This is a genomic window from Microcoleus sp. F4-D5 (genome assembly GCF_036704885.1).
GTDB lineage: Bacteria > Cyanobacteriota > Cyanobacteriia > Cyanobacteriales > Microcoleaceae > Microcoleus.
Map to the genome: position 1 here is coordinate 111,031 of NZ_JAUBSX010000009.1, position 41,167 is coordinate 152,197.

Consider the following 41,167-nt stretch of genomic DNA (forward strand, 5'->3'; position numbering starts at 1 on the left):
GAGGGCTGGCGATGAGGATTCCGAGCTTTTTTCTCGCTCCCGGCATGAATCCGGGGGCCCCCGACGAAATTGCTTGATTGTCAAAGATGAACAGAGAAAAGCACGACAGCAGCAGCAATATCACCCAAAAGAATGATTGATCGAAAAAAAGTTGCGTGTTATGTTTCTAAATAATTCTATACAAAAATACTTTTACCTAAAAGGAGAACAAAAAATGGACACACCTACAGATCGCGAACAAGAACCTGTCGGGGCAAGAGAACTCGGATCAATACCTGTATCGGAAAAAATTTCTGCCCAAAAAGTTAGTGAGGTTAATTTTGAAACGACTCCTTTAGAAACCCCTGCTTATACTCAGCAAAAAGTTAGCGTCGAGGAGTTGAAGATTAACGGCGATGATTTGGTTGCCAAAGTTAAAGAACTGATTCACGAAGGCCATATCCGCCGCATCATTATCAAAAATGAAGAGGGACGGATCTTAGTAGAAGTTCCTCTGACAGTGGGAGTAGTCGGCGGAGTAATCGGTGCGGCTTTGTTTCCAGTCATTGCAGCAGTAGGAGCGATAGGTGCATTAGTCGCTCACCTGACCATCATCATTGAAAGAACAGAGTAAAAAAACTCAGTTGTTAGTAATAGTTGATGTCCGGTTAATTTCCCCTAATCAAGCTTGTTGTTAGTCAGTACGCTCTTCATCTCTTTCTGGATGAGAAAAAAGTTGCCTTGATTACTGCTAACGTAATAATGGTTATCTAACCGGACTCAAACAAATTGCAACTCCAAACCCAGCCTAAAGTGGCTGTAAAAGCAGAGAATACCTTCCTATCTTCCTTCAGCCACAATACACAAACCAAAAAGATATCGCTGTTCTAAAAGCTTCGAGCGCCTGTGCAATGGTGTTTAATGGGACTTAGACAAAAACAGAAGCCAAAATAGCTTCAAACCTAGATAAAGAGAGACTTTTAGCTTAAATGAGTATAAGTCTAGTATTTACAAGAGTTTGATGCTTTTTTATGTCATCGACCTCTTTCCCTTGCGAACTAGAGGTTTTCATCCCCTTTAGGAACCTTAAAATGTCTAAGTCCTATTGAATTTTTATTTACCCACCTACGTCTTAATCCTCCAGTTAAGGTATGTCAGAGAATAAAAGTGTACGCACAAAATACCCAAATTAAATGCCTCTGACGACTGCGTTGCTCTCTGACTTGATATTCTTTTAACCCTAACCTTCATGAGATATTCACGACAGAAAAATTTAATCCAATTTCTTGTAAATAGGTCTTTACTATCCGCTGTCCAGTTGTTAAAAATTCAATTTTAGTCATCTAATTATCAATTAATTGGATGGGCTGCATAACAGTGAACTGCCACGAGCATCGCTATTACTTTCTGGTTATTGCAGTTGGATAACTCGATGGATATTGTGGCTAACCACACCGTTAGCGGTTTTTTTAGCTGTAGTTTAAATTTAGTGTATATTTTTTTTGTAAGGTTTTTGCCAACTTGTTTCCTCGAATATCCTATTTTTAATCTGCTCATTTTTGAATTATTATTTTTCGATTATTCGCTATTCATCTATGTATTTGAATTTATTTATTTTTATCTAACTTTTGTAAAAAACTCATGTTGTTGTAGGCTCGATTTAAATTATAATCATCGCGGATTGATATCATCTTTCAAACTTATTAAACTTATGGCTTTTTGATGTTATTTATTGAATTGCTCATATTTTTTTGGTAAATGAGTGCGTTTTTTGAGATAATTTTATATCTAATGGCATCGTATAGATAACTGATAACTGTTACTATTCCCTTCTGTTTTGCCGATTTATCTGATGGATTGCCTTCCCACTCCGGCAGTAAATTTGCCACGCTCTCAGGGGACACTGAATCATCTATGATGATGGTAATTCCTCGACTAATCCTGGTGTGGTGACACTTACTCATTACCTCCACACGGCGTTGATTCATTTCATTGAATTACCAAGAAGCTGCCTTTCAAAAATCGTATTATTTGAGATAAATTACTCCGATGCTGTGTGCCACCACCTGCAACAGATATTTTTTATTTCTCTCAAAAATCCGCCTAAATAGTTCCTAAACTCCCGTTTTTGGGCTTGATAACAAAAGATATCGTCAAATCTTTGACACCATCGATCAAAGCAGGGGCATTGCGGCGGGGGTTTTCTTTTTCCTTGCTCATCTTTTAACGTTATATGGTTGCCGACCAAGCACTATAAATCACTAATTTAGCCCGTATTCTTTGTTTAAGTCCCGTTATTTCTATGCCTTTAGGGGACTCGGGGGATCACTCTGAGGGTAGAGCCTGGTTAAGGCGTTGGCGAGTTAGATTGGATACAGATGGGGGAAAAACCAAAAGTTCTCTAAACTCCCCAAGCAGAAAGCTGTTAAGCATTTAAAGGGGGTATGAGCAAAAAGCCCAACGTTGTTTACACTTACGATCTTGTCTAAATCGTGACAGTGAATTGAAATAAGTGATTTAAATGCTCAACAGCTTAGCTCAAGTTTTCCAACCAGAGCATCTCCTACAGACAAAATTTTTTTGAAGAGTTGTGACGAAGATAATTATGAAACCTAACGAAGAAAATAGCTCTAGCCGTGAAATTCATCAAGAGGTTCACACAGATGCAAGTAACGGTCAGGTAAGGACAACGCGAACCACTACAAGTGTTCCGAGTACAACTGCGATGGCTTCTAAAGAAGCAGCTCATCACCAAGGTTACGTACAGGGTGAAATGGCGGAAAACCACCGTCAACTTGGAGTCCAAGAAGTCCGCGATAATCAGAATGCTGGTCGCGGGTTGCTGTTAGGTATTCTTCTTGCTTCTTTGACAGGCTTAGTTCTGGGCAGTGTATATTACTTCAATCGGAGTGAGGAGGCTCCTACTCCTACTGCTGCTCCTGTGATTGTTGTACCGAAAGCGAATCAGCCTTCAGCAACACCTGCTCCGACTCAGACTGTAGAGAGAGAAAAAACGATCGTTGAAAAGATTGTTCCGGTTCCGGTTCAACCATCTCCAGTTCAAAAGGCTACGCCGGCTCCTCAACCCAGTCCAGCTCAAAACGCAGCTCCGACTCCTCAAGCAAATCCGGCTCCGAATATCAATATTACGGTTCCAAACTCACAGCAGCAAGATGCACCCGCTCAGCAAGCAGCGCCGTCTCCATCTTCGCCGTCAAATAATACCAATACTGCGGTTCCGACTCCGCAGAATGAGCCAGCTTCCACTCCGCCAACTCCAGCACCTGAGAGTTTAGCTACTCCATCTCCAACTCAAGATGATGGTGCTTCTGGAGCAGGTACGAGCGGCGAAACCAATACCGAAACTAATACAGAAAGCCGGAGCGATTCTAATCCTACGGATACGGCTGTACCTAATAGCAACTCTGGTGCAGAGGGTGCCCCTGGTTCACAGCCCTAGAAGTTTGAGGTGAAATTATTCCGCCCGGGGTTCAAACCCCAGAGTCATAGCAAAAGTCCTTTAAAGAGGACTTTTTTTTATGGTTTAAATGGATATTTTTTCAATACATACCAAAATGAGCGGGACATAGAGAAAAAGTGAGGCGAAAATGGCTTCAAACCTAGATACAGATAGGCTTGTAGCTCTAATGGGCATAAATTTAGTATTGACAAAGGTTTCAGGAATTTTTAGGTCATCGACCTCTTTCTCTTGGGAGTGAGACGTTTTCAGACCCTTGAGCGGCCTGAAAATGTCTAAGTCCCACTAACAGAACATCGTGGCTGAACTCAAGAAACTAGGTTTCTCCGATCGCGAACCGATCGTGCAAACATTTGCTAACACATTCCTGGACGGAAAAACCCGGTTTCTTGAGGTAATTTGGTCATATACCCTCGAACCTGACAACGAGAAACCGGGTTTTTTGGGAAGCGTGCGTCCAAGATTGGCTAAGAAACAGTTTGGTGAGCTAATTTAACTTTCCCTAAAGCCATCTTCCTGCTGTCAAAGAGTTTCATAACCCCGGAGGAGATGGTGTCGATGACATCGGGAGAACAGTAAGACAGAAACTCTTCCGACGAAGTAGGGTCTGCAAAAAACTCTTGAGCTTTCTTCAAAAAGTTTTCTGTTTCAGCAAAGCCGATAGATTTGATAATAAACGTAGAAACCGGGGAGTTTTTAATATCATAGCGCGATTCTTGATTGCGTCCTATTTCTAGCAGGTCTAACACTTCTCGTTGCAACTGACTGTCTAGAGGATAGGCACTCGGTCGGTTGGGCAAGTAGTCCTCCAAAACAGAGGTTTTAAATCCTGGTGTGCGCAATTCTCCCATCATAGTTGAAAGCGGAATATCGCGCCCCAAACGGTAGGAAAGAGCTTCTAAAATGGCGATGGTAATTAGCTTGATCCCCAGATAAAGTTTAGCAACTTCGATATTTTTTCGAGTTATGGCAATCAGGTGAGCGTAGGTAGCATCGTCCGGCTCTTGCATAAACTGCTGGAAAACCAGTTCTGGTTTGAGGAACTTCAAAAATCCTTCCATTTTTTGCAGAGACCTGCGATATCCACCAACAGTATAGGAATTGGCATTCCCCAATTCGTGGTTGGTTTCTGGCATCAAGTTCCAAGTATTGTCTAAGAAGTTAGAGGAATTTGGAGAGGCAAAATTCTCTATATCCCGATTGGCTAACCTGACAGAACGCTTGACAATTTCAACGGTTTCGGCATCAGTCCATCCGAAATCAAAATCGCGATTTATACTTACCAACCGCTGGTGCAAAAGTTCGATCGCGCTCCAACCACTGGGCGAAACCGGACGAAAAGGAATAGTAGCCTCGATGCAAGCGGCGATTTGGGCGATCGTACTAGCTGGCAAAAAAGGCTCCAAAGATTTGGCAGCAATCACGGCACTCAAAAATTCGTTTTGGCCGCCAAACGGAGAGAGAGTCTTGCCGGGAACAAACCCAAAGACTGAGGCCACTAGCTGATACGTAGTATCGTCGGGCAGTTCGCTTTCATCTTTAATAACTAACTGCGATCGCACTTCTTTGACAAAAGGACAAAGGGCGCTACTAATATTGAAACTAACGCCCTGATCCACTTGCACGTATACAAGGTCGTGAAACAGCGCAGCCAGCACCTCGATCGGATCGACTGACCCCCCCACCTCAAAAATGTGTTCCGACGTGTGAAAGTAGCGCCAAGGCCCTCTCATCGTTTGAATGATTAGCTCGGCTATCTGCTCCAGCTTCGCAATGTCTACTCGACCTCCCAATTGCTCGATCGAGCTTACCAAGCCATCCAAACAGCGTTTTTGTTCTCCCAAAAGCTCCATTTACGCACCTCCAGTGCATTCCCTGATCGTCTTGCGCTTGATTGCATGGTATCAAAACCCGCTGCGATCGTGCTATGATTCGTGACTCAAAAATTGCTAATTTTAGGGTGAAATAGACTGAGGGGGGAGAGCAAGAGGGAGAGGGGGGGAGAGAGAAAGAGAGAGGGAGAGGGAGGGAGCATCTCAATCAAAGCAGCCCAGCTAGAAATTGGAGTTTTGAGGCTCTCTTGCTGCGAGGCTCTCTTGCTGCGAGGCAAGAGGCAGAAGGAAGGAGCCAGAAGAAGTGTTTTTACAAATATGATATGCTCCCGAGAGGGAGGGAGATAGGAAAATTAAATATTAACAATTCTGGATTTGTCGAGATGCGGGCCACCTGCCCGAGCTGTATCATAAATTACAGTAAATGTGACAAAAAATTGGTTAAGCCTTGATAAATTTTTGAATAATTTATGATGAATTTTTGACAAAAGCTGTGGGTGGGATTTACACCACCTTTAAGCTGCTGCGGTGTAAATACTGCGTCCGGCCTCTGAATCAGATTCCCAGACGTGCTGGTAAACTTCTTGACATTTCCCCTAATACGCTTCGATTGAGTAGCTTTCTGGCAGTCACTCTAAAATTTCTCCGATCGCCACTTTAAATGCTGCCTTGGTTTGCTGTCGCCTGCGCCAATCTCAAACTAATTTTTTTGAGTGAGGGTTGACAAAAGTTACTTTGCTACTTTCTTAATTTCGTGATTTTCTAGTTCGGTTAAAGTAATATTTGCTTTGTCAACAGGTCAATAATTGCTAATTATTCCTCTGCCAAATTCTCGAATATTGCCCGTTTATCTTCAAGGTTGAGTTCTTGGGCAAACTCCACCTAATCGGCAAAGAATATCTCCACCTTGCGGGATCTGCATTATATTCATCAACCATTTGCTGGAACTTGTCTGAGTAATTCATCCGGCTTTTTTTGAGGCGTAGCGTCGGGTGAATTGGCGGCTAATTATGCCTTTGAGTTTCTCAGTTGCGGTGTGTTTGTAACCCGATGCCAACTGGGCTTTGAGTCAGAAATTATTCCAGCATGAAGGTGGGTAAAATCTTCAAAGCTTCGGACTTCTGGAAACAGATTTCTGTAACAGCTACAATACTCATCAATCAATTTCAAAGTTTAATTAGGTTGGTCAGGTTTAACCATAGACCCAGCTCCGGTTTGAGATATTTTAGTCTATTAAACTCTGACGTTTTGTGACACAAAAGCGATACCACAAGAGTTTTGAGTTTTTTTATGTCGGGAGGGTTAGCGAGATCCCTCGCCAAGTCCAGCCCCAACCGATTTCTGTTTTAGCTGAATAGCCATTGCTGTGAGTGCCGACTTGCTGGGGGGTTCCGGCGTGAGGTGAGTGGCGCTACAGGGAATACCGCTGAGACTGCCACCTCCGTAGCACGGCAGTTCTAAGGGCGGGATTTTGGTTGGGTCAGGGGTAGCAACACCAATGCCTATCACCTGTCCCCACCGGTTAATGCAGGCACAAAGCGGTAAAGCTTTTCGAGTTGATCGACCGGATTTTTCTTGAAACCTTGAAGGTTGCCGTAGATATTGTCGATAGGTTTTTCCTCGCTGAGATAGAGTTGATTTATTATTTTGGCTTGACTTCGCCCTTGAGTGCATTTACTCAAAAAGTATTGCGGTTTTCAGGGTTATTCGCTAGAATAGCCAACCTGTCAAGTAAAAACATCCCACCAACGAGACAGACATTTCAGACATCCGCTTATGACCATTGCCTATACTCCGCCTTGGCTGCTGAACAACGGCATGTTAATGACGTTGTACACCGCATTAAAGGCTAGTCGCCGTTGGGAAAAGACGATCGCTGACCCAGAGCCCCCTTACCGAGAACACATCTTTACTGGTGCCTGTGGAGTCCCGATTTTCGGCTGGGTTGCCATCCCCGAAAATCCCCGATATACCATTGTCGGCACTTACGGCATTACTGGCGATCTGGATAATCAATGGTTTCTCAGGCTGCTAGGCCGTAAAGCCTATGCCCAAGGCTGTGCAGTGGTATTATTTGACTGGCGAGCTCACGGCAAAACTGCCCAACTCTCTCCCACCCTGACTTCTGATGGCCTGTACGAAGGCGAAGATTTCGTTCGGATTGCTGCCGCGGCTAAAGAAATGGGATGTCCCGCCCCTTTTTGGTTCACGGGTTATTCGCTGGGCGGGCAATTAGCCTTGTGGGCGGTAAAATCAGCTCAGACGATCGCAGATTGGGGGCCTGATTTAGGAATCGAAGAGTCAGAACTAGCAGGTGCGGCGGTGATTTGCCCCAGCTTGGACTCGAACCGTTCTCTGTCTTATCTGGTTAAAGATGAGTGGGGGAAATTTTTAGAAAAAGCAATCGCGCGACAGTTAAAAAAACTAGCAAAAAACATCGCCGCATCGCATCCGGGGGCGATCGATCCTGCCGCTATTAAACGCGCCAACAGCATTTGGGGCTTTGACCGCGAATTGGTAATTGGGCGGTTAGGTTTCTCCTCTGTGGAAGAATACTATGACGCTAGCAGCGCTCTACATATTTTGCCTCACCTCAAAAAACCCACTTTCATCCTTTATGCAGCAGACGATCCGATGTTTGACCCGGTGCTTGTCTCTGAGTTGCAAGCCATTAGCGCGAACAATCCAGCCTTAGAATTAGTGCTGACAGCCTACGGCGGTCATGTTGGGTATATCAGTAGTAAACGCTGTCAGCATCAATTTGCCGATCGCGATCGGTGGTGGGCATGGAATCGGATTTTACAGTGGTTCGATGCCTTGAGTGTTGATTGAGATTATCAGATAAAACCTGAACACTCCTCGGCAATAGTGGCCGGGAGGAAAGGATTAGGGGGTTTAATCGATCCAGTCCAGAACGTTAAAACTATTTCGCAAAAACACTTGACATTACTGCGAGATTTACAGCAGATTCCATGTATATATGGTACCCTGTATTGAGTACATAATTGAACACTTTTTAGTGCCAAATTTAGGGAAAGGTGCAGTAGTTGTTATGGATAATCTCCCAGCCCATAAGCTGGCAGCGATTGAACCACTGATTCAAGCCGCTGGTGCGAGTGTTCTGAATTTATCACCCCCCGACTCCTGACTTTAATCCAATCGAATTATGGTGGTCACAACTCAAAGCTTTTTTACGTAAGTTTTCGCCCACTACTACCAAGATGGTTGATATTTTACTAGCTACGGCGCTTGATTTGGTTAATCCACAGCACTTGAAAAACTGGTTTACAAGCTGCTGCTACTGTACTTCATAAACCTGGAATCCGCTGTATGAGAAAGTTGTCACGACCGAGAAAAGTATTTCTCTTAATCCTATAGAGGCTTATAAGCTCGAAAGTATGGGATTGATTTGCTTTGAGGGCGATCGCATTTTACCGCGTTGCGAACTCTACCGTATTTATTTTGCAAAACAGCTATCGGCAATTGTGTAATAATCCAGGTTTAAAACCACTCTTAATTCCCTGAATAATCGGCTTACAAGAGTTCAGTCATCCCATTAAAGTTTTTGCCAAATTATCTGTGCTGTTAAAAAATCACGCTTGAAGACTTGCTACAAGAAGCGACCTAAACAAATTACAGGTTGAGATTTTCCCAACCTGCACACACGCTGACTACAATTATTCGTATTTTAGGGTGCCTTCAGCGTTGACAATGTGAGCATCTAGCTCAAGCTCTGATGGATAATATGTATTTCCTCCGTCTGCTGGTTGACATTCAGCAACGAGTATTAATTGTCTGGTATTCAGCAACTGTGCTAGACCAGTATTCTTGCATGTTTTAGAAAAATCCTTATCACCCCAGGATAACTTTCCATCGTGGTTGCCAATGTATCGATTTAAGTCGATGGAGGTTTCCTGAGAATCGCCATTACTTTTTTTGCACTTCGTTGATAGGGTTGAACCATTAAGCTCTATGTTGTCTTTGTCACAGCTTAGGCTAAATTGACCTGTCGCCATCGCTTGATCAACAACAAAGTTAAGTGACATAACGAAAGCAAACAAAAAGACCATAGCAACTCTCAGTAGTAGCCAGACTTTCTTCATTGTCTATTAACCTCTTTTTTTTGAAATGTTTCTAAGTGTTTAGACTAAATGATTATTTGAGCTTTGTCAATAATTAAGGTTCAAACATGAGTGCGTAGAAAGTAGCCCGTCGTAGACATCGCATTTTACCGCGTTGCGAACTCTACGGCATTCCTGTTTGCCAAACAAAAGCGCGACAAGTATACAAACTTGGACGCTCTTCCAAGTGATTGAGGTCACAGCTTGACGTTGCGATCGCGTCCACCTTTCCCCTCTCCCCTATTCCCTACTCCCCATTCCCCTTTCCTCTGCCCTGTGATTCCCGCCTACAAGGTTATGCCTAATCTGGCGTTGTTGGCATAACCTTTTCACCGCGATCCTCAAATCTTGACAGTATTGACTGAATTTCCTGTAGCGCTTGCTCTACGGCTTCTAGGCGCTTGCGATTATTCCATTGCTGATGTCAGGTGGGACATCTTTCAAGCTACCACTCGCACAGGTCGATGTATCATCGCGGTGATTTCTCTTATCAGTAAATCTGTTGATAGGTGTCTATCTTGGAGAGCCAAAACCGGGAAAAACTACTATATTTACAGCACTTTTGGTGGTAAGTGAGGTACATAGCAGAGGTAGGGACACGGCTCTTGGAGTGTCCCTACAGTCCGCGATCGAGAAGCGGGTGTACTTCTATAAACGTGGAATCTGCTGTATCAAGGGTTTTAGGCGACTGCTGTCACGAATTGAACACCGTGCCGTGTCCCTACAAGGGCTGTAAATCTATTTTCAGCTTTTAGAGAGAGGTAAAAACTGGCCCGATCGCTACACTATGATTAACGAAGAACTCAGCAATTTGGGAGAAGAGGTGAATTGAAATTCGTGTCCGACCCGCGAATAACAGTCAAAATCCGCAAAATGAAAGAGCGGGTGCGGTGGCAAGAACAGTCGATCGTCAATCGGGGAATTGACCAAACTCGGATAGTTTTAGAAACTCCAACCACCGACTCTCCAGAGTTTTCGTTTTTAGTAGTAGGCGACAGCGGCACGGGCAACCACCGCGGCCACAATCCCCAGCGGCAAGTGGCCGAACTGATGCTCTCGGAGCGCGAAAATTGCCGTTTCCTCCTCCACACGGGCGATGTAGTTTATCTCGTCGGTTCCAGCGAATATTACTTGCAAAACTTTATTCGCCCCTACCGAGAATTTATAGTCGGCGGCGAGCATCCCTCCCGGATTGCCTACGATCGCATGGTGTTTAACTTTCCGTTTTTACCCGTACCGGGAAACCACGACTATTACGACTTGCCCATAGTTTACGGCATTCTGTCGGCGACAGCTTTGCCGCTGCGCCGGCTGCTGGGTTCCAAGTTGGATCTCGATGTCGGCTGGCACGGTTCCGATCGCGGAAATACCTACGCTAAAGCGTTTCTCGACTACCTCAAAGCTCACAAAATGCCGGGAGAGATCGATCGCCACCTAGACGCCCACTACACTGCCAGAACCAGCACCGGTCGCTGCCTCCGGTATCAACCCGGACGCTTTACCCGCTTACCCAACCGCTACTACACCTTCCGCAGCGGCGGTATCGACTTCTTCGCCCTCGACTCCAACACCTTCAACGAGCCCTTGCCGATCCCGAAAACCAAACAGGGCGACATTCGCCGCCAGAATTTGGAACTCGACCGGCAGAAGTTGGAACAAGAAAAATTGGCATTGCTCGAAATCTGCGCTCGGCTGAACCCCCTAATTATCGAGGAAGCCGAACAGCTAGACGACTTAGCCGCCAAATTAGAGCAAGTTGACGAAATCCTGATGGACATTGACAAACAACTGTCGCCCAACAAAACAGCTACAGACTTTGAACAGCTCGAATGGCTGAAAAAAAGACTGATTGCGTCTTGGGCTGATTCCGAGGTGCGGGGGCGGGTAATTTACCTGCACCATCCCCCCTACGTCACGGAGGCGACAAAGTGGAATCAAGCTCAAACTTTGGCGGTTCGGTTGCGATTGCGCGAGGTACTCGACGGGGTGGCCGATGCAGTTGGGGAGGCGGCGCGGGGGCGTCCGCTAGTAGATTTGGTGCTGACGGGCCACGCTCACTGTTTGGAATACCTGCGGACCGGGGATACCGGACACGGTGACTCTGGGATTAATTGGATTGTCTGCGGTGGAAGCGGTCACAGTCTGCGGCGCCAGCGCCCGGAAGGGCCGGTGTTGGAGGAAGTATTGAGTCCAGAAGCCGATCGGCTGGCGCGTGAGGGCGGGCGAGCGCAAACAGGCTCTCGGCGGATAGCGGAATCTTTGCTATTTGTCGGCCGCAGCGGTCAAGGTTCCCACAAACGCCGTCCTTATTCGTGTTTGCGGATTGATGTTCTCGATGGGTGTCCCCCGAAGTTCCGCATCCGACCTTTGGTTGTCGAACGATTTGAGGGGAAATGGCACGAGATCTCGATCGAACCTTTTGTGATTTAACTTTCGTTTTTCAGTAAGTCTCGATCCCCCTTAAAAAGGTGGACGCAAGTTAGTAGTGCGCCTAATAAGTTAGTAGGGTGCGGATTGCGCGCCCTACATAAATTAGTGCGATCGATATTTCCACAAAATCAACCTCACTTAATTCAGGACAAAAATTCCATGATTGCTAATTTAACCGCCACCGGCTGGGAAATTATTTACCACCGCGCCCACGCTTTGCTCGCGGCGCAACTTGGCGGACAGTGGAAGCGCTCGAAATGTCCGGTTCGCCTCTACGAAACCATAGCGGCTATTTCGCATCACGATGATTTGGAGAAAGAGTGGGAAGAAAATATTTTGACTGAAGCGGGTGCGCCCTTGGATTTTACATTGCAGACGGAAACCTCTGTGCCGAAAATTAAAGCCATGACGCAGAATGCCCTATATCGCGGTCGCTGGGTAGCCATGCTGATTTCTATGCACATGAGCTATCTCAACGAAGGCAAGCGGGGAGAGTCCAAGGAACTCGACGAGTTTTTGGACGAACAACTGGAAAATCAAAAAAAATGGCAAAAAGAGTTGCAAATTTCCGATAAAGATGCTAAAGCAGCTTATGCTTTTTTCCAGTGGTGCGATCGGCTATCATTAATTCTTTGCAGCCGCGAGTTACCCGCCGGAGAACGAGCTTTAGAAATTAGTGTCGGCCCGGACGGTAAGCGCTACGATATTGCACAGAACAGCAACGAACTTGTGACTGTAACTCCTTGGCCTTTTGAAGACGATAAGTTTACTGTTAACGTCGAAGCATGCCACTTGGATAAAGTCAAGTTCGACAGCAACCAGGAAATCAAGGAAGCGCTGCAAAAAGCTCCGCGCAAACTCTTAGAGTGGACTTTTGTCAAGTCTTAATTAAACCTTTGAAAAATAGGTGAGGGTTGTTGTGGGAGTTTGGCTGGCCTTGCATTTGTGTAAATTTAAGGTTAAAACCATGTCTAAATCAGGGTTATAGTTGAGTCTTGCTCCCCCCTAACCCCCCTCAATAAAGGGGAGTAGGGGGTGGGACAAGAACAATTAAAGTGGGTCTTATTAAGAGAGATTTAGGAGCATCGAAACTTCAATACAAAAAAAAATTGATGGTTTGAGTTCCGCCATTACCCATTACCAATTACCTATTACCACATATGAAACGTTCAGCCTGTCTAATTTTCAATCCTGTCGCCGGTAACAGCGACCCAGACCAAGACTTAGCTAGAATTCAGGAACTTTTAGAGCCTTTTATTGACTTAGACATTCGGCTGACAACCCCAGAAGTAGACGCAGATGACATTGCCCGCGAAGCAGTGGCTAGGGGAGTTGAGGCAATTATTGCTTCCGGGGGCGATGGCACATTATCAGCAGTTGCCGGCGCGATTGTGGGCACAAATATTCCTTTAGGAATTATTTCGCGGGGAACTGCTAATGCTTTTGCTAATGCTTTAGACCTTCCGAATACAATTGAAGCTGCCTGCGCCACTATTTTGGGAGGGTTGACGCGGGTGGTGGATGCCGGGATTTGCAACGGTGAAAGGCCGATGGTTTTGTTAGCTGGAGTGGGTTTTGAGGCGGAAACTGTCGAACTAGCCGATCGCGAAATGAAGAATCGCTGGGGAATGCTGGCTTACATTCTGTCGGGAATTAAACAGTTAAACAATTTAGAAAGATTTGAAGCCGAAATCGAAACCGAAGATAAAATTATCAGCCTGACTGCTGTCGCCGTGACAGTGGCGAATGCAGCGCCGCCTACTTCCATTTTAGCTCAAGGGCCTGCCGGGATTATTTTTGATGACGGCTTGCTGGACGTAACGCTGGTGGCGCCCGAGAACAAAGCTGGGGCGATCGCAGCTTCTTATCACCTATTGCAAACAGCTTTGAGCGGCAATGCTACGGATCGCGACGACATCGGTTATTTGCGGGCAAAAAAAGTAAAAATAAGTGCCGATCCTGCTCAAAAAGTGGTTGTAGACGGCGAAATCATCGGCATGACTCCAGTTTCTATTGAGTGCGTTCCGGGAGGTTTAACTATTTTTGTACCGCGAGTTGAAGAAGAGCCCCTGGTGGAAAAACTCACCGGTTTAGCGGACATCGAAATTACACTGAAACCCTTAAGTTAAAGTTGGCTGCGGCACAAAAGACCTCTTGCAAAAATAGGTTGGAACGGGCAAGATCCCCGTTCCACAAAATTATTTTTTCTGTGGAACGGGCAGGAGAACCCGTTCCAACATTTGACTAAAAGGACTTTTGCAAGATATCTCAAAAATAAGCAAGACCGCGCGGGCGGTCTTTTATTTTTAGGCGTCTAAGATTTGGCGAATTCGGCGCTCCAAACGTTCGAGATCGAGTCCGCCTTCATCGCGGCTGATCCGGCGCACGGTGACGTTAACATTGCTCAAATCTGCCAGCAAATCTTGCAGGATTTCTTGTTGCTGCCTGGCTTGAGTTATTTCGCGCGGTTCCTGCACCAAATCGCGAACGATTGTATCTTCGGCGCGCGAAGCAACGATCGGGTCTGCTTCGCCATCAACGTGCACGAAAGTGCGCCGACCCGGCCCCCGTTCTTCTTCAATTGGTATTACTGCTGTTACTCGATCGGAGCGTACATATTTGCCAAATCCCAGGTGGACTAAGACAGAAGATTGTATTTTCATAGATAGCAAGATTTATTTGTTAGTTATCTATATTTTAGCTTTTGCATTAGGATATAACAACTAATATCAGAGCTTTTTATACTACAATATATGTCATTTTCTCCTCTATTTTATTGTTGTCGCCTTGAGGAAAAAATGCTAATATTTTTGAGGGTGGAACTTGCGCGTGGAACCCAGAAACCGGGTTTTTCACGAAGAGATGCGTTCCAGCCAGCAGATTCGGTAAAAACCCGGTTTCTAGGAGCCGGAGCGCGTAAATCCTGTTAACATAAAAATAGAGCAGTTTGCGATCGCCCGCAGCGCATTTCAGGGACACAGCCTACCGATTTGAGATTTGAGCATTACGAACCCGGATAAACAGGAAGACCTCAATGATCCCAATTAGTCTCGACTTAGTTATCAGCCTCCTGACGGCAATTCCCTTCGGCACCGTAAAAGACAAGTTTCAGCGCAACGAAACTGTCATCAAACTCTTAAAAAGATTTAACCTCGACCCCGATGCGCCGCCTGCAGATTTTAGCGGAGTTTATGTTTATACTTTAGTAGAGTACGGCGCTGGCAAACCCAAGCAGATTTTAGAACTATTTCGCCAAAAAGAGATTGAATCAGCATTTCGCAAAGCTTTCGAGTCCGATAGCCCAGCCATTTTAATTCAAGCAGGCGATGACTTTCTCAACGAAAGTGCTTTGGGGCGGGAAATTCGAGATTTAGGCATTGACCCCAGACGGGAATTCATGGCATTTGCGGCCGTGTTTATGGAAGTCGCAAAGCGGACGCGGACGCTGGGAGATGTGATGGTGGGAAATGCGATCGCCTCTTTGCAAAAACGCCTATCTATGGTAATGGATCGCATCGAACGCCTCCCCACTATAGAAGGAATTCGCACCGAATTTGCACGGTTAGAAACCGAAGATTATCTGGCACTTCCCGCAGCAGCATCAACTAATATTCAAAAGTCTCAAGCCTTTATTTTATCGCAACAAGTTCGCGGGTGGTTTGAAACATTAAGTTATAAGTTTGAAACCTATCAAATCTCGGAAGATAACTATTTTGAATGGATTATCAATGTCCCGGTTAGACGCAATCGGTACGATCGCATTTTAGTGCGCGGAATTGCCGGAGAAGCGGGACTCAGAGACATCTTAGCCTTGCGCGAGTCGGTGGAAAAACAGCGCACTGATGAAGGATGGTTAGTCACCGCCCGCCGCATCAGTCGCGCCGCGCGGGATGAAGTAAAGAAAGCCGAAAATCGCGATCTAGCTTGCTATACCTTCGATGAATTGCTCGACCAAGATGCCGATTTTACGGCTTATCTGGATTGGCTAGAAACAGAAATTACCAGCCGAGGAATTGATACCAAATATGTGCCGCTAGCTTGTACAAAAGAAGAAATTGACCCCGATACTCAGCGCAAGATAGGCGTGAGTCATTATGACGGGCGAGATGGCTGGATCGAAGGTTATATTGACCTGTGGTTGAATGACCCAGTAAAAGAACATATTTCAGTTTTAGGAGAATTTGGAACCGGGAAAACTTGGTTTGCGATGCACTATGCTTGGATGGCGCTGCAACGCTACCGAGATGCTCAAAAGCGCGGCTTAGAACGTCCGCGTTTGCCGTTAGTAATTCCGCTGCGGGATTACGCCAAAGCAGTTAGTGTCGAGTCGCTATTTTCCGAGTTTTTCTTTCGCAAGCACGAGATACCTTTGGCGGGTTATTCGGCCTTTGAACAACTGAATCGCATGGGTAAATTTCTGTTGATTTTCGATGGTTTTGATGAAATGGCCGCTAAGTGCGATCGGCAAGAAACCATCAACAACTTCTGGGAACTAGCAAAAGCCGTCGTTCCCGGCGCAAAAGTCATCCTCACTTGCCGTACCGAACATTTTCCCGAAGGCAAGGAAGGACGGGCATTGTTCAATGCAGAACTGCAAGCATCAACAACCATTTTAACAGGCGAAACTCCCCAATTTGAAGTCTTAGAATTAGAGAAATTTAACGACGAGCAAATAGGGCAAGCGCTGTCATTTCAAACAGAAGCGGCGACTGTGGAAAAAGTGATGGGAAACCCGCAGTTATTGGATTTAGCACGTCGCCCGGTGATGACCGAGTTAATTTTGGAAGCATTGCCCGATATAGAAGCTGGAAAACCAGTAGATATGTCGCGGATCTATCTGTATGCGGTGCGTCGGAAGATAGAGAGAGATATCAAAGCAGAACGTACTTTTACTTCGTTAGCAGATAAGCTTTACTTTTTGTGCGAACTGTCTTGGGAAATGCTGTCTACCGACCAAATGAGCCTGAATTATCGCGGTTTTCCCGATCGCATCCGCAGCTTGTTTGGTTCCGTCGTCCAAGAGGAAAAAGACTTAGACCACTGGCACTACGACATGATGGGTCAAACGATGCTGATTCGCAATGCCGATGGCGATTATACTCCGGCGCACCGTTCGTTATTAGAGTTTTTTGTCGCTTATAAATTTGCAGCGGAATTGGGAGTTTTGGCCGCAGATTTTACCGAATTAGTAGCGCCGGAACAGTCTTGTGTCAACCCTGATGCAGAACCGCGATCGTACACTTGGTCAAATTATTGTCGGCTTCAGGCCCAGAAGAGAAATAACAACGAACTTATCGCGCCTTTGAAGGGATTTGTTGCTGAAGATTTGGGGCAACTTCGTCAAAGTTTCGGACAAGTGCCGCTGACGAAAGCAGTCATGGATTTGTTGTTGCCGATGGTTTCTGAAACCGGGGTTTTGCCTCTTATAGAAATTCTGGCCGCAACGCGAGGTAAAACTGAAACCGAAGTAGGTTATGTGGGAGGGAATGCGGCGACGCTGTTGTTAAAAAAGGACAAGACTGCTTTAGAAGGTAAAGACCTCTCTAGTGCCGTTATTTTAGGTGCTGATTTTACAAATGCGACACTGCACCACGTGAATTTTTCTGAAGCAAATTTGGCTAATTCTGCTTTTACTAAAGTCTTCGGTAGTGTGCGATCGGTAATATTTAGTCCAGATGGCAAACTGTTAGCTACAGGTGATAGTGATGGCGTAGTTCGCTTGTGGGAAGCTAGCAGTGGCAGAGAAATATTGACCTGTAAAGGACATACCAACGTGGTGGAGTCAGTCGCCTTCAGTCCTGACGGTGAGATATTGGCTAGCGCCAGTTATGACAAAATAATCAAGTTATGGGATGTCAAGAGTGGTGAATGTTTAAAAGTGTTGCACGGACATACCGAATCAGTAATGTTTGTCACCTTCAATCCTGAGGGAAATATACTCGCTAGTGGGAGTTTCGATCGCACGATAAGGTTATGGGATATCCGCAGGGGTGAATGCCTCAAAACTTTGCAAGACCATACTAAAGTTGTATTTTCAGTTGCTTTCCATCCTGCTGGCGACATACTTGCCAGTGGAAGCGGCGACAAAACAGTGAGGTTGTGGAATATCGGTAGCGGTGAATGTCTCAAAACTTTGCAAGGTCATACTAAAAACCTGTTTTCAGTGGCTTTCAATTCTACTGGTGAAATACTTGCTAGTGGAAGCGGTGACAAAACAGTGAGGCTGTGGAATATCGGTAGCGGTGAATGTCTCAAAACTTTTGAGGGACATTTGGATCAAGTACGGTCAGTAGCCTTCAGTCCAAATGGCGAAATACTCGCCAGTGGAAGTTACGATCAAACAGCAAAACTGTGGGATATCAAGACTGGTGAATGCTTGAATACTTTGCAAGGGCATTGTAATCAAGTAGGGTCAGTGGCTTTCCATCCTGCTGGTGAAATACTTGTTAGCGGTAGTTACGATCAAACGCTGAGGCTGTGGGCTATTAACAGCGGTGAATGCTTGAATACATTGCAAGGGCATAGCACTCAAGTAAGGTCAGTAGTCTTTAGTCCAAACGGTGAAATTCTTGCCAGCGGAGATGACGCACAAACAGTCAAGCTGTGGGATGTCAACACTGGTGAATGCCTTCAAATCTTGCAGGGCCATCTCGATCGGGTACATTTAGTTGCCTTTCATCCAAACGGTGAAATACTTGCTAGCGGAAGTTATGACCAAACGCTGAGGCTGTGGGATATTAGCAGTGGTGAATGCCTCCATACTTTGCTAGAGTGCGGCAAAGAAGTACGGTCGATCGCCTTTAGTCCTTCGGGTGAAATACTTGCCAGTGGTAGTTATGACCAAACGGTGAGGCTGTGGGATATCCGCAGTGGTGAATGCCTCAAAACCTCGCAAGGGCATAACAGTTCTTTATACTCGGTTGCCTTCAGTCCTTTGGGCGAAATATTTGCCAGTACAGGTTATGACGGAACGGTGAGGCTGTGGGATATCCATACTGGTGAATGCCTCCAAATCTTGCAGGGGCATACCGGTTGGGCACGCGCGATCGCCTTTAGCCAGAACGGTGAAATACTTGCCAGTGGAAGTATCGATCAAACAGTCAGACTGTGGGATATCAACAGCGGTGAATGCGTCAACATTTTTCACGGGCATACTGATTGGATACGTTCAGTTGCCTTTAGTTATTCTGGTGAATTAGTTGCTAGTGGAAGTGTCGATCACACGGTAAGATTATGGGATATTCGTACAGGTGAGTGTCTAAAAATTTTGCAATATCAAACCAGTAGAATTAACTCATTTGCCTTCAATTATGATGATAAACTGATTGCTACTTGCAGTCGGGATGGCACAATTATGATTTGGGAGATTGAGACTGGTGAGTGCCTCAAAATACTCAAAAGTGACAGACCTTATGAAAACATGAATATTGCAGGAGTTACGGGTTTAACGGAAGTTGAAAAAGCCACGCTCAAAGCTTTAGGGGCTGTTGAAAATTGATCGTCGCACAACAGAAGAAACTATGCAGTCAGCAATACGGATTACAACCAAAGTTCTTGCAGGAAATAAACTTGAAATTCAAGTGCCGCCTGGATCTGTGGGTGAAGAGGTTGAAGTGTTTGTGATTATACCAGAAAAGCCTCCGTGGCGGCCTAAAGTGTTGGAATTGCTTACAGAAATCCGCAGCCGTCATGTTTCCAGAACTGCTGAATAAATTGACCGGGAACTTCAAGAATAAAGAAACTACTGGAGCAGTTAAACCTAATTTATTCTATGGCAAATTCACTCAATTTTCGCATATTAGGAGGGTCAAAGCCAAGTACAATATCTTGTTTAGGAACTCCCAATTCTACGAGTTCTTTAGCAATACCCACCTCGGTTCCATCTTGCTGAATCCAGATTTTATTGTCCTTAATATCCAGGTGCAAAACCGGGCCGTAAATTCGCCGCTGATTGCGCCAGCCGACATATACTAATTGATAATGATCGCGCTCGACATCAAAGATAGTTTGAGCCTGAATGCGCTCATCCCAAACAAGACTAGCGTGTTGGGAGAGCAGATTTTGGATGTGCTGCCTGTAAAGGTCTACATTTGCCATTGTGCGATCGCCTCTTGCTCTATATCGTAAATCATCAAGTGAATTTGATTTTGTTGAACTAAAGACTGAATAAACCCGATTGTGAAAAAACTATCGTAGACATTACTGGGTACTGCCAGGTATAAAATACGGTCAGTTTCTTGTTGTTGTAAAGCGGCTCGATAACTAATGAATTGTCCTAAAGCTGTGTAAAATTGGGATATTTTGGATGGGCCAATAAAGCTTTTGATTTCAACGGCGATTTTCTGTCCGTCTTTTTCGGCCGCCACCACCTTTTCGGCACCCAAGTCGATGTAAAGTTCGAGAGCTCCTGCCTGTAAAGTGTACGGATCGTGAGTAATCTGCCATCCATCTTTCTGGAGAGCGATTTTAACGACTTCGTGAAAGGCATCTTTAGCAGGCATGGTTGTACTGACTCGTTGTGTTTAATATCTTGGGTAGTTGTTGTATTTTAAGTATATGCGCTATTCATCTAGAACATCACTGACCCACGGGCGATCGGAAACCGGGTTTTTTTCTATAATACTTCGTTGAGGCCAGCAGAAACGGCTAAAAACCCGGTTTCTAATGTACCTACTGACTAAACTGTTGAGCGTAGTAGGCAGCATATCGATCGCCCTTTTCGAGCAACTCCTCGTGTGTCCCAGATTCCACAATTCTGCCTTTTTCCAACACTAAAATGCGATCGGCTCTCCGCACAGTAGCCAAGCGGTGAGCGATAATAAACACCGTGCGATCGCGCATCAATCTTTCCAGCGCTTCTTGCACTAAACCTTCGGATTCCGAATCCAGCGCCGATGTCGCTTCATCCAAAATCAATATTCTGGGATCGAGCAAAACTGCACGGGCGATCGCAATTCTTTGTTTCTGTCCCCCAGATAAATTTACACCTCTTTCTCCTACCCAAGTTTGATAACCGTCGGGAAACTCACTAATGAATTGATGAGCGTTAGCAATCTCCGCAGCTTTTTGCACATCTTTCAGTTCATAATAAGATCGCCCAAAAGCGATATTTTGAGCAATTGTACCTGAAAACAAAATCGTTTCTTGCGGTACAATTCCGATTTGCCTCCGCAGAGTATTTAAGGTGACATCTTGAATATCAATACCGTCAATTAAAATCTGTCCCGCTTGCGGATCGTAAAATCTGGGTAACAAGTTTACTAAAGTAGTTTTACCCGCACCGGATGCACCCACGAGGGCAATCATTTCTCCGGGAAGCACCAGCAAACTCATGTTTTGCAGAATGGGTGTCTCTGAGTTATAGGCAAAATTAATATTGCGGTATTCGACTTTGCCTGTAACATGGGGAAGTTCGATCGCCCCCGGTTTTTCAACTACTGTTGGTTCAATTGCTAATAATTCAAAAATGCGATCGCTAGAAGCTTCTCCCTGCTTAAAATCTCCGTAATTAGCAGTTGTAATGGCGATCGGGTCAATTAAAAGTGCCACCCCTGCGATATAACTAATAAATTGAGTACCTGTGAGATTTCCTTGAGCAATTTGCCAACCTCCCAGGAAAAAGAGCAAAATCACGCTCATCGCTTCCAGAAAGCCAACTACCACGAACTGAAGTGCTTTTACTCGTTCCGACAGATACTTAGCGCGGCGGTTTTGTTCAGCTTCTTCTGCAAAGCGGGCAATTTCGTAGTCTTCCGCCACAAATGCTTTGATTAAACGAATGCCGCTGAATACTTCTGTCAGCAAAGCGGATAAATCAGAGATGCGATTTTGACTTTGGCGCGAGTAACTCAGCAGTCTCTCGCCAAACCAGCCAATTAAGATAGCCATCAGCGGTGCAATAATTAATGCACCCAAAGTTAATTGCCAGTTGAGATAAATCATATATCCCAGAACCGCAATTAGCTGCAAAACACAAGGAATAAACTGATGAAAAAATTTGTTTACGACTTCGCCAATGCGGTCAATATCTTCGGTGAGGCGGTAGGATAAGTCTCCGGTTTTGGCAGTTTCAAAGTATCCGAGATTGAGTTTTTGCAGGTGGGAGTAGACTTTTTTGCGGAGTTCTAAAGCAATAGTCAAAGCTGCTTTTGCCATCAGCGTATCTTGACCGTACTGGGCTGTACCGCGAAGTAGAAATATAATGGCGCTGAGTGCAGCAATTTGAGCGAACCCTTGTAAATCTCCTTTACCTATAAATTTGGCTGTTTCGCCAACCAGCCACGCTATAATCGGCCAAAATACGGTAAATACTACGGTGCAAGCTAATGCTTTACCGATGGTGTGTTTTTGGGGACGGAGGTAGGGTAAGATTTGCCAGTATGTCGATCGAGTTTTCAAGATATTTGGCCCTCGCAAATTCTGTTTTTGGGGATCTCTGCAAGAATATTCAAACTTCGATCCCCCCCAACCCCCCTTAGTAAGGGTGGCACAAGATTATGATTATTCAAAGTCCCCATTTTTAAGGGGCATGCGAGGGGGATCTCTGCGTAAGTCATAGAGATATCTGAGCCTGAATATGATATCAGCGATCGGGCAAATCTCAACAATCATTCTTCACCGAAAGCATCCGGGATACAAAGCCCCCGGATTCATCCGTGCGGTTAATTGTCCAATTCTTCAATCTAAAATCTAAAATCTAAAATCTAAAATCATTCCTGACCGTCTGCATGAGTAGCCTGTACCTTAGCCCCCGCGACAACTGCGCCCCGAAAAGTGGCTGACTGTCCGGGTGCAAGAGTAACTGGTTCAGCGTAGATAAATCCGTTGTCAATTAAATTGCCTGACTCGTCCAACACTTCATAATTGACTTTGATATTCTTGATTATTTTGCATCCTTGATTAAGGACTTGACCGCTGAAAAAGTTGCCGTCATAATTTGCCGCCGCAATTGACACTTGGGCAGCAATATTGGAACCGGGAATGCAAGTTTGGGAAGTTCCAGAGGCTGGCTGTTTCTCGCACAACTTGCCCAAGTCTACTGTTTTGCCGTCGGGGGTTTTGATGTAGCAAAACGGCTCATCAACTGATGAGTTTTGAGTAATTGTATTTGTAGAGTCTGCAAGCAAAGGGCGAGCTGATATCGGCGAGATTAGCAAACTTGATAAGGCTACTGTTAAATGTAAAATATTCATATTTTTTTCGGAAATATCTGAAATTAATTGTACAAGATAATTTACATAAATTTACGCTTGCATATCTATACGTAGGGTGCGTCGCGCTCCCGTTGCGCTGTGCTATGATAAGACATCAAACTTTAAACAGTAAAGTCATGGTCGCGACTCAAGATAACCCAAAACAAAAAACGGTAGAACTGACCGTCACTTGGGAGAAGTTGCCAGACGACTTCCAATTAGAAGAAAAACCAGTGGAGAACACAGGTCAACCCCTAATTGCTGGAGCACTGCGAGAAATCTTAGAACTGAGAGGATTTATCGGGCCACAAATGCTGATAGCCAGCAATTTTGGGATTTGCGCTACTGTCAACGGCGAGTTAGTAATCAAAGCACCAGATTGGGTTTATGTACCGTCGGTACTGCCCGCCGAATCGAGAAGAGACCGCAAAAGTTATACCCCAAACTTGGAAGGAGAAATTCCAACCATTGTCATGGAATTTTTGTCGGAAACAGACGGCGGCGAATATTCTGTCAAACGTACTTTTCCTCCGGGAAAGTGTTTTTTTTACGAACAAATTCTGCAAGTACCAACTTACATCATTTTTGACCCAGAAACTGGCTTGCTGGAAGTCTATCGCTTGCAAAATGGCAAATACGAATTAGAATTTCCCGACGCGGAAGGTCGCCACTGGATGCCAGATATTGGTTTGTATTTAGGAACGTGGCGGGGGGAGAAAGAACAGCGTTCAGGCTATTGGTTGCGCTGGTGGGATGAAGCAGGAAATCTGCTTTTATGGGGTGTAGAACAGTTAGCAGCAGAACGCCAGCGGGCCGATCGCGAACGTGAACGGGCCGATCGACTGGCTGAATATTTGCGCGATCGGGGAATTAACCCGGACGAGATTATTTGATAAATTGTACGCCATAAGCTGTTGGGCATCTAAATTGTATTTTTGGGCGTTGCTCAAAGCCCACCCCACAAGAATTAGATGCACGGGCTAGGAGCAACGGCAAACAAGAATTAGATGTACACCTTACGAGATTATCTAATACTCGGCTTCGTATTCCCAAGATTCCGCGCTCCGGGAACTTTCCGGCTGGGACTGGGACTGTTCAAACTGCTTGCAATTCGAGTATTCAAAGCATCAGCAGAAGGTATCAAACCCAAGTCTTGCAAAATTTCAACAGCCGCCCTTTGTCCAGTTTCGCAACCGCCTTCCATGTAACCTCGATTTTCCAGCGAAGTGTGTTCCCCGGCAAAATATAAGTTCCCAACTCGTTCGCCTTCAACGCCGTGCATTTGCGTCCACTGTCCGACTAAATAACAGGAATAAGAACCTTTGAAAAAGCGTTCTCCCGGCCAATAAGCTCGCACAGCTTTGCCCGATCGCAAATTTCTCACTCCGGGAAAAACTCTTTCAAATTGGTTCAAAAATCTTTGTGCTTGGTCTTCAGGAGTTCCGGCACCGATCGACAAACCCTGCTTTCCTCCTGTTAAATTAGTTATCAAACCGTTAGGAGTAGGAGCGAAAGGCGTAGATTCCCAGGTATTTTGGAATCCTAAATCGCTATAAACAGAAGCAGTCGATCGATAAAGTTCCCGCCAAATTCGGCTGCGGTAGCCGGTAACTAACTTAGAATTAGTACCGTAACCCAACTGCTCGATCGCCCTGCGCTTTGGTTGCGGCAAAGGTACGTTAATTTTAACGTCTCGCAGAGTGCTGAACGGCAAAGTTAACAAAACTCGCTCGTAAGTGCGCTCGAACGCGCTTAGTCCCGATCGCAAATTTACCCGATAGCGCCCATCCGGCAAAAGAGTAATCGCTTCCAAAACCGTCCCCGCCTCGATCGAACCAGACAATTGACCCGCCAAACTGTTGATAATTTGACTGTTGCCCCCGTCTATTTGATAGCGCTTGTCGCTGTTACCGTACAATCCAAAACTGCCAGTTGCAGAACTGATTAAAAACAGCAGATTTAACGCCGACTGTTCTTCGGGATCTCGACCGTATTCCACCGTGTAAGCAATGCGGAGTAACTGCCGGACAATCGTGCTAGTATCAGCTTGGTCTACATATTCAGCGATCGAAAGATTGTCCAATCTTTCCGCTGCTTCCGTAAAATTTTGATAGCTAATATTATCTCCAATAGCCCGCAAATCAGCGCTAATTTTACTCGCTAGCGGCGCAAATTCTGCGGTTAATTGTTCGAGAGAAAATCGTCGCCCTTGCAAGAAAAAAGTATCCTTAACCAGTCCCCGCTGCACGTCAACTAAGTCGATCGCCCGCAAACCCAATTCCGTCGCCAGCGAGATTAAATTAGTATGACCGCTGTCAATAAATTCTCCCCCCAATTCCGCCGGAATCAGCGTTCCAGCCACCTTGGGAACCGTGCGTATCCGCCCCCCCACGCGGTTCGCTGCCTCGATTATATCGGCGCGCACGCCCGCTTGGCGCAAGCGATAGGCCGCCGTCAAACCCGCAATCCCCGCACCCACAACCAAAATCGGGGATCGCCCGCCCTGTTGAGCAAAAGCTCCCCCTCCCTCCCTGGTAAAAGTCGCTGCTGCGACAGCCCCCGCAGCAGCTAAGCCCCCGTGCAGCAAGCTACGCCTAGATATGGGAGAATTGGGAATGCCATCGCTCAGCATCCCCAGCAGTTCCTCAGCCGGAATGCCCGTTTCCCTTGATTTCTGGGCAATACTCGCAGCGCGGCGCAGCATTGCCATCAGTCCTGATTTAGCCATAATTAAGACACCCTCACAAAACAAAACTTTGATGTAAACTGGATTCTCGATCGTGCAATTTCCAGACTAAAGTCCAGAGAGATTTTTTTAATAATGCTAACCCTCAGAACACTGTTCGACAGCAAATTTTATCTCGAAAACAACCCAGATGTCGCCGTAGCAGTTGCCAGAGGCACGGTATCGAGTCCCTTCGATCACTACCGAAAAATTGGTAAATTTGAAAATCGCGACCCGAATGCCCTGTTCGACGCCAGCTATTATTTAGACACCAATACAGATGTAGCGGTATCAGCCAAACTCAACGGCTTTTCAGCAGCCGATCACTTTATTAGATTCGGTCAATTTGAAGTTCGCAGCCCCAACCCTTTTTTCGATGTTGGTTTCTATCTAGCAAGCAACCCAGACATTCAGACAGCAGTCCAAACAAATCAATTTACCCCTTTTGAACACTACTTCAAAGCAGGTCAATTTGAAAACCGCAAACCCAGCGTTTTCTTCGATCCCAGCTTTTATCTAGAAAAATATCCGCTGGTAGCAGCAGCAGTGACAAACGGCGCAGTTAAAAGCGCGATCGACCACTACATTCAATTCGGTCAACAAGAAGGACTGTTGAGCACTCTCCCCGATCCCGCCGACAACTTGAACGCAGCAAAAAACCTAGGCATTCTGGGAGAAATTCAAACTGCGAGCGATTTTGTAGGCACTGCTGAACCCACCGATATTTACAGTTTCATCCTCAATACTCCCAGCCTTTTCAGTGTAACTGTGGACGCTTTGAGTGCAGATGTTGATGTAGAATTAATTCAGGATTTGAACGGCAACGGCGCAGTTGGATTAGAGGATATTATTGCTTCCTCTAACAATTTAGGCACGTCTTCAGAAACAATTGTCAGCAATGGGCCTTTACCTGCGGGGACTTATTTCGTCCGCGTTTCTCAATTTCAAGGCGATACAAATTATGAGTTGAGATCGCTATCGGCTCCCTCAGCAATACCGCCCCAAACTTAAAATCAAATTAACTTACAGCAGATTCCACATTTATAAAGTACACCCGCCTATAGTGAGCTTCCCCGTAGGGACTTAGGCACTCGCGGTGTCCCTACAATTCACAAACCTGGAATACGCTGTATATAGCAAGCCTAAATCCCTCAAGCGAACACACAAACTTCTCTTCTGTTCCTTCGCGCCTTCGCGGTTCGTTAAAAAAAAATCTGGTTCACAAATGATTTAGACTTGCTATAAAACAGGCTTCGACAGCCGTCAATTTACCAATTATTAATTACCAATTACCCATTACCAATTTTCCCGCTTTCAATTATTAGTTCCCCGCCCTCCCGGAGAGGGCAAAGATTGAACAGGTGCCGGAGGCCAATTAGAGCGACTTCTGGTTAGAGTAGTAGACACCAAAGCATAGCCCAAAACAGCAGGAAGCACGATCGCGCTCACAAACACGATCGCCGCCGCCCAACTCATCGCATTCGAGATCGGGCCGTAATGAGTTCGGTAAGGGTCAAACAGTGGTAAATTCGGCCTGGGGGCGTCCCGCAGCGCGATCGGACGTTTGAACCGCACCCGCCTGTCGTCGAGCTTTTCAAGCAAAATCCAGCCAACTTCCGCCTCTTCCTCGCACAGCTTGTGAAAAATCGCAGGATTGCGAAACAAATCATTGCTAGCCCGCACAATCTTGTACTCCCAAACCGTCAAATCAACAGCATTAGGAGCGGATTTGGGATTGCCATTCGAGCGCGGATTTTCAGGCGCGTTAAAATTATCTTCTTGAGATTCGTACCGAGTCAAAACTTCCTCCTCCTCGTCGTACTTTTGCCCCGCAGCCAATTGCTCGCGGCTCACTAATACACCCGCGAGCGCAGCCTCCAAGCCGAGACTGCCAACCATCAAACTCCAAATCAGAACTTCAACCATAAAAGGAGTTAAAAGTTAAAAATCAAAAACTAAAAAGACTCGCTTTTAACTTTCAATCTTTAATTTTCAAATAGCCTTCCACCAGACAATCTGCACCTACCGCGCGCCAAGAAACCCGCTCTAAAGTCAAAGCATCAGTCATTGCGGAAAACCCCAAATCTCCTACAGGAGTTGGAGCTCCTTGGCCCCCGACAATTTTAGGAGCAATAAAAGCCATAATTTTTTGAACTGCACCCTCAGTAATTGCCTGAGCGGCCAAAGTGCCACCGCACTCCCACAGTACAGAAAGAAAAGATCGATCGTACAAATAAGCCATAACATTAGTCGGTGTCAGCGGCGAGAGCTCCACAACTTCCACCCCTTTGGCGATCAAAAATTCCTGAAATTCCGGGTTAACCCCAGGCTCAGTCAACACCAAAGTAGCCGCCACAGAGGTTTCCCACAACCAAGCCGACTTCGGCAAATCCAGAGTGCGGCTCATCACCACCCGCAGGGGATTATTCCTATCAGGTTGGTGACTCGTCAGTAGGGGATTGTCCAGACGCACCGTATTTCCCCCAACAATTACAGCATCGCAGCCGACACGCACCCGGTGTACCTCGCTCCGAGCCTCCTCGCCCGTGACCCAAGCGCTGTGGCCGCTAGTGGTAGCAATTTTACCGTCCAAAGTCATCGCATATTTCAAAATTCCCAAAGGCCGGCGGTACAAAATCCGGTGTACGAAAGCCTCGTTCAGTTTTTGGCAAGCTTCCCCTTCCACTCCCGCCACCACTTCAATGCCAGCCTCTCGCAACCGGGCTAGCCCTGTTCCAGCTACCAAAGGATTCGGATCGACCATGCCAGCCACTACTTTTGCCACCTTGGCCTTAACTAAAGCTTCGGAACAGGGGGGAGTCCGCCCGTAGTGGTTGCATGGCTCCAGGTTGACGTAGACGGTCGCTCCTTCGGCGAGTTCCCCCGCTTCCCGGAGCGCAAAAACTTCGGCGTGAGGTTGGCCGGCACCGGGATGAAACCCTTCACCGACAATCTTGCCGTCTCGGACAATTACAGAACCGACAAGGGGGTTGGGTGCGGTTTTGCCCAGAGCGCGGCGGGCTAATTCTATACAGCGGCGCATCATGGCTCGATCGAACTCTTGAACTTCGCTGTTTTCCAGTTGTTTTGTACCTTGCTGCTGTCCGTTAGCTAAGCTGGCGATCGCTTGAGCGTCCGCCGGAAAAGTTTCCATGAGATTTTGGTATGATATCTATCCCTGAGTGTACTGACTTTGATGCTAATTTTGGCTGCGGGCCGACGATCGATTGCTGCTGGGGCAAACTGTACGTTACCGGGAGCAAGCGGGCAATTTAGGGCGATCGAGCCCGCAAGCCCGATCGAATAGCTTTAACATTAAGAAACAATAACAGGTGCTTGAGAAAACAATGAGTCAGGACATGCAGCGGGAATTTGCCAGCCGCGACGAATTAATAGCCTACGTGCGCCAACAGTTCCCCGAAGCTGCCGCCCGAGACAGCAGCGTACCCCCGATCCTAGGCGGGCGCAAAGCAGCCGAGACAGCCCTGCAACAAATTGACCCCGGCAAGTACGCCTCAACCCGCAATTTCCTCAACGGTGCGGTAACGCGCTTGTCGCCCTATTTGCGCTACGGCGTTTTGAGTCTTGCCGAAGTCCGGGATGCCGTGCTCGAGAAGGTGCGGCATCCAGAAGAGGCAGTGAAACTTGTCAACGAGTTGGGCTGGCGGGATTATTGGCAGCGACTGTATGCCGAATTGGGCAACGGGATTTGGCAAGACCGGGAACCCTACAAAACTGGTTACACTGCTTCATATTACAGCGAAACTCTCCCGCAGGATGTCATAGAGGGCACCACTGGTTTAGTTTGCATCGACAGTTTCAGTCGCGAGTTGCGAGAAACTGGTTATTTGCACAACCACCAGCGGATGTGGACTGCCGCTTATCTCGTACACTGGCGGCGCGTGCGCTGGCAAGCCGGAGCTCGCTGGTTTTTGCAACATTTGCTAGATGGAGATCCGGCGAGCAATAATCTTTCTTGGCAGTGGGTAGCGAGCACTTTTAGTCACAAACCTTATTTTTTTAATCGGGAAAATTTGGAGCGTTACACTAAGGCGGTTTATTGTCGCGATTGTCCTCTGTACGGGCAATGCGATTTTGAGGGAACTTACGAATATTTGGAAGGGAAGTTGTTTCCTCATGGAGAAAAGGTCGATCGCAGCGGCGGTTCTAAAAGTTGGGAACGCCCTAAAAAAGGTCGCAGAAATTAAAAAGTTGTTGGTTGACTGTTGGCTGTTGTCATTAGTTACCAAATACCAAATACCAAATACCAAATACCAAATACCAATTCCCAATTCCCCATTTATGAACAATCCGATTATTTGGCTGCACGGCGACTGTTTGAGTCCTGAAGGCCCCGCTTTTCAAGCGCACCCAGAGGCACCGGCAATCTGGGTTTGGGATGATGCGCTGATTGATGAATGGCAGTTGAGTCTCAAACGAATGGTGTTTATTTACGAATGTTTGCTGGAGTTGCCTGTAGTTATTCGGCGGGGCGATGTGGCGGCGGAAGTTATCGCTTTTGCGATCGAATCCGGCGCCAATCAAGTGGTGACTGCAGAAAGTCCCAGTCCTCGGTTTCAGGATATTTGCCGGAAAATTAAGCGATCGTACCCAATAGAAGTTTTGCCACCGGAACCCTTTGTCCGCTACGATGGTTACATTGATTTGAAGCGTTTTTCCCGCTATTGGCGCGTCGCTGAAAAATATGTTTTCTAATTGGGAATTGAGAATTAGAAATTAGGAATTGGTAATTGGTAATTGGCAATGGGTGTTAAATCAATCAAATCAATTAAATCAGTTCAATCTCACATCTTGCACCCTTCTCGCTTCACAGGCCTTTCGGGCTTGTGAAGCCAAGAGTGAATTTTCGTGTCGGCCGTTGCTCCGAGCCCGCCCGTAAAAGGTCGATCGAGAATGGTGCAACATCTCACAATCCTACTAGATGTAAGCTTCCCAAAAAAACCCGGTTTCTCGCTGTCAGGTTCGAGCGCATATCACCAAATTACCTGAATCAACCGCGTTGTTGCGTCCAGAACTGCTCTCAGTTAAATCAGTTACACTCATCTTTTCCCCAACATCAATTCCCCTTCAAACGCTGCAACAGCCATTGAAATCTCGATTCAGCCAAATCGGGATTATCGGGATTTTCGACATTTTGCCCGATGGCGCGCTCGTCGTCGGGCTCTTGATACATTAAATAATCACTATCATCCCCCAAGCGTTTGACTGTACCCCGGAGTCTCGACGACAGAAATTTGGTAATCGCCCGATAAAACCGCAGGGAAAAAAGCACATCTTGCTCGAGTTTTTCAGTTAGCAGCCGCCTCGGAATTGACAGGATGAGGCACTCTTCAATTGCCGTGACGCTAGCAGAAGGAAGCCTCCCGTCTACAAAAGACATTTCCCCCAACACTTCCCCGGAAATAATTTTTCCAATTTCTTTGTCGCCCAAAGATGATACAGCAACGCTCAAAGTTCCATCCAGAACTATGTAGAGGGCGTCTAAGGGCTGACCTTCGGTAATGAGGGTTGTGCCGGGGAGGATTTGGGTGCGGGTGCCGTTGGCGAGCATCCAATCGATGTCGCGATCGCTCAATTCGCCTAATATGACTAGAACTTTGCTCATAAAGTCAGGTTGAGATGAGATAATTTGTATTTTTTTACTTGTTTAGTTGAGTCCTGTTGTGAGATGGTCAGACCATGAGCGAAAGCGAAGGCTAAACTTTACAAATAGAACACTAAATTTTACACAATTCTAATAATATTTAGTAAATTTGACACGATCGAGCTACAAATGTTTGTCCGATTAGTGCTATTCTACATTACTTGTCAGGGACTGTGCAGCAGCCGATCACGTTGTTTTAACTGCACTTGCTTTGGACGGCGGGGCTGCGAAAACGGTTTTGAAAGCTTGCTGTCTCTTGGTTTCGAGGCGGTACGCCCTCAAAAACCGGATTTTTGCGGCGTGGCTGCGAGTGCAGCGCCCTCAAGTACAGTATTGTAGAATGCAAGCGAAACGCGCGATCGACCCCTCAATTAAACAGGATCGAGGGTGAAATCATCCCTAGGATTGATTTTTAGCCGATCGATAGGTAAATTTAAATTAGCCTCTAAATCGGCCGTCAGTTCTTAAATCTAATCAGCTTGAGAGTTGACTCTTCAACGGTTGAGTGTCAATCTAGGAACAACACAACTCATATTTGTGTCTTTTTTTAGCAAAGCTCTCGACGGTCGCCCTCAAACACTTACACTTTTAACACACGGTTCATTGAGGAGTTTCTATGAATAGTCTCTTTTCCAAGTCTACTTTCGCGTTAATAAATCTTGCTGCTTTAGCTGTTTGTTGCAGTACCCTGTCAGCGAAAGCTGAAACTGGCAACTTGCCCGATATCGGTACAACTGCAACAATCGCAGCTCAAAATATTGACCAAATTTCTGAGCCGGCGGCAACTTCAGCAGTTAAACCAGACGCAGAAACAACGGCTAGTAATAAAAAAATTGATTCAATCAGTTGGAGCGAACTAACAGAAGCGGCAGAGCCATCAGCCTCTGAACCGACAGCAAACTTGCAAGTATCTATTGCTGCACCCGAAAAATCGGAAGCAGCAAAATCTGAAATTGCTGAGACAGAAACAGCGCAAAATACCTCCATTGCTGCTGAGACCCAAAAGTCGGAAGAAACCGCTAAAATTGCTGATAATAGCGTCAAAGTGGAGTCAACAGTCGAGAATGCCAAAAATAACGATCGACCTACCTCAATTGTTGCCGAGAGCAATAATCTGGAAGTAACAGCAACGAAGGAAGAACAAGAAGTCAAAACAGCACAAGAATTGTTGAGCAATCCTGTCAGCACTTCCGCCTCAGCTTTGACAAACCAACCGAAAGTTGCTGAAAAATCGGCAACTGCCTCAGAAGCAACTGAAAAAGTGGCTCAAGGAACTCAAATCCGACCGGGCCGAGCTACCCGTTCGGGGCCCAGCTACATCGGCATTGGCGGCAATCTGGGTTTTGGCGGAGATACAGCCTTGGGCGACGGTTCATTTGCGATTATTAGCAAAATCGGTTTGACCAACAATTTCTCGGTGAGACCGACTGTTTTGTTCCGCGACAACTTAACTGTTCTAGTTCCCGTTACCTTCGATTTTGTATCTCAAGAGGCCGTCGAAGTCAGCGATGATTTTGTGATTACTGCTGCTCCTTATGCAGGTGCTGGCGTTGCATTTTCTACCGGTGATAACAGTAATTTTGGATTCCTGATTTCGGGTGGTGTAGATGTGCCGCTGTCGAGAAATTTTACAGCCACAGCGGGACTGAATGTTGGTTTTCTCGACGGAGCTGAAGTGGGATTGTTAGTCGGTGTCGGCTATACGTTCCCTAATGTTGTCAGGTAGTGTAGCTGTTTGAGCAAACGCAGGACAAATAAATACGTGCGGGGTTGGCTGTAGGAACACAGTCAACCCTTTTTGATGATGGAAAATCTGCCTGTGCGATGTAGGGTGCGCCACAAGCACAGACCGGTAATGTAGGTTGCGTCATCAGCACAGAGCGCCGATATTGATTTTTGTGAAAGATATAATGATGGTGCGATCGATCGGAGATGTTGCGTCATTATTGTCAAGAACGGGCAAGATGCCCGTGAAGCGAAGAGTAGATTTTCTTGTGGGGTGGGCCGGAGAACCCGCCCAAAAAAGGATTATTGAAAATGGTGCAAGATATAAGATCGATCGCACATTCTCACCAACCACCCGAAAAAACCGTGACCAAAACAGAAATCTTAGCAGCACTCAAAAATCTGACAGCAGAAGAACGCCTAGAAATCATCGAAACAGCTTCGCGGATGATGCGCGAAGAAATAGAAGAAAAAGCCCACCGCAAAGCCGAGAGAAAGCGGAAACTCAGAGCCTCAGCAGAAGCAGCGGTTCCTTTGTATGAACCAGGAGGGCCGCTTCATGATTTGTGGTCGCCCGACAGCGAACCGTATTTCGATTCAGAGGAAGAATACCTGAACGCAGGGGTAAAAACTAATGCGTAAAGGCGAAATTTGGCTTGTCAGACTAGATCCAACGGTGGGAGATGAAATCGGCAAAACTAGACCTGTTGCGGTTGTCAGCGATGATGAAGTGGGAATTTTGCGGCTCAAAGTAATTGTTCCAATTACAGCATGGAACGATCTTTTTTCCCCGCTTGATTGGATGGTGCAGCTCGAACCTACATCAGAAAATGGCTTGGCGAAACTCTCAGCCGCCGACGCTTTTCAAGTCCGTTCCGTTTCCCAACAAAGATTTGTCCGACAACTCGGAACCTTGTCCGAGACAATTAAGGAAGAAATTGCAGAAGCACTGACAATTGTTCTGGAGCTAGATTGAATAACTAGGCAACAGCGTACAAATAGTGTTATTTATAAATAGATTGTATGGCGCGACGGCCTAAATGATTCCTATACAACTTACGCTCAAAAATTTTCTCAGCTATCGCGAAGCTGCTTTAGACTTTCGCGGCCTGCACACCGCTTGCATTTGCGGGCCTAACGGTGCTGGCAAATCCTCCCTCTTAGAAGCGATATCCTGGGCGCTTTGGGGCTGTTGCCGCAGCGATACGGAAGACGATATCATCCATATCGGCGAAACTGATGTGCGCGTTGATTTCACTTTCTCCACCGGCGGCCAAATCTACCGGGTGATTCGCAACCGCCGGCGCGGACAATCGGGAAGTTTGGAATTTCAAGTAGCAACAAACCCCCCCTTTCTTGGTAAGGGGGGGCCAGAAGAAGTGAATTCTTCCCAAGGTAAAGGGAACCCAGAAGAAGTGAATTCTTCCCAAGGTAACGGGGGGTCGGGGGGGGTGAATTTTCGCACGCTGACAGACAAAGGTCTGAGAACAACTCAGCAAAAAATCCTCGAACACATCAAACTAGACTACGATACGTTCATCAACTCGGCATATTTGCGGCAGGGGCGAGCTGATGAATTTATGCTCAAAAAGCCGATCGAACGCAAACAAGTTTTAGCCAACCTGCTCAAGCTCGACTCCTACGATACTTTATCCGACCAAGCCAAGGATACGTCCAAACAATTTAAAGCTCGAGTCGATGTACTCAAACAGAGTTTGCTAACCGTACAAGAGCAACTGCAACAAAAAGAGACGATCGCCTCCGAACAAACTCAATTGCAGCAAGCAACCGATTTACTCTCTTCACAGCAGCAAGCCGACACAGCCGAGTTGCAGCAACTGCAACTCCAGCACCACAACCGCCAAACTTGGCAAAAACTCCTCGCAGGCCACCAGCAACAGCACTACAATATCACTCAAGAATGCCGCCGCTTGCAGCAAGAACTCAGCGCAGCCAAACAGCAGCAAAATGAGCTGCAAGCCCTCCTAGGACAAGAAAATGAAATAACAGCAGGCATCGCGTATTTCCACAGCTTGCAAGCGACAGAAGAGACTCTGGCTGGCAAATTCAAAGCTAACCAACAAGCCCAAAATCAGCGCCAGCAATTGCAAGAACAGCAGCGGCAAGAACTGAGCTTTTTGCAAAGCAAAATTCAGCAGTTGCAAGCTCAATTAGAGGTTTTAGAACAAGATGAAAAAGATGTTCTGGAGATTCTCAAACAGCAGCCGGAGGTTGACAAAGGACTCGCACAGTTGCAAGCAGTTCGATCGCGCCTCAACGAACTAGAGCAACTGCAACTGCAAGTTTCGCCGCTGCTACAACAGCAGCAGCAAAAGCAACAAAAGCTCGATCGCGCCCGCGCCGGTTTAACCGCCCGCTTAGAGGAAATCAACCGACAGGTGCAAGTTCAACAGCAGCAGCGACAGCCGCAATTACAGCAGGAAATCTCGGCCGTCGCCAATCAAATTTTGCAGTTGGAAAACAAGCGAGTTTATCAGCAGCGAGTCCGCGAAAAAGGTCAAGAAAGGCACGACTTTCTAGGAAACCTGCAAGCCAAAAGCCGCGACTATCAAACCAGACTCGCCGAGATAGACCAAAAACTGCAACTGCTGCGGAAACATGAAGGAGAAAAAACCGCAGGCGAAGGTAAAGCCTCGAATTTTGCGGAAAACGAACCGTCAAATTCGCATTTAATGGTGCGGGATGCAAATTTTGGCAATTGTCCTTTGTGCGATCGACCTTTAGACGAACACTACTGGAATTTGGTAGTCGCAAAACACCACTCCCAACAGCAGGAAATCTGGAACCAACTGTGGGTTGTCCGCGAACAGTTGGCTGTCTCCGAGCGCGAAATTCAAGTTCTCAGACATGAATACCGCGAACTAGAAGAGGAATTAGCGCCCTACCAAGAATTGCGGGAACGCCGCAGTCATTTACAAGCACAATTAGATAGCCTGGGCCAAGATGAAAACCGCCTGCAAAGTATGCGTCAAGACGCTGCAGAAATAGAGCGGTTGCTGCGCACCGGCGAGTATGCAGTCGATGATTTGCGCGAACTCCAGCAAATCGAACAGCAACTGCAACAGCTCAATTACAGCGATCGCAGCCACTCCCTCGCCCGCAGCGAGGAAAAGCGCTTGCGGTGGGCGGAAATTAAGCAAGCTCAAATTAAAGACGCTCAGCAGAAACTGAATAAAATTAATGCCCGCCGCCCGGATTTGCAAACTCAATTAGCCACCGTACAGCAACAGTTAGAACAGCAAAAAAATAGCTCGGAAATACAGCAGCAAATTCTGTCTTTAGATAGATACATTGCGGAAATTGGCTATAATTTGGAACAGCACGAACACGTCCGCAGCGAAATGCGCCGATCGCAGTTTTGGATCGCCCGCGCCGAAAAATTGCGATCGGCAACTGTGCAGTACCCGCAAGTGCAGCAGCGGGTTAATGAAATAGCAAATTCCATCGCAGTGCGCGATCGAGATTTGCAAGCTGTCAGCGCTCAAACTTCCGCGATGAACCAGCAATTGCAAGAATATCCCGATCCCGCAGCCCGCATAAGTGCGATCGAACAGCAAATCAGCCGCCGCCGCCAGCAGCTAGACCAACATTTGGGAAGTCTCGGACGCCTCCAGCAGCAGCAGCAAAATCTGGAAAATCTGCAAGTTCAGCTAGTAGCTCAAAAAGAGCAAATGCAAGTTGCCAAACGCCAGCAGCGAGTTTATCAAGAGTTGGGTCAAGCATTTGGTAAAAATGGCATTCAAGCTTTAATGATTGAAAATGTTTTGCCTCAACTCGAAGCTGAAACCAATCAGATATTGTCGAGATTGAGCGCGAATCAATTGCACGTTCAATTTATTACTCAGCGGGCGGCAGCTTCTAAAAAAGCAACTAAATTGATTGACACTTTAGACATTTTAATTGCTGATGCTCGCGGTACTCGCGCCTACGAAACATACTCGGGGGGTGAAGCTTTTCGGATTAATTTTGCGATTCGGCTGGCGCTGGCGAGACTGCTTTCTCAGCGGGCGGGTACGGCTTTGCAAATGTTGATTATTGATGAGGGGTTCGGGACTCAGGATGCGGAAGGGTGCGATCGGCTGATTGCTGCAATTAATGCGATCGCCTCCGACTTCGCCTGCATCCTCACCGTTACCCATATGCCCCACCTGAAAGAAGCTTTTCAAGCCAGGATTGAAGTAAACAAAACTGCTCGGGGTTCTTGCATCAACTTGTCAATTTAAAAGGGTTGACGAGCAGGATGGAAGGAGGAGGAGAAAAACGTTGGAAATAGCCGTATTTTCACCTTTTGTTTTCTTTCCGCCTTCGGTCTTTTCACCTTTTTTTATGGATAAGTGCCGAATGCCTTCTGTTATCATACTTTCAAACAAGAAGGCCACTTGATGCCCCTGCTCCAAACTATTATGGAATCAGCCATTGCCAATCTAAAATCTACAATCTAAAATGGTATTAGTCGTTTCACCCGCCGGCTTTTGTGGAATGCTGACTTGGTTAACAAAGCTAAATAAAAAATAAAATTATAGAATAAGAATGGCTCAAGCTATTTATAAATTTTTATTGTTCTGTCCGCTCCTCGGGAGTTTGGATCTTGCCACCGATGACAACAGACTCTTTCAACCTGTCTCTTCTAGAGCGGGCGATCGCAGCATCGAGCAACAGCATCCTCATCGCGGATGCTCGCCAGCCTGACACACCTATTATCTACTGCAATCCTGCTTTTGAAAAACTGACCGGTTACAGTACCGAAGAAGTTATTGGACGCAACTGCCGGTTTTTGCAGGGCCCCGATACCGATCGGGCCGAATTAGACAAACTTCGCAGCAGTTTACGATCGGGAACGGAAATTCAGGTAGTTCTCAAAAATTATCGCAAAGACAAAACTCCTTTTTGGAATGAATTAATGGTTTCGCCCATTCTAGACAATGAGGGAAAATTAACTCATTTTATCGGAGTTCAGAACGATATTAGCAAAAGAGTAGCAGCCGAAACAGCCAGGGAAGAAAGCGAAGAAAGATTGCGGGCGATCGCCAGTACGACTCCCGTTCCCATGTTAATTACGCGCGTAGAAGACAGCCTTATTTTGTATGCAAATCCTGCTCTAGGGGAAAGTTTAGGGTTGAGTTACGAACAGCTTGTTGGAGGAAAAAAGATTGAATTTTATGCCAATATCAACGATCGATGTCAATTGCTAGAATTAGTCAAACAAAACGGCTTTAGCGACCGCGAAGAAATCTGCCTCAAGAAAGCAAATGGCAGTTTTTTTTGGGTAAAAATGTCGATGCGAGCGATTAATTTTAATGGCGAAGCCGCAATTTTATCGGCATTTTACGATATTACCGATCGCGTAGAAGCAGAAACAGCACTGCGGCAAAGCGAAGCGAGGTTTCAAAAACTAGCCGCCAACGTTCCCGGGATGATTTATCAATTTCAGTTAGCAGCAGACGGCACTATGTCATTCCCCTACGTCAGTTCCGGCTGCCGCGAACTCTGGGAATTAGAACCAGAGGTACTCCAAAACTCAGCTATTCCCGCGATCGAAATGATTCATCCAGACGATGCGCCAAGCTTCCAAGAATCTGTTGCTATCTCAGCTAAAACTTTAGATCCTTTGCGGTGGGAAGGCAGATTTGTTTTTCCGGGCGATCGGATTAAGTGGATTAGCTGGGCTTCGCGACCCGAACCGGGCGAAAAAAATGACATTATTTGGGACGGCTTGTTGATTGACATTAGCGATCGCAAACTTGCAGAATCAGCACTGCGGCAAAGCGAAGCCAGATTCCAAAAAATGGCGGCCAACGTGCCGGGAATGATTTATCAATACTTGCTGCATCCCGACGGTTCCAATGAATTTATTTATGTCAGTTCCGGCTGTTGGGAACTCTACGAATTAGATCCAGAAAAACTTCAACAAAACTCCGATTTAATGTGGTCAACTGTGCATCCAGACGACCTAAAACCGCTGTTAGAATCAGTCGCAATTTCCGGCGAAACTTTAAAACCTTGGATATATGAAGGGCGGATCGTAACCGGATCGGGAAAACTGAAATGGATTCGCGGCATCGCCCGCCCCGAACTGCAACCGAGCGGCGATATACTTTGGGAGGGGGTGACAATCGACATCAGCGATCGCAAGCTAGCAGAAATCGCCCTCAGCAAGTCAAAAATCGCCCTGCAACAAGCCAATCAAGAACTTGAAAAGCGCGTCCTAGAACGCACGGAAGCCTTGCAAACTTCCCAAAAAATGCTGTGGTCGGTAATCAACAACATCCCTCAGTTAATCGCCTGGAAAGATCGAGATTTAGTTTACTTGGGAAGCAACAAAAACTTTGCTAAACTCGCAGGTTTCAATCACCCCAATGAAATCGCCGGTCTCACCGACTTCGATATGCCCTGGACGCTGGAAGAAACAGAAGTTTTTCGAGCAGATGACCGCCGTATCATTGCAACAAACACCCCAGAATATCACATCATAGAATCCAAAATGCAAGCCGACGGCACCCAATGCTGTCTGGAGACCAACAAAATACCTTTACACGACAATTACGGCAATGTTGTCGGCATTTTGTCTACGTTTGAAGACATCACCGACAGGCTTTCCCTAGCAGCTAAAGTCCGCGCCAGCGAGGAACTGTTTCGCACAATTTTTGAAGACGCACCCATTGCTATATACTTAGCCAATTTAGACGATAACAAGTTAGTGCGAGTCAATAAAACTTACTGCGAAATGCTGGGATATACCGCAGCCGAATTGCTCGCACAAACATTTATAGACCTTTGCCATCCCGAAGATAATCCCAAAAATCTCCAAGTTGCTGCTTCTCTCAATCGGGGAGAAATTACCAGCTATCAAATCGAAATCCGCCAGATTACCGCTACAGGTAAAATTGTTTGGGTAAACGTGACAGCTACTTTGATTCGAGACGGCGAAGGAAAACCTATTTACAAATTAGGGATGATTGAAAATATTACCAACCGTAAAATTTCCGAAGCAGCACTCCAAGCTTCCCAATCTCAATTGAAAAAACAAGCAGCCCAATTGCAAGAAGCCTACGAACAGCTACAAAACGCTCAAATCCAATTAGTTCAATCCGAAAAAATGTCGAGTCTCGGTCAGATGGTGGCTGGGATTGCTCACGAAATCAACAATCCCGCAACTTTTATTAACGGCAATATTTCTCATACATACACCTATTTTCACGATTTAATTGAACTCTTGAATCTCTACCAGGACAGTTACCCATCTCCAGTGCCTCAGATTGCTGAAAAAGTTAAGGAATTAGATTTAGATTTCCTCAAGGAAGATTTGCCAAAAATGCTCAATTCCATGAAAAGAGGAGTTGAAAGAATCAGTAAAATTGTGTTGTCTCTGCGGAATTTTTCGCGGTTACACGAATCAGAAATGAAGTTTGCCGACCTTCATGAAGGAATTGACAGCACGCTGTTAATTTTGCAACACCGATTGCACCAGGAAAATAAACAAAATCCGATCGAAATTATTAAAGAATACGGAAAAATATCGAAAGTTTACTGTTGTGCGGGGCAGTTTAACCAGGTATTTTTCAACATTATCAGCAATGCGATCGACGCACTAGAAAACCAACCGCAACCTCGGACGATCGTGATTCGCACTGAAATGAAAAAAGCCGGCTTGAAAAGCCAAAGTAAAAGCCAGCTCGTTAATTGCGATCGCATCGTCATTTGCATCGCCGACAGCGGCCCGGGAATGACCGAAGACGTTCGCAAACGGCTGTTTGACCCCTTCTTCACCACCAAACCGGTAGGGTCTGGAACAGGCTTGGGATTGTCCATCAGCCATCAGATTGTGGTAGAAAAACATAGGGGAACCCTGCGGTGCATCTCAGCGCCCGGACAGGGAGCGGAATTCTGGATTGAAATCCCGTGCTCCGCTAACGGAAATTAATCTAATACCATTTTTCTAAAGTTATGCTAGAGTTACCTGAAAAGTAAAGGAGAATATTAAAATGTCTGGGCGTCCTCA

At 46.2% G+C, this 41,167-nt stretch carries 33 protein-coding genes; 19 read left to right on the forward strand and 14 right to left on the reverse strand.

Features of this window, described 5'->3' with window-relative positions:
- Positions 1–214: 214 nt before the first annotated feature.
- Positions 215–613, forward strand: a complete 399-nt coding sequence (locus QUA80_RS06875; RefSeq protein WP_333422618.1) for a DUF4342 domain-containing protein — start codon at positions 215–217, stop codon at positions 611–613.
- Positions 614–1,688: 1,075 nt separating this feature from the next.
- On the opposite strand, the gene QUA80_RS06880 is transcribed toward QUA80_RS06875, so the two are convergent.
- Entirely contained in the window at positions 1,689–1,967 is a 279-nt protein-coding gene (locus QUA80_RS06880) for a hypothetical protein (protein ID WP_333422620.1), read from the reverse strand.
- A gap of 617 nt (positions 1,968–2,584) precedes the next feature.
- On the opposite strand from QUA80_RS06880, the gene QUA80_RS06885 reads away from it, so the two are divergent.
- Complete coding sequence (locus QUA80_RS06885) at positions 2,585–3,439, forward strand: hypothetical protein (protein ID WP_333422622.1); 855 nt, start codon at positions 2,585–2,587, stop codon at positions 3,437–3,439.
- Between the two features lie 316 nt (positions 3,440–3,755).
- On the forward strand, positions 3,756–3,953 hold the full coding sequence (locus QUA80_RS06890) for a hypothetical protein (RefSeq protein ID WP_333422624.1): 198 nt from the start codon (positions 3,756–3,758) through the stop codon (positions 3,951–3,953).
- Here the strand turns inward: QUA80_RS06890 and QUA80_RS06895 are convergent.
- The 3 genes from QUA80_RS06895 to QUA80_RS06905 form a co-directional block, all read right to left on the reverse strand.
- A complete protein-coding gene (locus QUA80_RS06895; protein ID WP_333422626.1) occupies positions 3,925–5,310 on the reverse strand; it encodes a hypothetical protein in 1,386 nt (461 codons plus the stop codon). The two genes, QUA80_RS06890 and QUA80_RS06895, sit on opposite strands and share 29 nt — an antisense overlap.
- 1,281 nt (positions 5,311–6,591) lie before the next feature.
- Positions 6,592–6,798 (reverse strand): hypothetical protein, encoded by a 207-nt coding sequence (locus QUA80_RS06900; RefSeq protein ID WP_333422628.1) that lies wholly within the window; start codon positions 6,796–6,798, stop codon positions 6,592–6,594.
- Complete coding sequence (locus QUA80_RS06905; RefSeq protein WP_333422630.1) at positions 6,795–6,971, reverse strand: hypothetical protein; 177 nt, start codon at positions 6,969–6,971, stop codon at positions 6,795–6,797. The genes QUA80_RS06900 and QUA80_RS06905 overlap by 4 nt, the downstream gene beginning before the upstream one ends.
- Before the next feature lie 94 nt (positions 6,972–7,065).
- On the opposite strand from QUA80_RS06905, the gene QUA80_RS06910 reads away from it, so the two are divergent.
- Positions 7,066–8,121 carry an alpha/beta fold hydrolase gene (locus QUA80_RS06910; protein ID WP_333422632.1) on the forward strand — a complete coding sequence of 352 codons (1,056 nt, stop codon included), beginning with the start codon at positions 7,066–7,068 and terminating at the stop codon, positions 8,119–8,121.
- A gap of 494 nt (positions 8,122–8,615) precedes the next feature.
- Positions 8,616–8,780, forward strand: a complete 165-nt coding sequence (locus QUA80_RS33720) for an AAA-like domain-containing protein (protein WP_445302211.1) — start codon at positions 8,616–8,618, stop codon at positions 8,778–8,780.
- Positions 8,781–8,966: 186 nt separating this feature from the next.
- Here QUA80_RS33720 and QUA80_RS06915 read toward each other — a convergent pair whose 3' ends face one another.
- Positions 8,967–9,392 (reverse strand): mannose-binding lectin, encoded by a 426-nt coding sequence (locus tag QUA80_RS06915; protein ID WP_333422635.1) that lies wholly within the window; start codon positions 9,390–9,392, stop codon positions 8,967–8,969.
- 855 nt (positions 9,393–10,247) lie between these two features.
- Here QUA80_RS06915 and QUA80_RS06920 point away from each other — a divergent pair.
- From QUA80_RS06920 to QUA80_RS06930, 3 genes are all read left to right on the forward strand, one after another.
- Positions 10,248–11,840 carry a metallophosphoesterase gene (locus QUA80_RS06920; protein ID WP_333422688.1) on the forward strand — a complete coding sequence of 531 codons (1,593 nt, stop codon included), beginning with the start codon at positions 10,248–10,250 and terminating at the stop codon, positions 11,838–11,840.
- A gap of 159 nt (positions 11,841–11,999) precedes the next feature.
- Positions 12,000–12,728 (forward strand): DUF3891 family protein, encoded by a 729-nt coding sequence (locus tag QUA80_RS06925; protein WP_333422637.1) that lies wholly within the window; start codon positions 12,000–12,002, stop codon positions 12,726–12,728.
- Positions 12,729–13,000: 272 nt separating this feature from the next.
- Positions 13,001–13,969: a YegS/Rv2252/BmrU family lipid kinase gene (locus tag QUA80_RS06930; protein ID WP_333422639.1), complete on the forward strand. Its 969-nt coding sequence runs from the start codon at positions 13,001–13,003 to the stop codon at positions 13,967–13,969.
- A 177-nt stretch (positions 13,970–14,146) separates the two neighbouring features.
- On the opposite strand, the gene QUA80_RS06935 is transcribed toward QUA80_RS06930, so the two are convergent.
- Positions 14,147–14,503 (reverse strand): hypothetical protein, encoded by a 357-nt coding sequence (locus QUA80_RS06935; RefSeq protein ID WP_006631047.1) that lies wholly within the window; start codon positions 14,501–14,503, stop codon positions 14,147–14,149.
- A gap of 371 nt (positions 14,504–14,874) precedes the next feature.
- Here QUA80_RS06935 and QUA80_RS06940 point away from each other — a divergent pair, with 371 nt between their 5' ends.
- Together QUA80_RS06940 and QUA80_RS06945 are read left to right on the forward strand one after the other, a co-directional pair.
- Positions 14,875–19,338, forward strand: a complete 4,464-nt coding sequence (locus QUA80_RS06940; RefSeq protein WP_333422641.1) for a WD40 domain-containing protein — start codon at positions 14,875–14,877, stop codon at positions 19,336–19,338.
- A gap of 22 nt (positions 19,339–19,360) precedes the next feature.
- Positions 19,361–19,552, forward strand: a complete 192-nt coding sequence (locus QUA80_RS06945) for a hypothetical protein (RefSeq protein WP_333422643.1) — start codon at positions 19,361–19,363, stop codon at positions 19,550–19,552.
- 52 nt (positions 19,553–19,604) lie between these two features.
- Here QUA80_RS06945 and QUA80_RS06950 read toward each other — a convergent pair whose 3' ends face one another.
- The 4 genes from QUA80_RS06950 to QUA80_RS06965 form a co-directional block, all read right to left on the reverse strand.
- Positions 19,605–19,937: a XisI protein gene (locus QUA80_RS06950; RefSeq protein WP_333422644.1), complete on the reverse strand. Its 333-nt coding sequence runs from the start codon at positions 19,935–19,937 to the stop codon at positions 19,605–19,607.
- Positions 19,925–20,341: a XisH family protein gene (locus tag QUA80_RS06955; protein WP_333422646.1), complete on the reverse strand. Its 417-nt coding sequence runs from the start codon at positions 20,339–20,341 to the stop codon at positions 19,925–19,927. Before QUA80_RS06955 ends, QUA80_RS06950 begins: the two co-directional genes overlap by 13 nt.
- 169 nt (positions 20,342–20,510) lie before the next feature.
- Positions 20,511–22,238: an ABC transporter ATP-binding protein gene (locus tag QUA80_RS06960; RefSeq protein WP_333422648.1), complete on the reverse strand. Its 1,728-nt coding sequence runs from the start codon at positions 22,236–22,238 to the stop codon at positions 20,511–20,513.
- Positions 22,239–22,549: 311 nt separating this feature from the next.
- The gene (locus QUA80_RS06965; protein WP_333422650.1) at positions 22,550–23,032 is read right to left on the reverse strand and encodes an FxLYD domain-containing protein; all 483 of its coding nucleotides are present in this window, start codon (positions 23,030–23,032) and stop codon (positions 22,550–22,552) included.
- Between the two features lie 137 nt (positions 23,033–23,169).
- On the opposite strand from QUA80_RS06965, the gene QUA80_RS06970 reads away from it, so the two are divergent.
- On the forward strand, positions 23,170–23,925 hold the full coding sequence (locus tag QUA80_RS06970; protein WP_333422652.1) for a Uma2 family endonuclease: 756 nt from the start codon (positions 23,170–23,172) through the stop codon (positions 23,923–23,925).
- Positions 23,926–24,056: 131 nt separating this feature from the next.
- Here the strand turns inward: QUA80_RS06970 and QUA80_RS06975 are convergent, their stop codons facing one another.
- Complete coding sequence (locus QUA80_RS06975) at positions 24,057–25,760, reverse strand: NAD(P)/FAD-dependent oxidoreductase (RefSeq protein ID WP_333422654.1); 1,704 nt, start codon at positions 25,758–25,760, stop codon at positions 24,057–24,059.
- 93 nt (positions 25,761–25,853) lie between these two features.
- Between QUA80_RS06975 and QUA80_RS06980 the strand changes: the two genes are divergently transcribed.
- Entirely contained in the window at positions 25,854–26,768 is a 915-nt protein-coding gene (locus tag QUA80_RS06980) for a PPC domain-containing protein (RefSeq protein ID WP_333422656.1), read from the forward strand.
- A gap of 303 nt (positions 26,769–27,071) precedes the next feature.
- Here the strand turns inward: QUA80_RS06980 and QUA80_RS06985 are convergent, their stop codons facing one another.
- Together QUA80_RS06985 and ribD are read right to left on the reverse strand one after the other, a co-directional pair.
- Complete coding sequence (locus QUA80_RS06985; RefSeq protein ID WP_333422658.1) at positions 27,072–27,683, reverse strand: hypothetical protein; 612 nt, start codon at positions 27,681–27,683, stop codon at positions 27,072–27,074.
- A gap of 52 nt (positions 27,684–27,735) precedes the next feature.
- Positions 27,736–28,911, reverse strand: a complete 1,176-nt coding sequence (gene ribD, locus QUA80_RS06990) for a bifunctional diaminohydroxyphosphoribosylaminopyrimidine deaminase/5-amino-6-(5-phosphoribosylamino)uracil reductase RibD (RefSeq protein ID WP_333422660.1) — start codon at positions 28,909–28,911, stop codon at positions 27,736–27,738.
- A 193-nt stretch (positions 28,912–29,104) separates the two neighbouring features.
- On the opposite strand from ribD, the gene QUA80_RS06995 reads away from it, so the two are divergent.
- Together QUA80_RS06995 and QUA80_RS07000 are read left to right on the forward strand one after the other, a co-directional pair.
- Positions 29,105–29,965, forward strand: coding sequence for an FAD-binding domain-containing protein (locus tag QUA80_RS06995; RefSeq protein ID WP_333422662.1), 861 nt, complete (start codon positions 29,105–29,107; stop codon positions 29,963–29,965).
- Between the two features lie 94 nt (positions 29,966–30,059).
- A complete protein-coding gene (locus tag QUA80_RS07000; protein WP_333422664.1) occupies positions 30,060–30,473 on the forward strand; it encodes a hypothetical protein in 414 nt (137 codons plus the stop codon).
- 361 nt (positions 30,474–30,834) lie between these two features.
- On the opposite strand, the gene QUA80_RS07005 is transcribed toward QUA80_RS07000, so the two are convergent.
- Positions 30,835–31,383 carry a cyclic nucleotide-binding domain-containing protein gene (locus QUA80_RS07005; RefSeq protein ID WP_333422665.1) on the reverse strand — a complete coding sequence of 183 codons (549 nt, stop codon included), beginning with the start codon at positions 31,381–31,383 and terminating at the stop codon, positions 30,835–30,837.
- A 655-nt stretch (positions 31,384–32,038) separates the two neighbouring features.
- Between QUA80_RS07005 and QUA80_RS07010 the strand changes: the two genes are divergently transcribed.
- The 5 genes from QUA80_RS07010 (at position 32,039) to QUA80_RS07030 (ending at position 41,089) form a co-directional block, all read left to right on the forward strand.
- Positions 32,039–33,148, forward strand: coding sequence for a hypothetical protein (locus QUA80_RS07010; protein WP_333422667.1), 1,110 nt, complete (start codon positions 32,039–32,041; stop codon positions 33,146–33,148).
- A 311-nt stretch (positions 33,149–33,459) separates the two neighbouring features.
- Positions 33,460–33,789 (forward strand): hypothetical protein, encoded by a 330-nt coding sequence (locus QUA80_RS07015; RefSeq protein ID WP_333422669.1) that lies wholly within the window; start codon positions 33,460–33,462, stop codon positions 33,787–33,789.
- Entirely contained in the window at positions 33,782–34,123 is a 342-nt protein-coding gene (locus QUA80_RS07020) for a type II toxin-antitoxin system PemK/MazF family toxin (RefSeq protein WP_333422671.1), read from the forward strand. Before QUA80_RS07015 ends, QUA80_RS07020 begins: the two co-directional genes overlap by 8 nt.
- 64 nt (positions 34,124–34,187) lie before the next feature.
- Positions 34,188–37,391 carry an AAA family ATPase gene (locus QUA80_RS07025; protein ID WP_333422673.1) on the forward strand — a complete coding sequence of 1,068 codons (3,204 nt, stop codon included), beginning with the start codon at positions 34,188–34,190 and terminating at the stop codon, positions 37,389–37,391.
- 374 nt (positions 37,392–37,765) lie between these two features.
- Complete coding sequence (locus tag QUA80_RS07030) at positions 37,766–41,089, forward strand: PAS domain S-box protein (RefSeq protein ID WP_333422674.1); 3,324 nt, start codon at positions 37,766–37,768, stop codon at positions 41,087–41,089.
- Positions 41,090–41,167: the final 78 nt, after the last annotated feature.

Excerpts from the sequence above, each read along its gene's own strand:
- QUA80_RS06930 (WP_333422639.1), top strand. The coding sequence starts at position 13,001 with ATGAAACGTTCAGCCTGTCTAATTTTCAATCCTGTCGCCGGTAACAGC.
- QUA80_RS06980 (WP_333422656.1), top strand. The coding sequence starts at position 25,854 with ATGCTAACCCTCAGAACACTGTTCGACAGCAAATTTTATCTCGAAAAC.
- QUA80_RS06985 (WP_333422658.1), bottom strand. The coding sequence starts at position 27,683 with ATGGTTGAAGTTCTGATTTGGAGTTTGATGGTTGGCAGTCTCGGCTTG.
- QUA80_RS06995 (WP_333422662.1), top strand. The coding sequence starts at position 29,105 with ATGAGTCAGGACATGCAGCGGGAATTTGCCAGCCGCGACGAATTAATA.
- QUA80_RS07025 (WP_333422673.1), top strand. The coding sequence starts at position 34,188 with ATGATTCCTATACAACTTACGCTCAAAAATTTTCTCAGCTATCGCGAA.
- QUA80_RS06945 (WP_333422643.1), top strand. The coding sequence starts at position 19,361 with ATGCAGTCAGCAATACGGATTACAACCAAAGTTCTTGCAGGAAATAAA.
- QUA80_RS06925 (WP_333422637.1), top strand. The coding sequence starts at position 12,000 with ATGATTGCTAATTTAACCGCCACCGGCTGGGAAATTATTTACCACCGC.
- QUA80_RS06965 (WP_333422650.1), bottom strand. The coding sequence starts at position 23,032 with ATGAATATTTTACATTTAACAGTAGCCTTATCAAGTTTGCTAATCTCG.
- QUA80_RS07030 (WP_333422674.1), top strand. The coding sequence starts at position 37,766 with ATGACAACAGACTCTTTCAACCTGTCTCTTCTAGAGCGGGCGATCGCA.
- QUA80_RS07010 (WP_333422667.1), top strand. The coding sequence starts at position 32,039 with ATGAATAGTCTCTTTTCCAAGTCTACTTTCGCGTTAATAAATCTTGCT.
- QUA80_RS06915 (WP_333422635.1), bottom strand. The coding sequence starts at position 9,392 with ATGAAGAAAGTCTGGCTACTACTGAGAGTTGCTATGGTCTTTTTGTTT.
- ribD (WP_333422660.1), bottom strand. The coding sequence starts at position 28,911 with ATGGAAACTTTTCCGGCGGACGCTCAAGCGATCGCCAGCTTAGCTAAC.
- QUA80_RS07020 (WP_333422671.1), top strand. The coding sequence starts at position 33,782 with ATGCGTAAAGGCGAAATTTGGCTTGTCAGACTAGATCCAACGGTGGGA.
- QUA80_RS06895 (WP_333422626.1), bottom strand. The coding sequence starts at position 5,310 with ATGGAGCTTTTGGGAGAACAAAAACGCTGTTTGGATGGCTTGGTAAGC.
- QUA80_RS06970 (WP_333422652.1), top strand. The coding sequence starts at position 23,170 with ATGGTCGCGACTCAAGATAACCCAAAACAAAAAACGGTAGAACTGACC.
- QUA80_RS06955 (WP_333422646.1), bottom strand. The coding sequence starts at position 20,341 with ATGCCTGCTAAAGATGCCTTTCACGAAGTCGTTAAAATCGCTCTCCAG.
- QUA80_RS06935 (WP_006631047.1), bottom strand. The coding sequence starts at position 14,503 with ATGAAAATACAATCTTCTGTCTTAGTCCACCTGGGATTTGGCAAATAT.
- QUA80_RS06875 (WP_333422618.1), top strand. The coding sequence starts at position 215 with ATGGACACACCTACAGATCGCGAACAAGAACCTGTCGGGGCAAGAGAA.
- QUA80_RS06975 (WP_333422654.1), bottom strand. The coding sequence starts at position 25,760 with ATGGCTAAATCAGGACTGATGGCAATGCTGCGCCGCGCTGCGAGTATT.
- QUA80_RS06940 (WP_333422641.1), top strand. The coding sequence starts at position 14,875 with ATGATCCCAATTAGTCTCGACTTAGTTATCAGCCTCCTGACGGCAATT.
- QUA80_RS06910 (WP_333422632.1), top strand. The coding sequence starts at position 7,066 with ATGACCATTGCCTATACTCCGCCTTGGCTGCTGAACAACGGCATGTTA.
- QUA80_RS07015 (WP_333422669.1), top strand. The coding sequence starts at position 33,460 with ATGGTGCAAGATATAAGATCGATCGCACATTCTCACCAACCACCCGAA.
- QUA80_RS06885 (WP_333422622.1), top strand. The coding sequence starts at position 2,585 with ATGAAACCTAACGAAGAAAATAGCTCTAGCCGTGAAATTCATCAAGAG.
- QUA80_RS07000 (WP_333422664.1), top strand. The coding sequence starts at position 30,060 with ATGAACAATCCGATTATTTGGCTGCACGGCGACTGTTTGAGTCCTGAA.
- QUA80_RS07005 (WP_333422665.1), bottom strand. The coding sequence starts at position 31,383 with ATGAGCAAAGTTCTAGTCATATTAGGCGAATTGAGCGATCGCGACATC.
- QUA80_RS06880 (WP_333422620.1), bottom strand. The coding sequence starts at position 1,967 with ATGAATCAACGCCGTGTGGAGGTAATGAGTAAGTGTCACCACACCAGG.
- QUA80_RS06950 (WP_333422644.1), bottom strand. The coding sequence starts at position 19,937 with ATGGCAAATGTAGACCTTTACAGGCAGCACATCCAAAATCTGCTCTCC.